The organism is Streptosporangium canum, from assembly GCF_900113865.1.
In the GTDB taxonomy this organism is placed as follows: Bacteria; Actinomycetota; Actinomycetes; order Streptosporangiales; family Streptosporangiaceae; genus Streptosporangium; species Streptosporangium canum.
In genome coordinates, this window is record NZ_FOQY01000045.1 from 1 (window position 1) to 57671 (window position 57671).

Genomic DNA, 57671 nt, shown 5'->3' on the forward strand with positions numbered 1-57671 from the left:
TGGCGGTGTTGATGGGCCAGGTGGTGCCGTCGGCGGCGCTGCCGGTGAAGGCGGTGCGGACGGTGAGGGTTTTGCTGAGGGTGCCGGTGGCGGAGGCGGTGACGTCGACGTTGGTGGCGGCGTTGCAGGCGAAGGCGTCGGGGCGGACGGCGGCGCACTGGCCGAGGTGGTAGACGCTGCCGGGCTGTAGGCCGGTGGCGGTGATGGTGACGGTGGTGTTGTCGGTCAGTCCGGTGGCGGGGGCGACGGAGATGGCGGCGGCCGTGATCGATGCGCCGGAGGTGGCGGGGGTGGTGGTGGCGCCGGCGGCGGGCTGGAGGGCGAGGCCGAGGCCGAGGGCCAGGGCGGCGGTGGCGCCGAGCTTGGCGATGAGCTTGTTCTTGTTCTTGTTGGTGTTGGTGTTGTTGGTGTTGTGCATTGTTTGGCCTTTCGGTTGGGGTGGTGGTTTGTTGTTGTTGTTTTGTCCTTGCACACCAAATTCTGCTGATTCGACTGGTTGCAAACCAGGTGTGTCAGGGTCAGTAAGCTGCCTGGGGGTAGCCGTTTCCTGTCAGCCGAAACGCTGGACGGGTCCACCTGCTATATGAGAAGAGGCGCCGCAGCCGGGCCGGAGCCGTACCGGGGGATGGCTGTGACCGGGGGGATGCTTCTACCTCGGGTTTCGGGCGGAAGGTACGGGGCGTGGAGATGTCCGGCCCCGTAGCTTGGCGGCTGCCGGCAGGGACGGATCGTGTCCGAAAAACTCCCTGTGGCATTTCGGCGGTGAAGTAGCCCGCCTTTACCCGTATTCCGTCCGGGTTGTGGGGCGCTGCCAGGGGTTGGCAGGCTCCCTGTCCGGGCTGTGGAGCGCTGCCAGTGCTTGGCGAGCTTGTCAGCCGGGTTGTGGGGCGCTGCCAGTGCTTGGCGAGCTCTCCGTCCGGGTTGTGGAGCGCCGCCAGGGGGTTGGTGGGGTTTTCGGTTGAGTCGTGGAGCGCCGGCTGGGGTTGACGGGCGGCGGCGCCGGGGTGTCGCCGGCTGCCGGCGGGGCGGCCTTCCTCTGCCCCGGGGCGCTGGGGGCACCGATGCTCTGTGCCGGGGGCACCGGGCACCGATGTCCGGGCGTAGGGAGCGTCGGTGTCCGGGCGTAGGGAGCGTCGATGTCCGGGCGCCGGGGGCGCCGGTGTCCGGGCGTAGGGGGTAGCGGTCGACGGGCCTGGGGGTTGCCTCGGGGTACCCGTCAGCGGCCCCGCGCGCGTCTGGCGGGCCCCGCCACCAGTGCGGACACCTAATAAATCATGGAATTCCATCGCATTACTAAGCAGTTAATCATCACAGAGTGTCGCAATTCGGGAGATGTATCCCCAGATTCCACATATGACCATAGGAAGGTCCGGCTGATGGCCAGTGACCGCCGCCAGCCAATGGGAAGGTGAGGAGGGCCTTATGCCGACGCTGTTCGGTTCACTGCGCAGGCTTGTGATGACGCCGTCGCTGGCCGAGGTGAGTTTCGAAGGGCGGGGATTTCCCGTCACGCCGTCGGACGCCACACGGCGCCTGGAAGCGATTCCCCAGGCGGTGATCTGTGGATTCGAATGGGGAATCGACGCGCGTGACCAGTGGGAGGTCGAGCGCCGGCTGAGCATGGTGGACCCCGAGCAGCGCGGGTTCGCCTACGAGGGCGCGACGATGGCCTTCACCATCCTTGACGCGATGGCGGGCGGCCGTGGTCACCGTACCCGCGACCTGCTGCTCGGTCCGGGGCAGCCGCACATCTTCCTGACCTACATCGGCATCGGGTTCGCCATGGCGCGCCTGCCCAGACCGCTGTGGAAGAAGGTCATGCCCGACCTCGGCGGGTCGGCCTACTACCCGACGATGAGCTGGCTGGCGGTCGACGGCTACGGTTTCGACCGCGCCTACTTCGACACCCGGCGCTGGGTCGACGAGCAGCGGGTGCCGGCCTCCTACCCCTGGGAGGGCTCGCCCGACTACTTCCCGCGTGCGGTGGACCAGGGCATCGGCCGGGCGCTGTGGTTCATCCACGGCGGCCAGGTGCCCGACGTCGCCTCCGCCGTGGGCCGCTTCGCCGGCCACCGCCAGGCCGATCTGTGGAGCGGCGTCGGCCTGGCCTCGACGTTCGCCGGCGGCGCCGGCACCGAGGCCCTCGCCACGCTGCGCCGGGAGGCCGGTGAGCACCGGGCGGAGCTGGCCCAGGGCGTGGTGTTCGCGGTCAAGGCGCGCGACTTCTCCGGGTTCGTGCCGCCGCACACCGAGGCCGCCGCCGCCGTCCTCGCGGACCTGTCCATCGAGAACGCCGTCGCGCTCGCCGACGACACCGCCGTGGACCCGCACGGTTCCGGGCCGGTTCCGCAGTACGAGTTGTGGCGGAGCAGGATCCGTTCGCATTTCACCTCGTCCGCGGATCTTCTGCTGAGCTGACCGCGCCGGCGCGTGACCGTCATCGGCGATTTCGCATAAAGCGGTATTCCCGGCAGCCGGTAATCGGGTCGACCATGCCTGGAAAGCGGCTGTGTTTCTCCTAGTGAGCACGTATGAAGTGGACCCGAGAACAACTCCTATGGGTAGATTTATCTAGATTTATTAACCCTTGGAGAAGAGGCGACCTGAGGGGCGGAGAGGTAATTGGCTAGTTTTATGCGGTCATTGAGACGCCGCATTCTGACACCCGACATCTCAGAGACACTGCTCTCGACACGTGGTTTCCATGTGAAGAGCCCGAAGGCCCGGGAACAGCTGGAGACCATCGGCGCGACGTTTCTCACCGGCTACGCATACGCGGCGGAGGCGCGTACACCCGCCGAGGCGGAGGAGTGGCTGGAGCAGGTTCCCCGGCAGTTCCGTGGCTTCGCCTACGAGGGCGCCGGCATGGCCTTCACCATCCTTGACGCGATGCCGGTCGGAGGCGGGGGCGGGGGCAAACTCGCCGGCTTCCTGGCGGGACGCGGCAACGACCACATCTACATGGTCTACGTCGGTATCGGCTGGGCGATGGCGCGCCTGCCGCGGTTCCTGTGGCCGAAGAGCAGCACGCTCGACCCGCTGCTGCTCTGGCTCGTGCACGACGGTTACGGCTTCCACCAGGCCTACTTCCGCACCCAGCAGTACGTGCACGAGCAGTACCAGGCGCCCGGTTTCCCCTGGCCGGCCGACGACCCCACGTCGTACGCCAACCGGGCCATCGACCAGGGCATCGGCCGGGCCCTGTGGTTCGTCAACGGTACCGACGGCGACCGGGTCGCATCCATGATCGAGGGGTTCCCCGAGTCCCGCCGCGCCGACCTGTACGGCGGCGCGGGACTGGCCGCCACCTACGCCGGTGGCGCGCAGGAGGACGAACTGCTGGCGTTCCGGGAGCGCGCCGGGGAGTACCGCCCCCTGCTCGCGCAGGGGAGCGCGTTCGCGGCCGAGGCCCGGGTCCGGGCCGACCTGCTGGTGCCGCACAACGAGGTCGCGACGCAGGTGATCTGCGGCACGACGCCGGAGCAGGCGGCACGGGTCACTCACGAAACCCGCCCTGCCGGGACGGTACAGGGCCAGCTGCCGGCCTACGAGGTATGGCGGCAGCGCATCGCCAACGAGTTCGTATCCCTTGGAGGTGTTAGTCCGTGACCACGACAGCTGGCTGGCTGCGGAAGCAGCTGCCCGGAATCGTCGCCCTCGTGCTGATGACGGGCGCGTTCGTAGTGAGCCGCCCGCCCACGTCGTCCGCCGACGAGAAGGCGGACATCGCGAGCAGGTACGGGTTCACCCCGATGAACATCGCGATGCCCGGAGGGTTCACCCAGAAGACGATGCGCGCGGTGAACAAGAGATACACGCACATCGACGCGTGGATCTCCTCGGTCGGCGCCGGCGTCGCGATGAACGACCTCGACGGGGACGGCCTGGCCAACGACCTGTGCATCACCGACCCCCGGATCGACCAGGTCGTGGTCACCCCCACGCCCGGTGAGCGGTCCGGCCGGTACGCGCCGTTCGCGCTCAACCCCGGCACCCTCCCCATGAACGAGGCCATGGCCCCGATGGGCTGCCTGCCGGGTGACTTCAACGAGGACGGCCGCACCGACCTGCTCGTCTACCTGTGGGGCCGCACGCCGATCGTCTACCTGGCCAAGGCGGACGCGCAGAGTCTCGGCGCCGGAGCGTACCTGCCCACCGAGCTGGTGCCGGGCGTCGGCGACACCGAGTACACGGGACCGCTGTGGAACAGCAACACGGCCACCTTCGCCGACTTCGACGGCGACGGGCACGGTGACATCTTCATCGGCAACTACTTCCCGCACAGCCCGGTGCTCAACGACAAGGTCAACGGCGGCGTGGAGATGAACGACTCCATGTCCCGGGGTCTCAACGGCGGCGAGGACTACTTCTTCCGCTGGACCGCCGGCAGCGCGGGCGCGCAGCCGTCGGCGACCTTCCAGAAGCTCGACCACGTCCTGCCCAGCAACGTCTCCAAGGGCTGGGAGCTCGGCGCGGCCTCCGCGGACCTCGACGGCGACATGCTGCCCGAGCTGTACCTCGCCAACGACTTCGGTCCCGACCGGCTGCTGTACAACCGGTCCAAGCCGGGCGAGATCAAGTTCTCGGTGGTGGAGGGCGTGCGCACGCCGCTCATCCCCAAGTCCAAGTCGATCGGCCACGACTCCTTCAAGGGCATGGGCCTCGACTTCGGCGACCTGAACGGCGACGGCATCTACGACATGTTCGTCAGCAACATCACCACCTCGTTCGGCATCGAGGAGAGCAACCTCCAGTTCATGTCCACCGCCAAGGACCGGGCCGACCTGCGCGCGAAGCTCGCCAAGGGCGAGGCGCCGTGGGAGGACCGCAGCGCCCAGCAGTCCACCGCCTGGACGGGCTGGGGCTGGGACGTCAAGATCGACGACTTCAACAACAGCGGCGACCTGGCGATCGCCCAGGCCACCGGCTTCGTCAAGGGAGAGGTCAACCGCTGGCCGGTGCTGCAGGAACTGGCGACCGCCAACGACGGCGTTCTGCGCAACCCGAGCTCCTGGCCCAAGGTCCGGGCCGGTGACGACGTCGCCGGACACCAGACCCTCGCCTTCTTCGCCAAGAACGAGGACGGCCGCTACGCCAACATCTCCGAGCAGCTCGGCATGGCCATCCCGGTGCCCACCCGCGGGCTGGCCACCGGCGACTCCAACGGCGACGGCCTGCTCGACCTCGCGGTCGCCAGGCAGTGGGACGAGCCGGTGTTCTACCAGAACACGAGCCCGAACCCCGGTGCCTTCCTCGGGCTGAAGCTGACCCACGAGGGCTCCGCCACCACCGGCGCCCCGGCCGCGGGCACGCTCCCGGCCCCGGGCTCGGCCGCGATCGGCACGGAGGTGACGGTCACCACGCCGGACGGGCGCAAGACCATCGCCCGGGTCGACGGCGGCAGCGGCCACTCCGGCCGGCGCAGCCACGACGTGCACATCGGCCTGGGGCCGAACGTGACCGGACCGGTGCAGGTCAGCCTGTGCTGGCGCGACAGGACCGGACAGCTCCACGAGCAGACCCTTCAGCTGACCCCGGGCCGGCACTCCATCCAGCTCGGTTCTCAGGCCAAGGAGAAGTGACGGCATGGCAGAGAAAACCAACAACCCGCCGCGTCACGACCCCAAGGTCGTCACGGCCCTGCGCAGGTTCGCCCTCTCGATGACGGTCTTCAACATCCTCGGCTACACGGTCCTCGGATTCGAGCAGCCGTGGCTGTGGCCCCTGATCGCGCTGGCCACCGGCTACACCGCGGAGATCGGCCTGGAGTACATCTCGGCCCGCAACGAGGGGCGCCCGCCCCGCTTCACCGGCGGCGGCGCCCGCGGCTTCATGGAGTTCCTCCTGCCCGCCCACATCACCAGCCTCGCGATGAACATGCTGATCTACGTCAACGACCAGGTCCTGGTCCTGATATTCGGCGTCCTCGTCGCGGTCGGCACGAAGTGGGTGCTGCGGGCACCGGTGCGCGGACGCCTGCGGCACTTCATGAACCCGTCCAACTTCGGCATCGCGGTCATCCTGGTGCTCTTCCCCTGGGCCAGCATCGCCCCGCCGTACCACTTCACCGAGAGCGTCTCCAACCCGATCGACTGGATCGTCCCGGGCGTCATCCTCTTCTTCGGCACCATGCTCAACGCCAAGCTCACCAACCGGATGTGGCTGATCATCGGCTGGGTGGGGGTCTTCGCCCTGCAGGCGGTCGTCCGCGGTCTCATCCTGGACACCTCCATCCCCGGTGGCCTGGCGATGATGACCGGGGTGGCGTTCATCCTCTTCACCAACTACATGATCACCGACCCGGGCACGAGCCCGTCCAAGCCGCTGTCGCAGTTCGCCTTCGGCGGCGGGGTGGCCCTGGTCTACGGCGTCCTCACCGGCATGAGCATCCCCTACGGGATCTTCTTCGCCACCGCCATCGTCTGCCTGATCCGCGGCGGCTTCCTGTGGTCGCTCTACATCGTCGACAAGGCCCGCGAGCAGGCCAAGGCGCAGGAGCGCAGTGCCGCCGCCCAGGTGCCCGGCCCGGCCGTCGCCGGTTCGCCGGCCGGTGAGAAGGAGGTCGCGGCCGTATGAGCAGGATCGCGATCGTCGGCATGGCGTGCCGCTACCCGGACGCCGCATCGCCGAGGGAGCTGTGGGAGAACGCTCTCGCCGGTCGCCGCGCCTTCCGCCGACTGCCCGACGTGCGCATGCGACTGGAAGACTACTGGGACGCCGACCCGGCCACCCCGGACCGCTTCTACGCGCGCAACGCCGCGGTCATCGAGGGCTACGAGTTCGACCGGATCGCCTACAAGATCGCCGGTAGCACCTACCGGTCGACCGACCTCACGCACTGGCTCGCGCTCGACATGGCGAGCCTGGCACTGGCCGACGCGGGTTTCCCCTCAGGTGAGGGCCTGCCCCGCGAGCGCACCAGCGTGGTCGTGGGCAACACCCTCACCGGCGAGTTCACCCGCGCCAACGTGATGCGCCTGCGCTGGCCGTACGTGCGCCGCACGCTCGCCGCGACGCTCAAGGAGCAGGGCTGGGACGACGACCGGCTGGCCACGTTCCTCGACGACTTCGAGGCCACCTACAAAAACCCCTTCCCCTCCATCGACGAGGACACCCTGGCCGGCGGTCTCTCCAACACGATCGCCGGGCGGATCTGCAACCACTTCGACCTCAACGGGGGCGGCTACACCGTCGACGGCGCGTGCTCGTCCTCGCTGCTGTCGGTGGCGACGGCGTCCAAGGCGCTCCTCGACGGCGATGTCGACGTCGCCATCGCCGGCGGGGTCGACCTGTCCATCGACCCGTTCGAGATCGTGGGCTTCGCGAAGACCGGCGCCCTGGCCAAGGGCGAGATGCGGCTGTACGACCGCGGCTCCAACGGCTTCTGGCCGGGTGAGGGCTGCGGGATGGTCGTGCTGATGCGCGAGGCCGACGCCCTGGAGGCCAGGCACCGCGTCTACGCCACCATCGCCGGCTGGGGCATCTCCTCCGACGGCAAGGGCGGCATGACCAGGCCCGAGGTCAGCGGCTACCAGCTCGCGCTGCGGCGGGCGTACGAGCGGGCCGGTTTCGGCATCGAGACCGTGGAGCTGTTCGAGGGCCACGGCACCGGTACGGCGGTCGGCGACAAGACGGAGCTCACCGCGCTGTCGGGGGCCAGGCACGCCGCCGACCCCGACGCCGCGCCCGCGGCGGTCACCTCGATCAAGGGCATGATCGGCCACGCCAAGGCCGCGGCCGGGGTGGCCGGTCTGATCAAGGCGGCGATGGCGGTGCACGAGCAGGTGCTGCCGCCGACCATCGGCTGCGTCGACCCCCACGAGGTGCTGACCGAGGAGTCGTCGTCCCTGCGCGTGCTGCGCAAGGCCGAGCCCTGGCCGGCCGGCGCACCGGTACGCGCCGGCGTCACGGCCATGGGCTTCGGCGGCATCAACACCCACATCGTGCTGGAGAAGACCGGCCCGCGGCGGCGCGTGCCGCTCCCCAGCCGTACCAGGATGCTGGCCTCGTCGCTTCAGGACGTGGAGCTGCTGCTCGCCGACGCGGCCTCACCGCAGGCGCTGCGCGAGCGGCTCACCCAGCTGATCGACTTCGTGCCGCAGGTGTCCTACGCCCAGCTCTCCGACCTGGCGGCCACGCTCCAGCGCGAGCTGCGCGACCTGCCCTACCGGGCCGCGGTGGTCGTCTCCTCGCCCGAGGACGCCGAGCGGCAGCTCCGGCGCGTGCTGGAGGCCCTCGACGCGGGCGAGAGCAGCCTGTTCGCCCGGGACGGCCGAGCCTTCCTGGGCCACGCGGACGGGACCGGCCGGGTCGGCTTCCTCTTCCCGGGGCAGGGATCGGGCCGCGGCACCAGCGGCGGCGCGCTGCGCCGGCGCTTCACCGAGGTCGAGGAGATCTACGCCAAGGCGGCGCTGCCCACGACCGGTGACATGGTGGCGACCGCGGTCGCCCAGCCGCGCATCGTCACCGGCTCGCTGGCCGGCCTGCGGGTCCTGTCCGCCCTCGGGGTGGACGCGGACATCGCAGTCGGCCACAGCCTGGGCGAGCTCTCGGCGCTGCAGTGGGCCGGCGCGATGGACGAGGAGACCCTGCTGCACGTGGCGGGGGTCCGCGGCAGAGCGATGGCCGACAACAGCGCCTCGGGGACCATGGCCGGTGTCCGCGCGACGCCGGACGTCGTGACCGGGCTGGCGGCCGGCCTGCCCGTCGTGATCGCCGGATACAACGGGCCGGAGCAGACCGTCGTCGCGGGACCGGTCGAGGCGATCGAGGAGTTCGGGCGCAAGGCCGCCGACGCCGGCGTGCGGTGGACCCGCCTGGCGGTGTCCCACGCCTTCCACTCGCCGCTGGTGGCGCCGGCGGCCGACGCCCTCGGCGCCGAGCTCGCCGGCGAGGAGTTCGGCCCGATCGAACGGCAGGTCGTCTCCACCGTCACGGGGGAGGAGCTGTCACCGGACACCGACGTCCCGGCACTGCTCCGCCGGCAGATCACCGAGCCCGTGCTGTTCACCCAGGCGGTGGAGCTGGCGGCCAAGGACGTCGACCTGTTCGTCGAGGTCGGTCCGGGCCGGGTGCTCAGCGGCCTGGCGTCAGGTCTGACGAAGGTGCCGGCGGTCGCGCTGGACACCGACGACGAGTCGCTGGCCGGGCTGCTGCGGGTGGCCGGCGCGGCCTACGTCACCGGTGTCCCGATCATCCACGAGGAGCTCTTCCAGGGCCGGCTGATCCGGCCGCTGGAGGTCGGCGCCGAGTTCACGTTCTTCGCCAGCCCGGCCGAGCAGGCACCGGAGGTCAAGCTCCGCGCAGGTGTCCGCAAGGTCGAGGAGCCCGTGAAGACCGTCGTCACCGGCACACAGCAGCAGCAGGAGGGGCAGCCGGGGGAGTCGAGCGTCGACCTGCTGCGCCGCCTGGCGGCCGAACGCGCCGAGCTGCCGCTGGAGATGGTGGGCGAGGACAGCCACCCGCTCGACGAGCTGCACCTGAGCTCGGTCACGGTGATGCACATCATCGACCAGGCGACCCAGCGGCTGGGCGTGCCCGCGGCGCAGGCGCCGACGAACCTCGCCACCGCGAGCCTGCGCGAGCTGGCCGAGGCGCTCGACGCGCTGGCCCAGAACGCCCAGACCGCCGGTGCCGCGCCGGCCCGGCTGGTGGCCGGATCGGCTCCGTGGGCCCGGCCGTTCGCGGTCGACCTCGACGAGCTGCCGCTGCCGGCGCGGACCACACCGGAGGAGAACGGGCAGTGGCAGGTGTTCGGGGCGGGAGAGTCCCCGATCGCCGAGCCGCTGCGCCAGGCCCTCGAACGCGAGAAGGTCGGCTCCGGCGTGCTGGTGTGCCTGCCGCCGAACTGCTCCGAGGAACAGGTGGAGCAGGCGCTGCTGGGCGCGAAGGCCGCCATCCGCGGCGCGCAGGACAGCCGGTTCGTCCTGGTCCAGCACGGCCGCGGCGCGGCCGGCCTGGCAAAGACGTTGCAGCTGGAGGCCCCTCATCTGCGGACAACCATCGTGCACGTGCCCGCGGGGCCCGAGGCGGTCGGCCAGGTGGTGGCCGAAGTGGCCGCGACCTCGGCCTACGCCGAGGTCCACTACGACGGCGACGGCGTACGGCGGGTGCCGACGATGCGCGCGCTGCCGGTACGGCCGGCCCGCACGCGGCAGCCGCTGGACGGGACCGACGTGCTGCTGGTGACCGGCGGCGGGAAGGGCATCACCGCCGAATGCGCGCTGGCGGTGGCCACCGACACCGGCGCCAAGCTGGCCGTGCTGGGACGCTCGGATCCGGCCGACGACCAGGAGCTGGCCGACAACCTCCGGCGGATGGCGGACTCCGGGGTGAGCGTGCACTACGCCCGGGCCGACGTCACCGACCTCGACCAGGTGCGTCGCGGGGTCGCCGAGGTGGAGGCGGCCCTCGGACCCGTCACCGCCGTGCTGCACGGCGCCGGCCGCAACGAGCCCGGCGGGCTGGCGAGCCTCGACATGGCCGCCTTCCGGCGGACCTTCGCCCCCAAGGTGGGCGGCCTGCGCAACGTGCTGGCCGCCGTCGAACCCGGCCGGCTGCGCCTGCTGGTGTCCTTCGGCAGCATCATCGGCCGTGCGGGACTGCACGGTGAGGCGCACTACGCCACCGCGAACGAGTGGCTGGCCGACCTCACCCGCGAGGTCGCCGAGCAGCACCCGCAGTGCCGCAGCATCTGCATGGAATGGTCGGTCTGGTCCGACGTCGGCATGGGCGAACGCCTCTCGGTCGTCGACGGACTGGCCCGCAAGGGCATCACGCCGATCTCCCCGGAGCAGGGCGTGCAGATCATGCGGCGGCTGGTGGCCGACCCCGACGCGCCCACCGTCGTGGTGATCAGCGGGCGCACCGAGGGCATCGACACCGTCCGCTACGACCTGCCGTCGCTGCCGCTGCTGCGCTTCGTCGACAGGCCGCTGATCCGCTACCACGGCGTCGAGCTCGTCACCGAGATCGAGATGAACGCCGGGACCGACCTCTACCTCGCCGACCACCTCCTCGACGGCAACCTTCTCTTCCCCGCCGTGTTCGGCATGGAGGCCATGGCACAGGTGGCCTCCGCGGCCACCGGGTGGCAGACGGTGCCGGTGATCGAGCAGGCGGAGTTCCTGCGGCCCATCATCGTGCCGCCGACCGGCAGCACCACGGTCCGGATCGCCGCGACCGTGACCGACCACGAGACCGTCGAGGTGGCCATCCGCAGCGCGGAGACCGGCTTCGACGTGGACCACTTCCGCGCGCGGCTGCGCTTCACCGGTGACGGCGCGCCGGACGGCCCGCCGGACCAGGTCGGCGAGGGCCTGCCGGTGGTGCCGCTGGACCCGGCCACCGAGATGTACGGCGACGTGCTGTTCCAGGGCACCCGGTTCCAGCGCCTGCGCCGCTACCACCGGGCCGCGGCCCGCCACGTCGACGCCGACGTGGCGGCGGTGGAGGCGAGGGACTGGTTCGCCGCCTTCCTCCCCGGCGAGCTGCTGCTCGGCGACCCGGGCATGCGCGACGCGCTCATGCACGGCAACCAGGTCTGCGTCCCGGACGCCACCCTGCTGCCGACCGGGATCGAGCGGGTGCACCCCGGCGGCGCCGCGCTGGCCGAGGCGGCGGAGCTGCGCTACTGCGCCACCGAGCGGCAGCGCGACGGCGACACCTACATCTACGACATCGCGGTGCGCACCGCCGCCGGTGACGTCGTCGAGCGGTGGGAGGGCCTGCGCCTGCAGGCGGTGCGGAAGAAGGACGGGCGCGGCCCCTGGGTCACCCCCCTGCTCGGCTCCTACCTGGAGCGGACGCTGGAGGACCTGACCGGCTCGCGGGTCGCGGTCGCCGTCGAACCGCACTACCCGGACGCCCCGGAAGGGGACGAGGGGCACCGGGTCCTGACGGCCGTGGCCGTGGGACGGGCGCTGGGCCACCAGGCCGAGATCCGGTACCTGCCGGACGGCCGGCCGGAGACCGGCGGCGGCCGTACGGTCTCGGCGTCCCACACGGCGGGGGTGACCCTGGGCGTCGCGGCCGCCGGCACGGTGGGCTGCGCCGTCGAGCGGGTGACCGAACAGTCGGCGGAGGCGTGGCGGGAACTGCTCGGCGGGCACGTGCCCGTCGCCGAGCAGGTCTCCGCGCAGACGGGGGAGAGGCTCGACACCGCCGCCACGCGGGTGCGGACCGCCGTCGAGTGCCTGCGGAACGCGGGCCTCTCGCCGGGCGCCCCCCTCACCCCGGCCCCGGCCCAACGGGACGCGTGGGTGGTCTTCGCCTCCGGCGACCTGCGGATCGCGACACTCGTCACGAGCCTGCGGGACACCCCGGATCCAGTCGTGTTCGCAGTCCTTACAGAAGGGCGGTCGTAGACCATGGGCAAGTACTTCGAATACCTGCACACGGTCGGCTTCGAGGAGACCAACCTCGTCGGCAACGTCTACTACGTCAACTACCTGCGCTGGCAGGGACGTTGCCGGGAGATGTTCCTGAAGCTGCAGGCACCGGAGGTGCTCGTGGACCTCCAGGACGACCTGAAGCTCTTCACACTGAAGGTCGACTGCGAGTTCTTCGCCGAGATCACGGCCTTCGACGAGCTCTCCATCAGGATGCGCCTGGTCGATCTCACGCAGACCCAGATCGAGTTCAACTTCGACTACGTCCGGCTCCACGCGGGCGGCGGCGAGACGCTCATCGCCCGCGGCCGGCAACGCATCGCGTGCATGCGCGGACCGAACACCCGGACGGTCCCCGCCAGGGTCCCCGAGGCGCTGGCCCGGGCGCTCGAACCGTACGCGCCGTAGGCGCGGATCCAGACAGTCAGCCAGGAGGTCAGCGTGACAGTCGACAACTCCACGTCATCTCGCGAGATGGCAGAAGCGAAGGCGCTGCGGCGGGCGTTCGGGACGTTCGCCACCGGTGTCACCGTGGTGACGACGGGCGGCACCGTCCCGCACGCCATGACCGCGAACTCCTTCACCTCGGTCTCCCTCGACCCGCCACTTGTGCTGGTCTGCGTCGACCGCAGCGCGGTCATGCACCGGTGCCTCACCACCACGGGCTTCTTCGGGGTCTGCGTGCTGGCCGCCCACCAGGAGGCCGCGGCCCGGCACTTCGCCGACCGCTGGCGGACCCTGGGCGCGGCCCAGTTCGACGACGTCGACTGGCTGCCCGGCGAGAACACCGGCGTGCCGCTGCTGGAGGGCACCCTCGCCCGTTTCGAGTGCGAGCTGTGGCGCACCTATGACGGCGGCGACCACACGATCTTCATCGGAAAGGTGCTGTCCATGGAGCAGCAGACCGACCGGGAGGCCCTGCTGGTCTTCAACGGCAAGTTCCGGCAGATCACCCCCGATTGGAGTGAGGTGACTGCATGACCGTCACCGGGCGGGGTGCGGATGCCGTACCCAAGAGATCCTCTCCGGCATCCGGCACCCGCCGGGTGCCGCCCGGGCCGCCTTTCTGGGCCGGGCCGAGCCTGTTCAAGAAACTGGCGACGGACCGGCTCGGCATGATGACCCTCGCCGCGACGTACGGCGACGCGGCCCGGCTGTCCATCGGCCCCAAGACCCTCTACTTCTTCAACCACCCCGACCACGCCAAGCACGTGCTGGCCGACAACAGCGGCAACTACCACAAGGGCGTCGGGCTCGTTCAGGCGCGGCGGGCCATCGGCGACGGGCTGCTGACGAGCGAGGGCGACCTGTGGCGCAAGCAGCGCAGGATGATCCAGCCGGTGTTCCAGAACAAGCGGATCTCCCAGCAGGCCGGGGTCATCGCCACGGAGGCGGCCAACCTGGTGGACCGGCTGCGGGCCCACGCCGGCGGGCAGCCGGTCGACGTGGTCCAGGAGATGACCTCGCTCAGCCTCGGCGTGCTCGGGCGCACCCTGCTCGATGCCGACCTCGGCGCGTTCAGCTCGATCGGGCACTCCTTCGAGGCCGTCCAGGACCAGGCGATGTTCGAGCTGGTGACGCTGAGCAAGGTGCCGATGTGGGTGCCCCTGCCCAAGCAGCTGCGCTTCCGCCGTGCCCGCGGGGAACTGCAGCGGATCGTCGACCACCTCGTCGCCGACCGCCTCGCGCGGTCCGGCGACGGCGGTGACGACGTCGTGTCCCGCCTGATCGCCTCGACCAGGCAGGAGGCCGACCCCCGGGTCGGCCGGCAGCGGATGCGCGACGAGCTGGTCACCCTGCTGCTCGCCGGGCACGAGACGACTGCCAGCACGCTGTCGTGGACCTTCTACCTCATCGACCGGCATCCGGAGGTCCGCGAGCGGCTGCACGCCGAGGCGGTGGAGGTGCTCGGCGACCGGCTGCCGGCCTACGAGGACCTCCACCGGCTGAAGTACACCGCGATGGTGGTGGAGGAGGTCATGCGCCTCTACCCGCCGGTGTGGATGCTGCCGAGGGAGGCCCAGGGAGACGACGAGATCGGCGGCTACCGCGTACCGGCCGGTTCCGACGTCCTGATCAGCCCGTACACGCTGCACCGGCACCCGGCCTTCTGGGACGCCCCGGACCGGTTCGACCCGGACCGCTTCGATCCGGACCGCCCCACCGGCCGGCCCCGGTACGCCTACATCCCGTTCGGCGCCGGGCCCCGGTTCTGCGTCGGAAACCATCTCGGCATGATGGAGGCCACGTTCGTGATCGCGATGGTCGCCCGTGACCTCCGGCTGGCCGGCGTGCCCGGCCATCGGGTGGTCCCCGAGCCCATGCTGTCCCTGCGGGTGCGCGGCGGGCTGCCGATGAGCGTCCACTCCGCGACCGGCACGCGCGTCCCGCGGCCCCGGGCCGGCTCCCGGCAGGGCGGGGAGTGACGTCTGGGATCACACGGGCGTGGCGGGAGGGGCGGAGCCCCCGGGAACGGCCTGGAGGAGGACGGGCCCGGGGTCTCCGCCCAGCGGCCCGTCGCGCCCGTCGCGCTGGGTGGGTCCGGGGTCTCCGTCCGGCGGTCCGTCGCGCCGGATGGGGCCGGAGTCTCCTCCCGTGGGACGGTCTGGGCGGGGTTCTCCTCCCATGGGACGGCCCCGCTCCCACCTTCGGGGCGCGGGGTGGCTCCCCGGTCCCGCCGCACCCGCGCCGGTAAGGCCCGGGTGCCGGGACGAGGAGGTCAGGCCGTGCGCCGGGTGACGGTCACGGCCAGCAGGTCGCGCAGCGCGAGCAGCACCGGGGGGTCGAGGGTGCGCATCGGCTTGAGCTGAACGTCGGCGAGCTCGGTGTCCGTGCCGGGCTGGACCGTGATGGGCCCGTGGCGTCCGATGCACAGCGCCTCGTCGCCGCCGGGCGGGTGGTTGACGGCGTCCTCGCTGCCGGCGGCGGCGGACTGGGCGATCAGGTGCCATTGGCCTTCGGGGACGTCCTCCAGCACGTACGGTCCGGGTTGGCGGAGAATCGTGTATCTGATGGGGCGGCCTTCGAGGATCCGGTCGGGGAACAGGCCGGCGAAGATCGGCCGGTCCTTCAGCGGCGACGAGATGTCACCGCGGATCGTCATGGTCGCGGTTCCCGCCAGGACGCGGCGGTCGTCGGTGAGGAGCTGTGGCATGACGGTTTCAAGCTGGCGATATTTGCTCGGAGAGACACCCACGCTGCTGGTGAAACGTGAGCTGAAGGTGCCCACGCTGGAGTAGCCCACCCGATGGCTGATGTCCGTGACGGTCAACGAGGTCGAGGTGAGAAGCCTCTTGGCCTCGCGGAGCCGTACCGCCGACAGGAACCGGCCGGGTGACAGCCCGGTGACCCGCTGGAAGACACGGGAGAAATGAAATTTGCTGAACATCGCGGTGCGAGCCATGTCGTCAATGGTGATTTGATCACCTAGGTTGTCGTTCATGCTCTCGACGACTCGCAGGACGGCTTGCTCGATTACGTCGTTCATTACTCCTCCCGGGTATTGAAGGCGTCATCTCGATTAACTTTTGATTGACATGGCGAGAAAGTTCGCCGTGTGCCCACGGCCTGCACATGTCTTACGAACGGCCTGGCCGGTATGTGTCTCCGTGCGTCTGCTCGAACGTCTCTAAATAGCCCCGGCCGCCGTCGGCGGCTGATTCCGCGGGATTGAGCCGGCCGGCTTCGCCGCCCGTGACGGATATTGGCCTGTTCGTTTATTACACGCGTCGGCGCGTGCGAAAGGCTGCATGGCAGCGCAGATTTCTTTGTGAATATTCGATGTAGCCGGGAGGTTACGCAACGTACGCGAGTGTGCCGTGCATATGACCGGACGCATCCCGGCCTTTACGTGCGATCAATTGATATGAACGGACGAGGAATGGGGGGCACGGCGGGATGCCGCCGTGCGTTCGGCCGTGCGCGCGGGCAGGGGGCCTTCCCTGTGGTGGGGGCGTCGCCCGCGGGGACGGCCGGAGAGGGGCTCTCCGGACCTCACGCCGGTTACGGGGAGATGCGGATGCCCGTGGGCCGCGGTGGCGCGGCCGTGGCGGGGGAGCGGGTGCGTCGGCGGCCGCCTGATTCTCGGCAGAGGCGACGTGGAGGTTGCTTGTCGCCGGCAACCTTCCGCTGTTCGTCTCCGCACCGCTCACGCCGAGATCGTATGCACGCCCCGATGTCGCAGGAATCGATCTCGGCGGTTTCTGGGGTCCTTCGAATCGGAGTAAGGGGGGTTAGGGGGTGAATAGGGGTTGTCACCGGTAAACGGGACGGTCGATTCTGATGCCATTGGCTGGACGCCGTCGGCATGCCGTTTTCGCGTGCCGTTTTTCGGGGTGTGCGCCGCGGGCGGGGGCCGGTTGACGGTGATGGGGTGTGAACGGATGGCCGGGGTCCGCGAGGAGGAGTTCTCGCGTTATGTCAAGGAGGCCAGGCCAGGGCTGCGGCGGACGGCTTTTCTGCTCTCGTCGGACTGGTTCGAGGCCGACGATCTGGTGCAGCGGGCGTTGATCGCGATTCATGGGCGGTGGGAGAGCCTTGAGCATCGTGATCGGATCACGGGGTACGCGCGCACGATCATGATCCGGATGATCATCAGTGATCGCCGTTCTCATCGGTGGTCGCGTGAGGCACTGGCGGAGGTGCTTCCGGAGCCGGAGCCGGCCGGGGATCCGTATGTGCTGCTGGGTGACCGTCTGGTGCTGATGAGGGCGTTGACGGTGCTGGGGCCCCGGCAGCGGGCGGCGGTGGTCCTGCGGTATTGGGAGGACCGCAGCGTGGAGGAGACCGCACTGGTGATGGGGAGCGGGGGCTCGACGGTGCGCAGCCAGACGGCGCGCGCGTTGAGCACGTTGCGTTCGGTGCTGCGGGGCGAGTGACCGGGCCCCCGTCGTCCCGGGGGCGGGTGATCGGTGTCGCGGAATCGGGCGCCCGCCGTCCCCGGATCGGGTGATCGGCGGCGCGAGGCCGGGGAAAGGCAACGCAGAAGATGCACCGGCCTGACAGCGCCCGGACGATGGAGGTGACCTGAGCCGAACCCGAGGTGAGGAAACGCCTATGACGCCGCGAATCCGAGACGAAGACCAGGTCAGGACGATGACACTGGAAGCGTTCGCGGACACCATCGTCCCCGGTGAGAAGCGGTCGCCCGACGACAGGGCCGTCGCGGGCGCCGCCCCCGGCGGCGGCGCGGTGGCAGCCGGCGCCCTGGAGCTGCTGGAGTGGGACGCGACCGGGCTGAGTTCCGGACTGGACGAGTTCGCCCGCCTGCTGAACGGCCACGCGCAGGTGTACGCGACCGAGCACGAGCTGGCCTCCGACGAGTCGGTGCCGCCGTTCGTCGCGCTGCCCTTCGAGCACCGCACCGCCCTGGTGCAGCGGCTGACCACACCCGGCCACCCGGAGAAGGAGTTCTGGGTCAGCCTGGCCCTGTTCAGCAACATGGCCTTCGACTCGGCGGCCCACCTGCACACCGCCGACGCGCTCGCCGCCGGGCACCCCGGCCTGATCGCCATGGGCATCGAGCTGCCCGACCCCGACGGGCTGTGGCGCTTCCCCGCCTACTCCTACGGCCGGCCGCTGGCCCGGCTGCACCCGGACACGACCCCCTCAGGGAGCCCCGCATGACCAGCACCGAACGCACCGACGTCCTCGTGGTGGGCAGCGGCTTCGGCGGCGCGATCGCGGCCTACCACCTCGCCGCCGGCGGTGCGCGGGTCGTGGTGCTCGAACGCGGGCCGTGGCTGACGGGAAACGACTTCGACCACGACTTCAAGCTCGGGTCGTCCTACACGCGGGCCTTCGACTTCACCGTGGGCGACGGCATGAGCGTGCTCGGCGGCAACTGCGTGGGCGGCGGCAGCGTCGTCTACTTCGCCGCGATGCCCCGCGCGCCGCGCTTCGTCTTCGAACGCCACGGCAGCATCGGCAGGCGGATGTGGCCCTCGGCCGTCAGCCGCGACACCCTTGAGCCGTGGTACGACCGGGTGGAGGAGGCGATCCCGGTCACCAAGCAGGAGTGGAGCGACGTCAGCTACGCCGGAGGGCTGTGGGCCGCCGCCTGCGACCACGCGGGCCGTACAGCCAACCCGCTCCCGAGCGCCATCGACAACAGCAAGTGCGCCAACTGCAACTGGATGATGGCCGGCTGCCGCTTCGACGCCAAGCGGTCCCTGCTGTTCAACTACCTGCCGGGCGCGCTCGCGCACGGCGCGGAGGTCCGGCCGCTGCACGAGGTGCAGCACATCTCGCGGACCGACGACGGCGACTACCGGGTGCACTACAACGTCGTCGACGACGAGGACTACCGGATCCAGGCGGGCAGCGGCACGATCGACGCCAAGATCATCATTCTCGCGGCCGGCGCCGGCGCCACCCCCGTCATCCTGCAGCGCAGCGAGGCGACGCTCGGCACGATGCCGAACGCCGTGGGCAGATACTTCTCGGGCAACGGCGAGCGGCTCAACACCGCCGTCCTCAACGAGGACAAGGTGCGCGAGGTCCTCGGCCTGAGCCGGGGGGACGGCCTGGCCTACGAGGCCAACCAGATCGGCAAGGGGCCGACGGTGGCCAGCTGGGACCGCCTCGACGGCTCGCTGCCGGAGTACTCCCGCTTCTCGCTGGAGCAGCTCTACTTCCCGCCGGGCCTGGGCACCATCCTCGCCCAGGTGCCCGGCGCGACCGGCCCGAGCTGGTTCGGCGTGGACAAGAAGGAGCTTCTCAAGCGCTGGCGCTCCTGGCTGATCATCTTCCAGATGACCGAGGACGACAACGAGGGGGTGTTCGGCCCGCCCCCCGCCACCGGCAACGCCGATCGGATCTCGCAGCAGATGCTCGGAGTCGGCCGGCTCCGGTACAACCCGACGGCCAACACGCTGCGCGGCTGGGCCGAGGCGGACGCCGAGGTGAAGGACATCCTGGAACGCGACGGGCTGGCCGAGGTGGCGGCGTGGACCAACGACGTGGTCGGCGCCTACACCGTGCACCCGCTGGCGTCCTGCCGTGTCGGCGACGACCCGGACACCTCCGCGCTCGACGACCGCAACGAGCTGCGGGGGCACCCGGGCATCTTCGTCACCGACGGCTCCGCCGTACCGGGGGCGCTCACCGTCAACCCGGCGATGACCATCGCCGCGCTCGCCGAGCGCGCCATCCCCGGCATCGTGCAGGCGGCACAGCAGCGGGGCGTGAACGTCACCTACGGCGCGCCGTCGCCGGACGGAGCCACCAGCGGGCGGCAGGGAGCGGCCCGGTTGGTGCCCACCCTGCTGCACAGATAGCGAAGGAGCAGGCGATGGGCAGGATCCTCACCCCGGTGGCACGGCGGAGCGCGCTGTCTCAGGTCCGCCATGTCTCCCCGGTCAGACCAGGCGCCGCACGGGATCTCGTCGCGGGAGTCTACGAGCAGGCAGAACGGGACTTCGGCATGCTGGCGCCGCCGGTGATCCTGCACTCACCCGCCCCGGAGTCCCTCGCGGCCTGCTGGCTGATGCTGCGGGAGTCGCTCCTCGCACACGGGACGGTCAACAGGGCGATCAAGGAGATGGTCGCCGCCGCGGTGTCGCTCGGCAACACCTGCCCGTACTGCGTGGACGTGCACAGCGCGACGTTGGGCGGTCTCGCGCGGGGACGCTACGCCGCCGAGATCGCCGGCGACCGCATCGAGGCGATCGCCGATCCCGGCGTGCGCCGGATCGCCGCGTGGGCACGGGCGAGCGGCACGAGGGAGACGGCGGCCCGGCACGACCTGCCGCTGCCGGCCGAACAGGTCGCGGAGCTGGTCGGGGTGGCGGTCACCTTCCAGTACTTCAACCGCATGGTCAACGTCTTCCTCGACGAGTCCCCGGTGCCGCCGCAGGTGCCCGCCGGGGTCCGCCCCGGGCTCATGCGGCTGCTCGGGCTGTTCATGAGGCCTGCGGCCCGCAGGGTTCACCCCCCGGGCGCCTCCGTCGACCTGCTGCCGGCCGCGCCGCCGCCGTCCGACCTGTCCTGGTCGGACGGTACGGCCAACATCGCCGAGGCCTTCGCCCGCGCTGCCGCCGCCATCGACCGGGGCGGGCGCCGCTCGGTGCCGGAACCCGTCCGCGACCTGGTCACCGCCGAGCTGGCCGGGTGGAACGGCGCGCCGACCGGCCTCAGCCGCGCCTGGGTCACCGACGCGGTGGCCGGCCTGCCGGCCGCCCAGCGCCCGGCGGGACGTCTGGCGCTGCTGACGGCCATGGCCTCCTACCAGGTGGACCAGTCGGTCATCGACGAGTTCCGCCGCGTGCAGCCCGGCGACCGGGCGCTCATCGAGCTCGCCTCGTGGGCGAGCCTGGCCGCGGCGCGCCGGATCGGAAGCTGGGCGCCGCCGGTCCGCCCCGACGGCCCGCGCCAGGCGGCTCCGGAGGGCTGCCCGGTCGCCGCGCGGATCTCCTGACCGCCTCACGGCGGTGCCGGCCCCGTTTTCCCGTGGTGCCGGCGCCGCCTTTCGGTGATGCCCGCCGGAGCCCGGCGCGGGCCGCCGGTCGAATACACCGGCGACCGCACCGTGAATACGGGACGCCGGGACCACAGGGCATAAAGGGAGAAGACAGCGATATTCCTCCGATGCATTCTTTAGATAACGCATTCCAGTGATGCCGTCGGCGAGCGGGGTGTCCATTGCTCCACGCGCGCCGCTGACCGGACCGGCACGCCGGGAATTGCTCTGCAGCCTCGAACAATTCGATCTCCAAGTGAGAGGACAGGCGTGTGAGCGACCTGGACAACGTGCTCAGGGACCTGACCAGGGAGGGCGACGACGTCGACCGCCTGGTGGCCGATCTCGCCCCAGAGCAGTGGGCGCTGCCCACCCCCGCAACCGGATGGACGATCGCCGACCAGATCGCCCACCTGATCTTCATCTTCCGGCTGGCCGGGACCGCGGCCTCCGACGCCGACGCGTTCAAGGCCATGATCGCCGGCGCCGAGCACGATTTCGACGGGGCGGTCAACGCCGCGCTCGCCGACTACAAGGACGTCCCGCCGGAGGTGCTGCTGGCCCGCTGGCGTGCCGAGCGCGCGGCCACGGTCCGGGCGCTCGCCGCCGTGCCGGCGGGCCAGACGGTCCCCTGGCTGGTCAACCCACTGCCGCCCGTCATCCTCGCGTGCGCCGGGATCATGGAGACGTTCGCCCACGGGCAGGACATCGCCGACGCGCTCGGGGCGGAGCGGGAACGGACCGACGGACTCAAGCACCTGGTCCTGTTCGCCGTGCTGACCAGGGACTTCGGCTACCTGTCGCGGGGCCTGACCCCGCCGGCCACCGAATTCCGCTTCGAGATCACCGGCCCGTCCGGGGAGCTGTGGGCGTTCGGCCCCGAAGACTCGCCGGAGCGGGTCTCCGGGCCCGCCGCCGACTTCTGCCTGCTCGTGACCAGGCGCCGGCACCGCGACGACCTCGAGGTCGTCGCCTCCGGCGCGGAGGCCGACGCGTGGCTGGACATCGCTCAGGCCTACCGTGGGCCGGCCGGCGCGGGCCGTTCTCCCGGCCAGTTCGCGGTCGCCCGGCGATAGGCCACCCGCTGCGGACCGTGACGGGCGGCACGCGCCAGGCATGCCCCCCCGCGCGATCTCCACGACGCGCCCCCGGAGGACGCCGGCACGGGACGACGCCGTCCCGTGCCGGCGTCCGTCCGCGTGCCGCGGCCGATGGCCCGAGCCGTTCCGGGCGGCCGTGCCGGGATTTCCCCATATTGTTTTACACCGCAATCCGGGAGATGCCCGGCGCGGCGGCGGGATGCCAAAGTCAGGCGATGGGATGGATGCCCGGCCGCCGGCCATGACATACCGCGTCAACCCATCGCTTCATTGGTCCCAAGATGGGGAAGGTACGTCAATGGTGGCGTCAACACAACAAATCGAGAAACCAGTCGAGAAAGCATCCGTCACCCAGAATCCCCGCCTGCCGTCATTGACGGGAATGCGGTTCGTCGCCGCGGCGATGGTCTTTTTCTTCCACGTCGTGTGGCTGGCGAACATGTTCGGCTCGCCGGAGGCCAAAGTCGTCCTGGAGACGCTCTTCGGCCGGCTCGGGTTCGTCGGGGTGGGCTTCTTCTTCGTGCTCAGCGGCTTCGTCCTCGCCTGGTCGGTCCGTACCAAGGACAGGACGCCGGCGTTCTGGCGGCGGCGGTTCTTCAAGATCTACCCGAGTCACCTGGTCACCTACGTCGCCGCCTTCCTGCTCGTCACCCTGGTGGCGCAGCAGACCATCAGCGGCGAGGCCGGGATACTCAACCTCCTGCTGCTGCACGCGTGGTTCCCGCAGATGGACATCAGGTTCAGCGTCAACCCCATCGCCTGGTCACTGGCCTGTGAGGCGCTGTTCTACCTCATGTTCCCGCTCCTGATGCGCTACATCCGCCGGATCAGGCCGGAGCGGCTCTGGGCCTGGGCGGCCGGGGTCGCGGTGGTCATCCTCGCCGTCCCGGTCGTGGCCGGCCTGCTGCCGTACCAGATGCGGTTCCCGTCCCCGGCGGTGACGGACACCGCGCACTGGTTCATCTACACGTTCCCGCCGGTGCGGATGCTGGACTTCGTGTTCGGCATCCTGCTGGCCCGCATGGTCATGACCGGCCGGAAGCTCCCGCTCGGCCTCGGCGGTTCCGTGGCGCTCGGCGTGATCGTGTACGCCCTGACCCCGCTGCTTCCGGGGGGTTACTCCCTCGGCCCCACCATGGTCGTCCCCCTCGGCCTCGTCATCGCCGCCGCCGCCGCCAACGATGTGAAGGAGCTCCCGTCGTGGCTGTCGGGCCGCGTCATGGGCTGGCTGGGCGAAGTGTCCTACGCCTTCTATCTGTGGAACGCCCTGGTGCTGGTCTACGGCCACAAGTTGCTCGCCGACAGCCAGGGCCTGAGCACTCCGCTCGCGATCGGCATGGTCGCGCTGCTCTTCGGGGTGACCCTGCTGCTGTCCTGGCTGCTCTTCTCCCTGGTCGAACGCCCGATCATGCGCCGCTTCGCGACGTCGCGGCGCCGCCGGGCCGGGGAGCCGCAGAGCGTCGCCCGCCGGGGATCCGGCGGCTGACCGCTCCGTCGGGACGGTCCGTTCCCCTCTCACGAGACCGTCCCGGCGCCCGCGTTCCGGCTCGTCCGGACAGCACCTGATCGGGCCGGAAGGCGCACCCACCGCCTTCCGGCCCGTACGCGTTCCCGCGCCGGCGATATCCGCCGCCGTCCCGCTCGCACGCGTTCCCGTTCCCGTGACGTCCGCCATCGTCTTGCTTGCACGCGTTCCCGTTCCCGTGACGTCCGCCATCGTCTTGCTTGCACGCGTTCCCGCGCCCATGACGTCCGCGATCGTCCCGCTTACACGCGTTCCCGGGCCGGCGCCCGCGAGGTCCGCCATCTGTCGTGAGCCGCGCGCACCCGCTCCCACAGCGCCTCGCGCTCGGTGTCCGGCACATCGGTGAGGGTGACCCCGAAGCGTCCGGCGAGGGTCGCGTACCACTCGGCGGCGCTGCCCAGCTCCCACCTGCCGGCGTCGGCGCCGACCCGGGTCAGGACGCAGCCGCGCAGCAGGTCGCTGCCGGTGGCGTCACGGCGGTAGGCCGTCAGGACGCGGGTGAAACGGGAGGCGGGCGAGGTGGTCAGCTCGACGTGCCGGGCGGTGAAGTCGGCCATGGTGGCCTGCTCGACGACGAAGTCCATCGCGACGAAGCTGCCGTCCGGGTCGTGGTCGAAGCGCCACCCCCGCGGCTCGACCGGTGACGGGCGCAGCCCGTAGGTGAACGGGCCCTGCCGGTAGGTGCCGGTCACCAACGGCAGCGGTTCGTGGAGCCCGTCTCCGAGGCCGACGTCGACGAACCAGGAGCCGCCGGGGTTCTCCGGGCCGGGCAGCCCGTGAACGGTCACCGCCAGGTGGTTGGCGTCGGCGCCGGGCGCGGGCTGGTCGTGGGCGAGCTGGACGCCGCCCCGGTGCCGGCGCACCTGGTAGCCGAGCGCCGCCAGCAGGGCCGAGAAGGCGCCGTTGAGGTGCATGCAGTAGCCGCCCCAGCCATGGCGCACGATCCGGTCGGCGGAGGCGGACGGGTCGATCGTCGTCGGCCGGCCGAGGTGGATGTCGGCCGTCTGGTAGGCGACCCGCTCGACGTGCGCCCGGTGCAGCGATCTCAGCGCGCCGACGGAGGGCGGACCCGGATGGGGCACGCCCAGCCTCGCGAGGTAACCGGTGACATCGACGGCGTCGTGACTGAGGAAACGGTCGTCAACGGTGAAATCGACCGGCGTACTGATTGAGTCCAACATTTCTCCCCCTTTTTAGGGCGACGGATTGTTCTCGCACAGACGACGATCCGCGTTCCACGCCCCGCCGGCCATGCTGACCAGGGGCATCAAGCGGGCATTCCGGTGGCCTTCTCCGGCCGGCCGGGCAGTCGGGGGCGCAGGGCGAGGAGACGATGTTTCTCCGGGATCGCCGCCGTCATGAGGTCCATGCGTTTGTCGAGAGACGCGGGGAATTCCCGGTGCCGCAGGAATTCCCCGCCCGTGCGGGAACGGCTCTGCCGTACAGGGCCGGATGCGCCGGGCGGGAACGGACCGGCCCGGGGGATGACGGCGGCGTGGCCGGCGACGCTACCCGATCGAGACCGGGAGCCAGTTGTGGCCGCGCGCGAGCCACCGGGCGCGGAAGGTGGGGGTTCCGGCGACGGCGAGCTTCGGGAAGCGGCGGAGCAGCATGGGCAGGGCCACCTGCGCCTCCATCCGGGCGAGAGGCGCTCCCACGCAGTAGTGGATGCCGCCGGCGAAACTCAACGGCTGGATGTCCGGGCGGTCCGGGTCGAAGCGGTCGGGCTGGGGGAAGCGCCGGGGGTCCCGGTTGCCGGCGGCCATGAGGACCAGCACCTTGGTGCCGGCGGGCACCGCCGTGCCCATCAGGTTCACATCGGCCCCGGCCCAGCGGCTGGTGGCCTGCACCGGCGGTTCGAACCGCAGGGTCTCCTCCACGTAGTTGACCGTGAAGTCCGGATCCACGCACAGCCGGGCACGGAAGTCGGGGCGTTCGAGAGCCTGCAGCACCCCGTGGCCGAGCAGGTGGGTCGTCGTGTCGAACCCGGCGTTCAGCAGCAACGTCAGATTGCCCATCAGCTCGTCCTGGCTGAGCCGGTCACCGTCGCTGTCGCGCACCTGGACCAGCGCGCTGACCAGGTCGTCCGACGGGGTACGGCGGCGGCGGTCGATCAGCTCACCCAGGTACGCCGACAGCTCGTCCACCGCGGCGTCCGCCCGGGCGAGCTCGGACAGCGTGGTGAGCCCCTCCAGGGCGATCATCACGTCCGCCGCCACAGCGCGGAACCAGACCTGGTCCCCCTCGGGAACCCCCAGCATCTCGCTGATCACCGCGACGGGGAGCCGGAAGGCGAACTCGTTCATCAGATCCATCGGCGACCCGTCCGCGCCGATCTCCGCCAGGCGGTCGAGCAGCTGGTCGGTCATCCGCTCCACCGCGGGCCGGAGCTCCGCCACCCGGCGGGCGGTGAACGCGCCGGTCACCAGGCGCCGCATCCGCGCGTGGTCGGGCGGGTTGGTGAACAGCATGGAGTTGGTGAACCCGCGCAGCGAGGAGTGCGAGCGCCATTCCGGGTAGACGATGTCGTAGCTGCTGGCGTCCTGGACTCTGAACTGAGGCTCCCGGAGGGCCCGGGAGCATTCGGCGTAGCCGACGGCGGCTATCAGGCCCTCCCTGACCTGCACCAGATCTCCGTGCGCCCGTATCGCCTCGTAGAGGGGATAGGGATTCAGGCGCCCCTCCGGGGCCACCATGGCTGCGATCGCCTCATCCGGCTGCATCACGTACACAGTCATCGGGATCTCCTTCTTCCGCAGGCCCACCCGGACCTGCCTTCGACGCTCGGCTCGGACCAGTGCGGCAACCGCCTCGTGCGGGGCCGGATCACGCCTCGGCGCGTGCCGCGCGCACGGGCGCGCCCGCACGGTCACCCAACGGTCAGTTCCAGGACCGACAACGTGCCGGCCGCGTGCACCGCCACCGGCCGGAGCCCGCAGCCGGCCGCCAGCGCGGTCAGCTCGTCCACCCCGCGCTCCTTGCCGCCGCAGTAGACGAGCATCCGCAGGTCCATTCCGGTGTGCGGAGCGCCGCCGCCGGCGTCGACGCTCTCCACGACGAACACCCTTCCGCCGCTGCCCGCCGCCTCCGCGCAACGCCGCAGAATCGCCCGGGCGGCGGTGTCGTTCCAGTCATGGAGGATCCACGACAGCAGGTACCCCCCGGCGCCCGGCGGCAGCGGGTCGAAGAAGCTCCCGCTGACCACGTCGGCGCGGTCGACCAGGCCGGCCGCCGCCAGCGCCTTGCGCGCGGCCTCGGCGGTGCCCGGCAGATCCACGACCGTGCCCCGCAGGTCCGGATGGCCGGTCAGCAGCGCGGTCAGCAGCGAACCGTCGCCGCCGCCGACGTCGACCACGTGTCCCAGCGACCCCCAGTCGTAACACGACAGGAGCTCGGGCACCCGGGTCGGGACGTTGGCGCTCATCCACGCGTCGAAGGAGGCGCCCTGTGCCGGATTCGCCGCCAGGTCCTCCCAGAACGAGCGGCCGAACTGCAGCGAATAGGAGGCCTCACCGGTGCGGACGCTGTGCAGGAGCTGAGCGAAGGCCAGCTCGGCGCGGCCGGCGCCGTCGATGTCGAGCAAGGCGCGCATGCCGGAAGGATGATCATCACGCAGTGCCGCCCCCTGGGCGGTCAGATCGTAACGCCCCGAATCGTCGCGACTCAGGATCCCCCGGGCGGCGAGGTAGCGCATCAGCCGCTCCAGCGCGTCGGCGTCGGCCCGCACCGCCTCGGCCAGCTCGGGCGCGGTGCGCAGGCCGGCCACGATGTGGTCGGCGATCCGCAGAGTAGCCGCCGTACGCAACGCCATCGGCGTCCCAAGGTGCGCCATCGCCCACAATCCGGCGCCCGCTCCGTCCTCATCGGACAACACGCGTTCCTCCTTCGTAACGACCGCAGACCGGCAGGACCCGCAGCGTCGGCAAGTCACCCCGCGGCGCGGGATACGCGCTTCATCGTCACGCCGGAGCGCGCCGCGGCGCATCTTTCTGAGTGCGGCATATTCCGGAGTGCGGCACAGCCGTCTTATGGCGCCGGCCGGCGCCGCTCGTCGATACCCGCGGCGGGGCGCGAGCCGTTCGAAAACAGCGCAGGCCGTACGGCGTGCGCCGGCCGGCGAGCCTGCGCGGCCCCGTACGGAGCCATTCGGCGCCTAATGGCAGGAAGTGGTTACCCGCGAACAGCTTGCTGACTTACGTCTGTCTGGCCCGTGGGCCGCGAAACGCGCAGGATTTGTTTTGCGAGAACAAATACAGAGACCGATGAGACAGAGAAAGGTCGGCAGTAATATGGTAATCGTAATGGACACGGACGCCACTTCCGCGGAAATCCAGTCGATTGTCGAGCTGGTGGAGACGGCGGGCGGTGAGGCGTTCGTCAGCCGCGGTGTCAGCCGCATCGTCATCGGCCTGGTCGGCGACATCGACCACTTCGCCATGATGAACCTGGGGGGCATGCCGGGGGTCCGCGACGTCGTGCGGATCTCGGCGAAGTACAAGCTGGTCAGCCGCGAACACCACCCCGACCGGTCGGTGGTGCGGGTCGGGGGAGTGTCGATCGGCCCGCAGACCGTCACGTTGATCGCCGGCCCCTGCGCGGTCGAGACACCGGACCAGACGCTCGCCGCCGCCCGGATGGCCCAGGCGGCCGGCGCGACGCTCCTGCGGGGCGGCGCGTTCAAACCCCGCACCTCTCCCTACGCCTTCCAGGGCCTGGGGGAGCGGGGGCTGCAGATCCTCGCCGAGGTCCGGCAGGAGACCGGGCTGCCGATCGTCACCGAGGTCGTGGGAGCGCACGATGTCGCCATGGTCGCCGACTACGCCGACATGCTGCAGGTCGGCACCCGCAACATGCAGAACTTCACCCTCCTGCAGGCCGTCGGAGAGGCCGGGAGGCCGGTGCTGCTCAAGCGGGGGATGAACGCCACGATCGAGGAGTGGCTGATGGCGGCGGAGTACATCGCCCAGCGCGGCAACCTCGACATCGTCCTGTGTGAACGCGGCATCCGCACCTTCGAGCCCGCGACGCGCAACACGCTGGACATCTCCGCGGTCCCGGTGGCCCAGCGGCTGTCGCACCTGCCGGTCATCGTCGACCCCTCGCACTCCGGGGGCCGCCGCGACCTGGTCCTGCCGCTCAGCCGGGCGGCCGTCGTGGCGGGCGCCGACGGCATCATCGTCGACGTGCACCCGCAGCCCGACATCGCGCTGTGCGACGGCCCGCAGGCGCTGGTCGACGACGACCTGCGCGAGCTCGCCCGCACGATGGAGGACCTGGCCGGCTTCATGGGCCGTCACCTGGCCACGCAACGGGACCTCGTAGCCGCCTGATCCGCGCGGCCAGGGCACTTCGGGAGAGCTGATGAATTCGACCACAGTCCGCCGCGTCACGGTCCTCGGCACCGGTGTGATCGGGACCTCGATCGCCCTCGCCCTGCGACGGGCCGGCATCCACGTCGCGCTGTCCGACCAGGACGTCGCTTCGCTGGCGACAGCGGAATGCATGGGTGCCGGTATCGCCCTGATGCCCGACGACCCCCCGGCCGACCTGGTGGTCATCGCCACCCCGCCGTCCACGGTCGTCAGCGTGCTGCGTGACGCCCAGGCCCGCGGGCTGGGCGCCGTCTACACCGACGTCGCCAGTACCAAGGCCCGCATCTCGGCCGATGCCGAGCTCGCCGGATGCGACCTCACCTCCTACGTCCCCGGGCATCCGATGGCCGGCCGCGAGCTGTCGGGGCCCCACGCGGCGCACGCGGACCTGTTCGCCGGACGGCCGTGGGCGCTGTGCCCGCACCCGGCGACGTCGCCCGAGGCCGTGCGGGTGGTGGCCGAGATGGTCGCGGTGTGCGGGGGAGCGGCCAGGATCCTCGCGCCCGACGCGCACGACCGGGTCGTCGCGGCGGTCTCGCACGCGCCGCACCTGGTGTCCGCGGCGCTCGCGGCCCGGTTCGCCGGTGCCGACGCGACCACCCTCTCGCTGGTGGGCAGGGGCCTGCAGGACACGACCCGGATCGCGACGGGTGCGCCCGGTCTCTGGTGCGACATCCTGGAGCAGAACGCCGAGTCGGTCGCCACGGTGCTGGATGCGGTGGTACGGGATCTGACCGAGGCCGCGTCCGCGCTGCGGAGATCCGACCGCGCCCGATCCGGCGCGCTGGCCGACCTGCTCACCCGGGGTAACCGCGGCCGCGAGCACATAGTCGCCGCGTGACCGCCGGGAAAGGCCTGCCGGCCCGGGAAAAGGCGCACGCCCCGGGAAAAGGTGTGTGACCGGGGGGAAAGAGCGGTGCGGTCGGGGATCGCAATCCGGAAGATGCGTCGATGAGCGGGCGGATGACACGCTGCCTGTGTAGCTGGAATCGAGGGGAAAGCCGGCGCGACAGCGGAGAAGGGCTTCGAATTCGGAGACCCCGGGCCGGCCTACTCATCGATGTGGTCCGCATTGAATAGCTTTGAGCCTCAAAAGGAGGAAGACGATTCGAATTCCTTTCCCGCCTCGACGACTGCAGACGTCGGGGCGGAAAGGGGCGTGACCACCCGGCTCGGGAGTCGATCCCCCGGCTCGGCAGACGGGGCTCAACCGCCACCGGACACCCTTCCAGAATTCCTGCTCCGTCCTCGATACCCGTGACGCGTTTCGCTGGTGTGTTGGCACCCCGACTTGCCCTACCGACGAGATCTTGGAGAGATCCATGGAGATTCGCTGCCCCGTCGCCCTCGACACCACCGGCCGGGACATCCACGCTGAAGCCGCCGGCCTGCGGGCGCAGGGCCCCGCGACGCAGGTGGAGCTCCCCGGTGGCGTGCTCGCCTGGTCGATCAACAGCCACGCCGTGATCAAGCAACTGCTGACCGACCCGCGGGTCACCAAGAGCGCCCGCAACCACTGGCCGGCCTTCATCAACGGAGAGATCCCGCCGGACTGGGAGATGATCAGCTGGATCGCGATGGACAACATGGTCACCGCGTACGGCAAGGACCACATCCGCCTGCGCAGGCTGGTCGGCAAGGCGTTCACGCCGCGCCGTACCGAGGCGATCCGGCCGCGGATCGTGGAGCTGACCAACCAGCTCGTGGACGCCCTGGAGACCGCCGGCCCCGGCGAGGTGGTGGACCTGCGGGAGCGGTTCGCCTACCCGCTGCCCGCCCGTCTCGTGGCCGACCTGATCGGCATGTCCGAAGACGCCCGGGTGAAGACGGCCAAGGTCATCGACATGATGGTGGACACCACCGTCACCCCCGAGCAGGCCCAGGCCGTGCTGGCCGGCTGGCGGGGCGCGATGGAGGAGCTCATCGCCGCCAAGCGCCTGGAGCCGGGCGAGGACATCACCAGCGACCTGATCGCCGCCCGGGACGAGGACGGCTCGCGTCTGACCGAGGTCGAGCTGACCGACACGATCTTCGCGATCCTCGGCGCCGGCTCGGAGACCACGATCAACTTCTTCGACAACGCGATCACCGCGTTGCTCGCCCACCCCGACCAGCTCCAGCTCGTCAGGTCCGGGCTCGCCTCGTGGGACGACGTGATCGACGAGACCCTCCGGGTGGAGTCGCCCCTGGCGCACCTGCCCCTGCGCTACGCGGTCGAGGACATCGAACTGGACGGCGTGACGATTCCCCGGGGCGACCCGATCCTCGTCAACTACAGCGCGGTCGGGCGTGACCCAGCCCTGCACGGCACGGGCGCCGACAGCTTCGACATCACCCGCGCCGACAAGGAGCACCTGTCCTTCGGCCACGGCCCGCACTTCTGCCTCGGCGCCGGTGTGGCCCGCCTGGTGGCGACGGTCGGCCTGTCCACGCTGTTCGAGCGGTTCCCCGAGCTGAGCCTCGCCGTCGCCAAGGAGGACCTGGAGCCGCTGCCGACGTTCATCATGAACGGTCACCGCGCCCTGCCGGTCCGCCTGACCGCCCCGGTGGCCGTCGGAGCCGACGCCCGCTGACCGGCACACGAGGATCCGGCGGGCCCATCCGGAACACAGCACGTCAGAAGAAGCGCCGGAGGGCGGGCGGGCGAAGGATGGGCCCATGGGATCGCGCGGTGAGACCTCTGGACCACCGGGAGCGGGCCGGTCGGGCGATCGGCGTACGCGCGAAACGGCGGGCGGGCTGCCATGACGGGGCCCGCTCGCCGGACGATTTTTTTGCCCTTGACAAATATTGTTGTCGGTAGGACGATCGTCGCATGTTCCAGACGGTGATGACGGAGAACCCGGCAGGGCGGTCGCCGGACACCGTGTGACAACCGACATTCACGATGACAGTACGAGGAGATCAGAATGAGGAAGATCGCCGCAGGTCTGTTCGTGTCGCTGGACGGCGTCACGGAGTCGCCGGAGAAGTGGCACTTCACCTACTTCAGCGACGAGATGGGGGCGGCGGTCGGCGCGCAGATGGCCGCGGCCGACACGATGCTGCTGGGACGGCGGACCTACGAGGAGTTCGCCGGCTACTGGCCGAGCCAGGCCGGCACCGGCAACCAGCTCGCGGACCAGATGAACGACACGCCCAAGCTGGTCGTCTCCACGACCCTGGACACGGTCGAGTGGCAGAACTCGACCCTGATCAAGGACAACGTCGTCGAGGAGCTCACCAAGCTGAAGGAGCAGCCCGGCAAGGACATCTCGATCACCGGAAGCGCCACCCTGGTCCGCTCGCTCCTGCGCGCCGGCGTGCTCGACGAACTGCGGCTGCTGGTCCACCCGATCGTCGTGGGCTCCGGCAAGCGCCTCTTCGAGGACGGCGGCGACCAGGTGCCCCTGAAGCTCATCGACTCCCAGACCTTCAGCACGGGCGTCCTCTACCTCACCTACGCGCCGGCAGACAAGTAAGGCAACCGTGCCGTCGGTGACCCGGCGGCCCCGCTCGGTCGCCCGGCCGGGCAGACCGTCTCCCCGGGACGCCGGGCACCACCGACCGAAAGGACAACGCGCCATGGCTACCAAGTCCGTCGCACAGAAGCTGCTCATCAAGCCGGACACCGCCGTCTGGTCCTCGGACTCCTCCTACCTGGAGCTCATCCAGCCGCTCCCGGAGAACGTGCACCAGGCGGACGGGCCGGACCAGGCGGCGACCGCCCTCATCTTCGCCCAGAACGCCGGCTCGCTGCGCGACATCCTCAGCGCGCAGGAGGGGCGGCTGGGCCGGCCGAACGCCCTGTGGGTGGCCTACCCCAAGGCGAACCGGGCCGACATCAATCGTGAGAGCCTGGCCACGATCATGGTCGAGCACGGGATGCGCCCCATCGGGCAGGTGTCGGTGGACGACACGTGGTCCGCGATGCGCTTCCGCCCCGCCGACTAATGCTCCGTTCCTCATAGCGGGTAGATGCCCTGAGCGCGGGCGGTGGCGGTCGGACTGTCCAGCGTCCACTCGGCGGGGCCGCTCTCCTCATCTGCGGCCGGGTCCCCGGCCTCGTCGCGGACCGGCCGTCCGGGCGGGGCCGAACGCGCCGGCGCGATGAGTTTCCCGCGTCCGACCTCGGTGATGCGTGGCTTGCGTCCCGCTCCGGGCCGGTCGCCGAGCCCGGCCGGGCCCTCGGCGTTGAACCGGCCGATCCGCTCGCGCACGGTCTGCATGTGACAGCCCAGCTTGGCCGCGATGGCGCTGGTGCGCAGGCCCTGCCGGCTGAATCGGGAACGCGGCACTGGTAGGCCGAGGGCAGGCGACGAGCGCTTCGACGATAGGCCATCACCCGTACCCGACGATCATGTCGCCGATCGGCAACGGCGGAATCTGCAACTCTTGGGTTGCTCCTGGCGAGTTGACGTGCAACCATGGAGTTGCGTCTGACAGCCGTATAGGAGGCATGATGAGCGAGGACCGGATAGAACGCGACATCTTGATCGAGGCATCCCTGGAGCGGGTGTGGTCGCTGGTGGCCGTGCCCGGGTTCTGGGTGGCCGATGAGGCGAGCGTGGCGGGCACCGTGGCCAGGGAAGGTATGTCGCTGGTCGCGAAGAATCCCGATCTGGGGGAGTTTTCGGTCCGTGTGGAGAAGGCAGAGCCGCCGACGTACGTGGCCTACCGCTGGGCCGGCGCGTTCCCCGGGGAAGAACCGAGTGCGGACAATAGCACTCTGGTGGAATTCACGCTGAGCACGGAGAGCGGCAAGACTCGTCTGCGCGTCGTCGAGAGCGGGTTCGCAGCACTGAGCCTGTCCGAGGATCAGCGCGAACAGGCGGTGCGGTCCAACTCCGATGGCTGGCCCCAGGTGTTCGACGCGGTCAAGAATCGCGCCGAACAGGCCAAGTGACCGCAGCGGAAGGTCGCGGCCCCGTCGAGGGAGTCGACGGTGTCCTGACCGCGCTGGCCGACCCGACGCGACGTCAGCTGCTTGATCTGCTCGCCGCGCGGGGCGCGGCTACCGCGACCATGCTCGCCGAACGGCTGCCCATCTCGCGGCAGGCGGTGGTCAAGCATCTCGCCGTCCTGGACGCCGCCGGACTGGTTTCCGGCGGCCGGGTGGGACGGGAGGTGCGGTACGCGGTGACGCCTGCGGCGCTTGATGCGACGGCGCGGTGGATGTCCGCGCTCGCCGCCGACTGGGATCGGCGCTTGGCGACGATCAAACGCCTCGCCGAGGCAGCCGAACGGGAAGAGAGCTAGCTCACCAAGTAGTACGTGTACGACCCCTGCCCGGTCACCCGGCCATTGTGGTGAGTGGATTCCGAGGGCAGGCCTGGAAAAGCGCGCTCACGGCACACCCCCTACCGCGGGGTGTCCTGAGCGCGTCCTGAAGCCGAGCGAAGCGGGGATACGGCGGGATGCCGGACACGCCCTGCCTGCCGCCGCGCGCGCCACGGTCGACCGCAATCCGACGGTCGATGCGGAAAGAGATCCGCGACAACGCCCAGGGGACCTGTCTTCGATCGGCCAGTCCGGCCTGATGGCGTGCTGCCCGCCACCCCATACCGGGTTCTTGAGAAAAGGAACCGTCTCTTGACTACCGCCACGACCTCGTCACCCCGCTTCACCGGACGGCAGCGGTTGATCCTGCTGGTCCTGTTAGGCGCGGGGTTCATGCTGTCCGTCGACTTCTCCATCCTGAACGTCGCACTGCCCGAGGTGGGCCAGGGCGTCGGGCTGGAGCTGACGGCGCTGCCCTGGATCGCCTCCGCCTACGCCCTGCCCGCGGCGGGCTTCACGCTCCTGTGCGGACGGTTGGCCGACCTGTTCGGCCGCCGCCGGCTCTTCCTCGCGGGCATGGTCCTGCTGGCCGTGGCCTCGCTGCTCGGCGGCTTCGCCACCTCTCCCGAGGTACTCCTGGCCGCCCGCGCCCTTCAGGGCCTGTCCACCGCCTTGTCCGTCCCGGCCTCGCTGTCCCTGCTCACCACCACGTTCCAGGAGGGCGCGACGCGTGATCGGGTCCTGGGCCTGAACGGCGCGCTGCTGTCCGGCGGCTTCACCATCGGCGCCCTGGTCGGCGGCACTCTGGTCAGTTTGCTGAGCTGGCGTACCGCGTTCTTCGTCAACGTGCCCGTGGCTGTGATCATCCTCGTCCTCACGCCGTTCCTGATCAGCGAGAGCAAGATGCCCGATCGGGGCAAGCTGGACGTCCTTGGCGCGATCACCGTGACCGGCGGTCTGCTGGCCGTCGTCTACGCCATCATCGAGCAGAGCATCCCCGCCGGTGCCATCGGCATCGTGCTGCTGGCCGCGTTCTGGCTGATCGAACTACGCGCGGCCGCCCCGCTCGCCCCGCTCCGCATCCTCAAGCGGCAGACCGTCAAGTGGGGCAACTACGCCGGTCTCGTGGTGTTCACCATGGAAACCGCGATGATCTTCCTGGTGACGCTGTACCTCCAGAACGTCCTCACCTTCGACCCGCTCATCACCGGCCTGATCTTCGGTGTTCCGGGACTGGCGGCGGTGCTGGCAGGCCCGATCGCCGGCCGCCTCATCGGCCGCTACGGCTACCGCAAAGTCCTGCCCGCCGGCCTGGCCGTACAAGGACTCGCCACCGTCCCGCTGATCTTCGTGGGCTCCGGCCGCATAGGGCTGGCGCTGCTGATCCCCGCGCTGTTCATCGGCTTCTTCGGGCATGTGACGTCCATCGTGGCCTACACCGTCACCAGCACGTCCGGCCTGCCGAACGAGGAGCAGGGCCTGGCCACCGGTCTCACGACCATGACCCAGAACGTCGCCATCACGATCGGCATCCCGATCCTGAGCGCGATCGCCGCCACTCAATCCGCGGAACTGACCGGGATCCAACTGGCGCTGACCGTGAACGTGATCATCACGTTCGTCAGCGTCGTCCTCATCTGGATCGGCCTCCGGCCAACTGCCAGATGAGGCTTGGGGACACACCTTCGACCTGCACTTCTACAGCGCGCTGCGGGCCGGCCGCGCCGCGCTTCCCCACCTGAACGGCGGAACGGGCCGCCCAGCCTGCTGGGCGGCCCGTTCGCGTCGGCGGCCACGGTCACTCGATGTTGAACCGGGCCTTGGTGAGCTCCCGATTCGCCATGCTCTTGAGCACGACGGCGTATCCGGCGTGGCTGTGCAGCGTGGACATGTCACGCCACACACGTTCGATGCGGTCACCGTGGCGGACCGAGCTGGAACCGGCGGTGGGGAACAGCTCCCCCTCGACCGCTCGCCAGCACAGCCGGACCACCTCCCGGCTGATGGTGGCGAGCCGCCATTCCTGTTCCCTGGTGAACGCCTCCGGGCCCTCGGCGCACGTGTCACGCCATTGCTGGATCCCGTTCAGGAGAGCGGCCTCGGCCGTGCTGATCATTCCGGTGGCCTCGCCGTACCTGAGCTGGAAGTCGGGATCCTCCACGCGCAGGACGATGGGCGGGTAGATCGTCGTCCGGGTCAGCATCAGGTCCTCGTAGGCGTCGAGCGCTCCCTTCGCCATGCCCACCGCGAGGGCGCCGAGTTCGAGCAGCATGAAGCTGAGCGGCCCGCCCCCGTACTCGGGATTGCCGTGCAGCGCGCGGCCCGGCGTGCCCTCGGTGACGGTGACCTGGCTCATGTGGAAACCGCGGGTGAAGTGGTCGGGGACGCGCCCGTTGTCGATGGCGACGCTGTGCGATCCGCTCCCCTTCAGACCCAGCTGCTGCCCCCAGTCGTCCAGGCGCTTCCACTGGTCGCGCGGGGCGATGAACAGCAGAGGGGCCGGCGGCTGCCCGTCCGCCTGCGGCACGAGGGTGTGACCGATGAAGTGCGTGGCGTACGGCGAGCCGGAGGCGTAGGACCAGACGCCGTTGATCACCCAGCCGTCGGCCGTACGCTCGGCGGTGCCGCTGGGCGCCACCGTGGCGGGGCAGATGAAGTCACCGGAGCTGAAGAGCTCGGCCTGCGCCCGCTCGTCGAACAGCGTGGCCACCGCGAGCGCGTGCGCGGCGCCGAAGAGGTACATCCAGCCGGTCGACGGGCAGCCTCGCGCGAGCGCCATCGCCACGCGCAGGAACGTGTCGGTCCCGAACTCGTAGCCGCCGTAACGCCGGGGGACCAGGATCCGGTAGAAACCGGCCCTGGCGAACTCCTCGTGGGTGTCCTGCGCGTAGAAGGTGCGCCGTTCGGTCTCGGCCTGGCGGCCGATCAGGGTCGGTGCGATCGCCTCGGCCCTCGCGATGATCTCCGCCGGAGTGAGGCGCGGCTCGGGCGGGGAAGGAAATGCGTGTTCGGGAACACTGGTGACGGCTGTCATTGCTGCGCACATCCCCTATCTCGGATGGTTGGCTCACGAGCGGTGACACGGTGGCCGCGTCGCGGGACTCAGATCTCCCGCAGCGGCCGATCGGGGCCGGTGACCGCGTTCCACAGCACCTGACGGAAGTCCGACACCAGGTCGACTATCGTGCTCTCGTCAAAGCGGTTGCGGTCGAACTTGAGGCTCCCGGCTATCTCCCCCGAGGGGAGGACGTCCATCGCCCACAGCGCGCCGTTCGGAATGTGCGAGCTCAGCGGCTGCGGCAGCACCCGCCGCCGTATCTCGGAGTACGTCAGGCCCCCGATCGCCTCCTCCTCCACCTCGGACGGAGCCTGGAGGACCTCGAAGGCGACGACGGCCACCCCGTCGTCCGCGAACGGGCTCACGAGCCCGGGGTTGCCGTGCGCGATCAGCGGGAACGGGATGTCGTTGCCGTAGGCCTCGAAACAGGTCGCCCTGGTCCGTGCGACCACGTCGCGGAAGGTCTCGCAGCCGGTGATGTCCGTCCGCAACGTGAGGTAGTTGAAGATGGGGCCGACGGTCTCCATGAAGCGCTCGTCGGACCGGCCCGAGGTGAACGTCGGGACGACGATGTCGGTGACCCCGGTCTTCTTGTGCAGAAGCACGTTGTAGGCCGCGACCATGACCATGAACGCCGAGCTCCGCGCCGCCCTGGAGAACTTCAGGGTCGCGGAGGTCAGCTCCCCGTCGAACACGAAGCGGTGCGCCGCGTACACGTTGGTGAGCCCGCCGTCGCGCGGCCGGTCCGTGGGGATGGCGAGGATGCGGGCGTCGCGCAGCTTCTCCCCCCAGTAGTCGAGCGCCCTGCCCATCTCGGCGCCGGCCGCGCTCTCCAGCTGCCAGACGGCGAACTCCCCGTACTGGTGGACGTCCGGGAGGACGGGGGCCTGCGATCCCCGGCGGACGGCGTAGCGGGCGGCGAGGTCGCGGATGATGACCTGCATGGACCACGCGTCGCCCGCCGTGTGGTGCAGCACGAGCACGAGCACCGCGTCGTTCTCGTCGAACCGCCCCAGGCGGGCCCGCAGGTGGGGGAGGCTCCCCACGCTGTACGTGCCGGCGTCGAGCTCGTTGAGGAACTCCTCCGCCCGGACGTCACGCGGACGGGGGTCGTCCGCCGGAAGGTCGCTGACCACCAGCTCGACGGAGCCGGGCGGGTGGATCCGCTGGTAGCGCTCCTCGGCGCCGCGGACGATCGACGTGCGGAGCGCCTCGTGGCGTGCCACCACGTCGTCCAGGGCCCCCTGCAGCGCGCCGGCGTCGACCGCCCCGCTGAGCCGCCAGCCGAAGACCAGGGTGTGCCGGTTACCGAAGGCCCCGTCGGCCTCGCCGTTGTCGAACGCGCACAGGAATTCCTGGTTGAAGGCGAGCGGAGTACGGATCTCCAGGTCGTCCGGCGCATGCGTCGTCTCGTGAACAGTCATGGTGCCCGCGCCTCTCAGGCGTCGCCGCGAGGGCTGTTCTGGTAGGCGGCGAGCCGCCACTCACCGTCCTGCTTGACGACCACCCAGGAGGCCCGGACGGCCCGCTCGTCCGAGACCTCGGTCTCGCCGGGCGCCAGCACGCCGCCCAGCGTGATCAGCACCCCGGCCTCGGCGCTGAAGAAGCGGATGTCGATGGGCCGGCCGGTCACCTGCGTGCCCTTGTACGGCCCGGCGAACGCCTGCGTCATGAACGAGCGGATGTCGTCGCGGCCCTTGCGGTAGACGCCGGGCAGGATCATCGACCCGTCCTCGGTGAAGACGTCGGCGAAGGCGGCGCCGTCGTGGCCGGCCCAGGCCGCGATGATGCGCTGCGGGATGGCGGCGACGGCGGCCTGGTCGTCGGCGGAGGGACCCGTGATGGTGGATGCGGGGGCGGTCGTGGTCATGTTCCTTCTCCGTTGAGTCGATCCGTTGAGTCGATGCGGAAGGCCGATGGCGGTCAGAGGTAGAGGGTGTCGGGCTCCTGGCCGCAGAGGATCCGCCCGTACAGCTCGGCGTTGGTGTTCGGATGCATCAGGGCGTGCAGGTTGACGGCCTGGACATCGCGCGCGATCCGCTGGATCGGCTGGTTGCTGTAGACCGACGAGCCGCCGCTGGCCAGGGCGTAGATGTCCACGGCCTCCTTGCCGAGCCGGCACACCGCGCCCATGTCGGCACGTGCCCTGGCGCGCTCCTCCAGCGTCCAGGGCGCGTTCTCGACACCCTTGGCGTCCACCAGCGTCGCCAGGCGGTGGGCGTGGAACTCCGCCTCGTCGATCTTCATCGCGGCCTCGGCGACCTGCAGGTGGGTCAGCGGCGCCTCGGCCTGGCTCGTGTAGCCGCTGTAGGTGATCTTGCGCTCGGGGAGCCGCTGGAAGAACGCCTCCCTGGCGGCCCTCGCCAGCCCGAGCACGGTTCCGACCGAGGAGGCGGAGGCGACGGGGAGCAGGGGGGCCCGGTAGATGGGGGAGCCGGCGTTCAGCGTCGAGGCGGACTGCCCCTGCAACACCATGGGAAGGGGCAGGACCCGCTCGGCCGGGATGAACACGTCGGCCGCGATCGTGCTGACGCTGCCCGTGCCCTTCAGACCCGAGGTGTGCCAGTCGTCGACGATCTGCAGATCCGACAGCGGGACCAGCGCCATGATCGGGTACGGCTCGCCGGCCGGCGGCACCAGGATCGCCACGATCTCCTGCCAGTGGCTGTGCAGGGCGCCGCTGATGAACGCCCACTTGCCGTTGACCACGACCCCGCCGTCGGCCGGAGCGGCCATCGCCGTGGGGCTCAACGTCCCGCACACCCGCACGTCCGGGGTCGAGAACACCTCGTCCTGCACCGCGTCCGGGAACTGGCACGTCATCCAGGTCGGAATCGTGTAGACCGACGCCACCCACGAGGTGGAGCCGTCCGCCTGGCCGAGCTCGGCGGCCACGTCGACCAGGGTGCGCGTGTCGGACTCGTATCCGCCGTAGCGGGCCGGCACCCTCATCTTGAAGATTCCGGCGTCGGCCAGTGCCTCGATCGACTCGTCGTGAACGCGCCGGTTCTCCTCCGACCAGACCGCGTTCTTCCGAAGAACCGGCAGCAATTCGGACGCGCGACGAACAAGCTGCTCCCGCGTCGGGGCATCGGTCGTCAACACCATTTCCTCCCAAGGAATTCAGACGAGAAAGGGCCGCCGCACCGGTCCGCCGATGCTAACCATCCGACGGTCGCACCGGCGGCCCGGCGGACGCATCTTCTGGATTGCGAATGGATTCCCCGCCGCCGGGTCCGGCGGGGCGCGCCAGGCGGATGATCCCCGCTCAGGAACGGTTTCCGGAGCCGGGGCGAATGGGCCGGAGAAATGGCGCCGCACGGATCTCGCAACCTGGGAGAAGCCGCGCGCCGCCGCCGAATGCCAGCATCGGAACCTACAGCAGAATGCCGGCGCGCCCGCCGCCACCGTCGAGCGGGACGCGCCGTCCGGAGCGCTCAGGCTTCGGCGTTTCCCGAGTTCCGCTGGCGCGCGTGCGGACGGTCGCGAACTTCTCCGAGCACGTCCCGTCGGTCAGGAACGCTCGACAGCCACCGATTCATGCAGGAGTTGAGTTGCGAGAAGAGGGAGAAGCCCGATGACCGATCTTCAGGATGCCGCCGTCACGACCGGAGCGCGGCGGAAGACGCGTCCGCTGACCGGCGACGAGTACATCGAGAGCCTGCGCGACGACCGTGAGATCTACCTGTACGGCGACCGCGTCAAGGACGTCACCTCGCACCCGGCCTTCCGCAATCCCGTCCGCATGACGGCGCGGCTGTACGACGCGCTGCACGACCCGGACAAGCGTGACGTCCTCACCGCGCCGACGGACACCGGGAGCGACGGCTACACCCACCGGTTCTTCACCACGCCGCGCAGCGTGGACGACCTCGTGGCCGACCAGAAGGCCATCGCCGCCTGGGCCCGCATGAGCTACGGATGGATGGGCCGCAGCCCGGACTACAAGGCGTCGTTCCTCGGCACGCTCGGCGCCAACGCCGACTTCTACGAGCCCTTCGCGGACAACGCGCGGCGCTGGTACAGGGAGTCGCAGGAGAAGGTCCTGTACTGGAACCACGCGATCGTGCACCCGCCGGTCGACCGCAGCCGCCCCGCGGACGAGGTCGCGGACGTGTTCATCCACGTGGAGAGGGAGACCGACGCCGGTCTCATCGTGAGCGGGGCCAAGGTCGTCGCCACCGGGTCCGCGCTCACCCACTACAACTTCATCGCCCACTACGGCCTGCCGATCAAGGACAAGAAGTTCGCGCTGGTGGCCACCGTGCCGATGGGCGTGCCGGGGATGAAGCTGATCTGCCGCCCCTCCTACTCCGCCACGGCCGCGGTGATGGGCAGCCCGTTCGACTACCCGCTCTCCTCGCGGCTGGACGAGAACGACACCATCCTCGTGCTGGACAAGGTGCTCATCCCGTGGGAGAACGTGTTCATCTACGGGGACCTGGGCAAGGTCCAGCTCTTCACCGGCCAGTCCGGGTTCATCGAGCGCTTCACCTTCCACGGGTGCACGCGCCTGGCGGTGAAGCTGGAGTTCATCGCCGGTCTGCTGGCCAAGGCGCTGGAGATCACCGGCACCGCGGACTTCCGGGGCGTGCAGAGCCGGCTGGGCGAGGTCCTCGCCTGGCGGAACCTGTTCTGGGCGTTCTCCGACGCGGCCGTGCGCAACCCGGTCGAGTGGAAGAACGGCGCGCTCCTGCCCAACCCCCAGTACGGGATGGCCTACCGGTGGTTCTCACAGGTCGGCTACCCGAGGATCAGGGAGATCATCCTGCAGGACGTGGCCAGCGGGCTGATCTACGTCAACTCCAGCGCCGACGACTTCAAGAACCCGGACATCCGGCCCTACCTGGACAAGTACGTCCGTGGTTCGGGTGGGGTCGACGCCATGGGGCGGGTCAAGCTGATGAAGCTGCTCTGGGACGCGGTCGGCAGCGAGTTCGGCGGGCGGCACGAGCTGTACGAGCGCAACTACGCCGGTAACCACGAGAACACCCGCGTGGAACTGCTGTTCGGGCAGCTCGCCAACGGCCAGGTCGACGACTACAAGGCTTTCGTCGACGAGTGCCTGGGGGAGTACGACCTGGACGGCTGGACGGTGCCGGACCTGTCCACCTCCGGAGACCTGTGGCACGCCAGGAACGGCCTCCTCGATGGGTGAGCGCCGGTCGCGGGCCGCTCATGTGACGGGATTTGCCGGGGCGGCAGAGGATCCGCGCGCGGAAAAGGCCGTTCGCGCGGACAACGGCCCGCGCGGGGAAAACGCTGATCGCCCGGAAAAGGCTCCATTCGTGCTGGAAAACGCCCGTATCGAGAAAGCGGCGCGTGCGACGGAAAGCGTTCACCGAACAATGGCCGACCGTGCGGCGGGAGAATCAAATGCCGGGCGAGAATACACCGCAACACAGGAGATGCCTCGCATAACAGACGGATGTGATGCTAATGGCATGTCCGAATTTGAAGGAAAGACCGTACTGGTCACTGGGGGTGGCAGCGGCATAGGCCTGGCCACCGCGCGACGACTCGTAGGCGCCGGGGCGAGCGTCGTGCTCGCCGGGCGCAGCGGCGATCGGCTTGAGGCTGCCGTGAAGGACCTCGACGCCGGCGACAAGGTGCTCGCCGTGCCCACCGACGTGGCACGCACCGGTGACCTCGATGGGCTCATCGCCCAGGTTCAGCAGCGGTTCGGCCGCCTGAACGGTGTGTTCGCCAACGCCGGGGTCGCGCTGTCCGCGCGCACCGCGGACGTCACCGAAGCCGACTTCGACCAGGTGGTCGGCGCCAACTTCAAGGGTACGTTCTTCACCGTCCAGAAGGCCCTGCCGCTTCTCGACGAGGGCGGGTCGATCGTGCTGAACGCGTCGTGGCTGGTGCACCGCGGCGTCGGCCTGGCCTCGGTGTACGCGGCGAGCAAGGCCGCCGTGCTCAACCTGGCCCGCACCTTCGCCCCGGACCTGGCCGAGCGGGGCATCAGGGTCAACACCGTCACACCCGGCCACGTCACGACGGACATGTTCGATGCCGTCACCGGTGGCAACGAGCAGGTGCAGGAGTTCTTCCGGAGCCAGGTGGCGCTGGGCCGGCTGGGCCACGCCGAGGACATCGCCGACGCGGTCGTCTTCCTGCTGTCGCCCCGCGCGTCGTACATCACCGGCCAGGAGCTCGTCGTCGACGGCGGCCTGGTCGGTTCGGTCCCCAGCTGACCGGTCATCCTCCCGTCCGCTCCGGCCCCCGGCTGCCGCCGGGGGCCGGCGGCCGACAGGGCGGGGCCGGGCTCGCGGCCGGCGGTAGCGGGGAAGTCAGGGATCGGCGGATCGATACATCCCTTCGGCGACGCATGATCCAAATCCGGGATTCGAGGAGGTAACCGTGAGCGATACAACCAATACTCGCGCGGTGGTGCTCGGCGGAAGCCTTGCTGGGCTGTTCGCGGCCAGGGTGCTCGCCGATGCTTACGACGAAGTGCTCATAGTGGACCGTGATGTCCTGGTCGGGGCGGAGGGGCCGCGACGTAGCTGTCCGCAGGGACGGCACATCAACGGGCTGCTCGCCCGCGGCCAGCTTGTCATGGAGGAGCTGTTCCCCGGAATCACCGAGGAGCTGTTCGCGGACGGCGTGCCGACCGGGGACCTGGCCGGCGACGTGCGCTGGTACTTCAACGGCAAGCGGGTCAAGCAGCAGCACGCCGGCCTGGTGTGCGTCGCCGCGAGCCGGCCGATGCTGGAGCGCCACATCCGCGAGCGGACGCAGGTCCTGTCCAACGTCCTCTTCGTCGAGAAGCACGACATCCTCGGGCTGGAGACGACGCCGGACCGCAGCCGGGTCAACGGCGTGCGGGTGCAGAGCCTCGAGGAGGGCGGCGCCGAGGAGGTCATCAGCGCCGACCTGGTGGTCGACGCCACCGGCCGGGGCTCGCGCACCCCCATCTGGCTGGAGGACCTCGGCTACCCGCGGGTCAAGGAGGACCGCAAGAAGATCGGCCTGGGCTACGTGACCCAGCACTACCGGCTGCTCGCCGACCCGTACCACGGCGACCTGTCGATCAACCCCGTCGCGTCGGCCAAGCTGCCCCGTGGCGCGATCTTCACCAAGACCGACGGCGACCGGGTCGAGCTGACCACCTACGGCATCCTCGGCGACCACCCGCCCACCGACCAGGCCGGCCTCTACGCCTGGGTGAAGTCGCTGGCGGTTCCGGACATCTACGACGCCCTCCAGCACGCCGAGCCCCTCGACGAGCCGGTGGCCTTCCGCTTCCCGACGACCCTGCGGCGCCGCTACGAGGACATGGAGCGCCTGCCCGACGGCCTGCTGGTGACCGGCGACGCCGTGTGCTGCTTCAACCCGGTGTACGCCCAGGGGATGACCGTGGCGGCGCTCGGGGCGCTGACCATCCGTGACCACCTGCACAGCGGTGCCGCGCCGCAGCCGGGCCAGTACTTCCGGGACCTCGCCCGCGACGTCGTCGACCCGCCGTGGCAGATGACGAACACCGTGGACCTCGGCTTCCCCGGCGTCGAGGGGGAGCGCACGATAGCGATCCGGGTCCAGCAGGCCTTCCTGGCGCTGGTCCAGAAGGCCGCGTCGCGCGACGGCACGGTCACCGCCGCCTACATGCGGACGGCCGGCCTCGTCGAGCGGCCCGAGTCGCTCATGCGCCCGGCCATCCTCCTGCGCATCCTGTGGAAGGGGCTGTTCGGCGGGAAGAGCGCCACGGCCCCCCGGCAGAGCAACGCGACCGGGGCGCCCGCGAAGAGGAAGGTCCCGGTCGGGTAGGAACCCCGTGAGCGAAGGCTCACCGGGGCAGGTCGGGAAGTGGTGACGAGGGCCGGGACGACCGGCGATCTCGTCACCACTTCCTGCTGTCCGGCCCCGGACGGCCCCCAGCCGTCTCCCGCCTCCGGCCCGGAACGCGGTTCTGCCACCCGGCCGTGAGGGCCGGGTGGCAGAGGGGGAGTCGGGACATGTCGTCGTCCGGCCCGCCGGCCGGATCTCGCCGGCGGGCGGGCCGAGGGGTCAGGCGGCGGCCTCTTCCCTGCTCTGCTGGAGCTCCACCGCCTGGTAGAGCGCCGAGATGTTGCCGCTGCCGAAGGAACGCGCCCCCATCCGCTCGATGAGCTCCAGGAAGAACGTGTTACGCGGGTGCACGGATCGGGCGAAGATCTGGTAGAGCTGGCCGTCGTGGTCCTCGTCGACCAGGATGTTGAGCCTGTGCAGCTCGTCGACGGAGTACCGGCCCAGCTCCACCCGCTCCGGAAGCAGGCTGTAGTAGGCGTCCGGGGTGCTCAGGAACTCCACGCCCCGGGAACCGATGGAGTCCACCGCCCCCACGATGTCGCCGGCCGTGAACGCCATGTGCTGCACGCCGGCGCCGCCGTGGTGCTTGAGGAACTCGTCGATGTGGCCGGCGACCTGCGACACGTCCGGCTCGATCAGGGTCAGCGTCACCGCGCCGGACCCGCTCTGCACCACCTTGATGGTCATCGCCTGGGAGCCGACGACGATGTGCTCGGTGAAGATCAGCTCGAAGTCGAGAACCTGCCGGTAGAAGTCGACTGTCGCGTCGATCTGGCCGGACTCCACGCAGACCGCGAAGTGGTCCACCTCGACCAGGTCGCCGCCCGCGCCGGACGCCGTCCCCTCCACCGGCCGCAGCCCGGGGAGCGCGCGCTCGTCCGTGTCGCCCACGCGCTGCACGAAGGTGTGCGCCACGTCGCCGAAGCCCATGATCGTGGCTGTCACGACGCCGCCGTGCCCGGCCGGCGGGGACACCGGGCGGGCGCCGCGCCGTACGGCCTCGTCGAACGCCGCGGTGGCGTCGGTGACCCGCAGTGCGATGTCGGCCACCCCGTCGCCGTGCTTCTCCACATAGGCGGCACCCGGATGGTCGCCCACCAGCGGCTCGGTCAGCACGAGCCGGATCCGGTTCCCGCCGAGCCCCACCGACCGGACCTCCGGCTCCTTCTCCGACGCGTCCGTGGCCGCGTACACCGAGAAGCCGAAGCTGTCGACGAACCAATCCGTTTGCGCAGCGAGCCCGTTGACGTAGAACTCAACGTGATCGAGCGACATGTCTTCGAAGATCCGCGTTCCTGACGAGGCCATAGGTCATTTCTCCGTTAGTCGTCCAATTTGCCGTGCCGTACAGACGGAAGTCCGGCGGGTCAGGCCGGACAGGCGCCGGAGCGGGCTCAGGAGGAGGCGCCCATGCGGGCCGCGAGGCTGCGCGGCCGCAGGTCGGTCCAGTTGGAGTTCACGTAGTCGACGCAGGCGCCGCGGCGGGCCGGGCCGTACGCGACGGCCCATCCCGCCGGCGCGTCGGCGGAGGCAGGCCACAGGGAGTGCTGGCCCTCCTCGTTGATCAGCACGGAGTAAACACCGTCCTGGAGGTCAAAAGGATTCGTCATCTCGCCCTCTCTCGGGTCTCCCAATCGGATGGGCACGGCATCCGCTCATGCGGGCCGGCCCCGGACCGGTCCGTCCGGCTACTTCCTTCCGGAGCCGGGACCGACCTGCTTCGGGTCGCTGCCGAGCTGCCTGTCCAGGTCCGCCACGGTGGGGGCGTCGAACAGGTCACCGATCGACAGATCCACGCCCAGCACCGCCCGGATGCGGCTGACCAGCCGCATCGCCAGCAGCGACTGGCCGCCCAGCTCGAAGAAGCTGTCGTCGATGCCCACCCGCGGCACCCCGAGCACCTCGGCGAAGATGGAGCACAGGACCTCCTGCCTGGCGTCGAGGGGCGCCCGGTAGGGTGCCACGGCCTCGAAGTCCGGCTCGGGAAGCGCCCGGCGGTCCAGCTTTCCGTTGGGCGTCAACGGCAGGGAGTCCATCGTGACGAACACCGTCGGCACCATGTACTCCGGCAGCGAGTCCATCGCGTGGGCGCGCAGGGCCGGGGCGTCGAGGTCGCCGGCCTCGGGGACGATGTAGCCGACGAGCCGTTTCTCGCCCGCCTCGGTCTCCCGTGCGACCACGGCAACGTGGGCCAGCCCCGGGTAGGTCGCCAGGACGGCCTCCACCTCCGCCGGCTCCACCCGGAAACCCAGGATCTTCACCTGGTCGTTCGCGCGTCCCATGAATTCGAGCAGGCCGTCGTCGTTCCTGCGCATGAGGTCGCCGGTGCGGTACATCCGCTCGCCCGCGCCTCCGAACGGGTCCGCGACGAAACGCTCGGCCGTCAGATCCGGGCGGCCGAAGTATCCTCGCGCCACGCCCCGGCCGGAGATGTAGAGCTCACCGACCGTGCCGGCGGGGACGGGGCCGAGGCGGTCGTCGAGGATGTGCAGGCGGACGTCGTCCATCGGGCCGCCGATCGCCACGACCGACCCCGCATCGTACGGAGCCGTCAGCGGCGAATGCGTGGAGAACAACGTCATCTCGGTCGCTCCGTACATGGCCCGGACCACCATGTCCGGACACGCCTCCAGCACGCGCCGTACCGCCGTCGGGGCGATCACGTCACCACCGGTCAGCACCTCGCGCACACCGGCGAGGCACTCCGGCGCCTCCTCCGCCACCACCCGGAAGAGCCCGGCGGTCAGGTGCACGCCGGTGATCCGCTCCTGGCCGATCAGCCGGCGCAGGACGCCGACGTCCAGGTCGCCGGGGGGCGCCACGACGATCCGGCCCCCGTGCAGCAACGGCACCCACAGCTCGTAGGTGGACACGTTGAAGGCGTAGGGGGCCACCATCAGCACCCGCTCGTGCCGCCCGGTGTCCCAGATCCGGTCGAACGCCAGGCCCAGCACGTCCCGGTGCGTGACCGCGACGCCCTTCGGATGCCCCGTGGAGCCCGACGTGTAGATCACGTATGCGAGCTGGTCGGGATCGGTCGCCGTCCCGGGGGCGGTCACCGGTGACGCCGCCAGTTCGCGGTCGGTCCCGGGGATGAGGACGTGACCGCCCCGGGGAAGGCCCCGCTCCCGCATGGCCTCGTCGGCCAGCAGAACCGGCGCCCCGGACTGGTCCATGATCCACTGCTTGCGCTCCAGGGGATACGCGTGGTGGACCGGCAGGTAGAAGGCCCCGGCCTTGACGATCCCCAGGATCGCCACCACCACGTCGACGGAGCGCTCCATCAGCACCGCCACCGGGACCTCGGGGCCGGCGCCCAACGCCAGCAGGCGGTGCGCCATCTGGTTCGACCGCTCGTCCAGCTCCCGGTAGGTCAGGCGGACGTCGCCGGAAGACACCGCCACCGCGTCCGGCGTCCGGCCGACCTGCTCGGCGAAACGTCCATGAATGGTGGAAGAGGAACCCATCACGTACTCCAATCCGTTCATTCCCTGAGACCCGACGGCGGTGCCGGGCGGTCGCCGGCCCGGGTCACCACGTGTTCGGCGCGCGTCGGCGCCGGCGGGGACCGCGACGACAGGGTGAACCGGAAGGCGCGATGGACCGCTGTACGGTGGCCCGGCCCACGCCGCTTGCTACCTCCGGCGATCAGTGTGGTTCTGCCTGTTCAGGCATGCACCCAGCGTCACATTCGCCTGCTCCGCGCGCATCTCCGGGATTGCGGTGTTGCCTCCGCGGCGGCCGTACGCGCGCTCGGACGCGCTCAGCGGAACGCGGACGCGTTGGGGGCGATGTCGCCCCGGAACCGGCCGGAGGGGTCGACGCGCGCGCGGACCCGGTCGACGGCGTCCACCTGCTCCGGGCTGAGGTGCCGCTGCGGCTGATCCAGGCGTTCCACGAAGGAGGGCACGGTACGTCCGGTGTCCCACGGTTCCAGCGCGGCACGCACCTTCGCGCAGTGGTCCACGAGGGCCCGCGCGACGTCCGGGTCGAACGGCACTCCCGAGCCCGCGTAGGAGTAGCGGGCGTCGAGGTGGTCGAGCGCGCCTCCGGCCGGGTCCGGTTCCGAGAACGCGCCGCCGAGCTGGCGCAGCCCGGCGACGATCAGCGGTGATCCGGACCCCTCGCCGACGACCCTGAGGAACTCCGCGGCGCCGTCGTCGCCGATCTCGGAGAGCAGCATGTGGTCGCCGTGGAAGGGGACGGGGTCGCTGGGATCCATGTGCGCGTGCAGCACAGCGGCGGGAGTGGTCAACTCCCAGGTGTCCATCACCGGCTCGGCCACCGCCCGCAGCGGCCCGAGCAGGTCCTCGGCATGGCGCCGCGCGACAGTCACGTCGTCGGTCGTGCTGAGCACCGCACCGTCCACCGACAGCACCGGGCCCGCGGCCAGCGCGGGCGGGACGTCCGGCAGCGGCGGCAGGTTCATCACCCGCAGCGACGTCGTCACCTCCCGGGGCGCGTCCAGGGTCCACCGCCGCCACGCCGACAGCAGCCGCTCGGCGTGGACGGCGGGCCAGTACGCCGCCCCGGTGATGACCTTGACCGCGGGGAACAGCTCGATCTCGACGGCGGTGACGACGCCGAACCCCCCACCGCCGCCGCGCAGCGCCCAGAACAGCTGCGGGTCGGACGAGGCGTCCACCCGGCGGAGCTCGCCGTCGGCGGTGACCAGCTCGATCGCGCGGACGCTGTTGACGGCCAGCCCGACCTGCCGGCCGTAGGGGCTCAGCCCGCCGCGCAGCAGATACCCGACGACGCCGACGGTCGGCGACGAGCCGTGCGGTGCGGCCAGGCCGTACGGTGCCCCGGCCTCGGCCACGGCGCCCCACCGCGTCCCCGCGGGGACGCGCGCCACGCGACTCCGCGCGTCGATCTCGACGGCGCCGCCCAGCTCCGTCCGGATCAGCACCGCGCCGTCCATGGGACGGGTGGCCGCCGAGGCGTGGCCGGTGGCGTGCACGCGTACCTGCAGTCCTTCGGACTCGGCGTGCCGGATCGCGTCACGGACCTGGTCGATCGTGTGCGCGGTGACCGCCGCCGCCGGCCGGGCCGGAGCGGCCAGGTTGAAGACCTGCGTCGCGGCGTCGTACGCCGCGTCCCCGGGCAGCGCGATGCTGGTGTCCTGTTCGCCGAGCGTGGTCATGGGTGACGTGCCTCCGTTCGCGGGGCAGCGGCGACGGCTGCCCGTTCGGGCTGCGGCTCCACAAGTTCGGGCACCGGACGAGGCCGTGCCGGACCAGCCGGTGCCGGCCCGCGCCCGGAGAGATATCGCCGATGAGATCGTCACATCGGCCTCCCGCCGAGTCTTCTTCCCGCGTGCTCAGCGGGTCGCGCGGGCGCGTCCGGTTCTTCCCATGTGCCCGGCGGGTCGCGCGGGCGCGTCCGGTTCTTCCCGCGCCTCTCCGCGTCGCGGGCCTTTCACCGGGGCCGGATCCGCATCGGCCGGGCGGTCGAATCGGGCAATTCAGGAGATGCTCGCCCGTCGTCCGCTGCTCAATCATGGGCCTCAAGGTGGACCGCGCCCCCGATGACCCACGCGGGCACCGACCCGAGCCCCATGGCGTACGGCCAGGCGAACATGCTCCGGCGATCACCGCTCGGCACGCACCCCGAGTGCGCGGCCGATCGGGCCGCCATGCCCTGACAAGCAGGAGGAGATCGAATGAAGAGCAAAACCGTAATCGACGTCTGGGTGGCCGACCTGACCTTTCCGGGATACATGGACCGGTGGATGAAGTGGGGGGAGGAGTTCGAGGCCGCGCATCCGGAGTACCGGATCAACATCACCGGCCAGGACTTCCGGACGTTCCCCGTGGAGATCGCCGAGGCGGCCGCCGAAGGGCGCGTGCCGGCCATCGCGGAGTACTACTTCTACATGGCCCAGGTGGCCCGCGACTCGGTCAAGCAGGACGGCAGCCCGCTGTTCACCTCGCTGGAGAAGGCGATCGCCGGCCGTACGGAGATCCTCGGCGAGCCGGTCGTGATCGACGACATCATCCCGGCGCTGCGCGAGTACTACACCTACGGCGGCGACCTGCTCTCCATGCCGTCGGTCGGCACGACGAGCCTGCTCTACGCCAACACGGACCTGCTCCGCGCGGCCGGCGTGACCGAGCTGCCGCAGACCTGGGACGAGGTCGAAGCCGTCTGCAAGACGATCGCCGCGCACGAGGGCGGCCCGTCCCACGCCATCACCTGGTCCAACCACGGCACGTTCTTCCAGCAGGCGATCGCCTCGCAGGGCGGGCTGCTCGCCGACCGGGACAACGGCAGGTCCGGCCAGGCCGAGAAGGTCGACCTCTCCTCGAAGGAGATGCTGACCTGGGTCAAGTGGTGGCAGCGGCTCCACCAGGACGGCCACTACCTCTACACCGGCAAGATGCCGGACTGGGAGGGCACCCTCAGGGCCTTCGCCGACCAGGAGGTGGCGATCAGGATCTCCTCGTCCAACGACGTCAACTACATGGTCCAGACGGCCAAGAGCCGCGGGTTCGGCATCGAGGCGGGCATCTTCCCCTACAACGATCACGTCCCGTATGTCGGCAACGCGGTCGCCGGCACCTCCCTCTGGCTGGCCGACGGCCTCGACGAGGCCACCCAGGACGGCGCGCTGGCGTTCCTGCAGTTCCTGCACAACCCGCGCAACGCCGCCGACCGGCACAAGGCGAACAGCTTCATCCCGCTCACCCACGCCTCCTACGACCTGCTGGAGGAGGAGGGCTGGTTCGACGAGCACCCCTACCACCGGGTGGCCAGCGAGCACGTCAACAGGTATCCCGGCCGGGGGAACGGCGGCGGGGCCAACGCCAAGGACGGCGCGCCGCCGTCGCAGGGAGCGCTGTTCGGCGACTTCGCCGGAGCCCAGGATGTCATGACGCACGCCATGGGCGACGTGCTGGCCCACGGAGCCGACCCCGACACGCGGTTCGCCGAGGCCACCGCCGAAGCCCAGCAGTTGCTGGACGACTACCACGCCGACCGCGCCGCCGCGGGTCCGCGCAGCCCCAACAGCCTGAGGGTGGAGTACTTCAGGGACGCCGAACCGTATTCGGGTGCCGACCTGGAAAACATCGTTCAGCTCAGCCGCTGATCTCAGCCTGCGAAGAAAGCAATTTGAAAGATGCGGTCGTGCCGTCCGGCGCGCACGCTTTCTGACAAGACCGAGCTGAAACAGGAGTCGAAATAGTGAGCACTATGACGAAAGGATCAGTGACGTGACTGCTGGCGAAGTACCGACCAAAGCTGGACGGCGGGAGTGGCTTGGGCTGGCGGTGCTTGCCCTGCCCACTTTCGTCGTAGCCATCGACCTGTTCGTGCTGTTACTCGCGCTGCCGAACCTGGCCACCGACCTGGGCGCGAACAGCACCCAGCAGCTGTGGATCATGGACATGTACGGGTTCCTGCTCGCCGGGTTCCTCGTCACGATGGGCACTCTCGGCGACCGGATCGGCCGGCGCAAGCTGCTCCTCATCGGCGCGGCCGCCTTCGGCGTGGCCTCGCTGCTGACCGCCTACTCCACGAACCCGGGCATGCTGATCGTCTCCCGCGCGCTGCTGGGCGTCGCCGGGGCCACCCTGGGCCCGTCCTGCCTGGCGCTGATCGTCACCATGTTCCAGGACGCCAAGCAGCGGGCCGCCGCCTTCGGCGTGTGGGGCGGCACCTTCACCCTGGGCGCACTGCTGGGCCCGGTCATCGGCGGCGTGCTGCTGACCAACTTCTGGTGGGGTTCGGTGTTCCTGCTGGGCGTGCCGGTCATGGTGATCGTGCTCATCGCGGGGCCGAAGCTGCTGCCCGAATTCCGTAACAGCCAGGCCGGCCGGCTCGACCTGACCAGCGTGGCCCTGTCCCTCATCGGCATGCTGGCGCTGGTGTACGGGATCAAGCAGCTGGTCCGCGACGGCTGGGAGGTGCTGCCCGTGGTCGCGGTGGTGGTCGGCCTGGTGGCCGGGGTGGCGTTCGTCCGCCGCCAGAACCGCCTGGAGAACCCGCTGCTGGACCTGCAGCTGTTCAAGAACCGCGCCGTCGGCACCGCGCTGATCGGTCAGCTGTCCTACAGCAGCACCGGCGGCGGCATGATGCTGTTCATGATGTTCTACCTGCAGCTGGTGCAGGGAATGTCCACACTGCAGGCGGGTCTGGCGCTGATCCCCGGAATGGCCGCGGCGACCCTGGGCTTCCAGGTCGGTCCCAAACTGGCCAACCGGTTCCGTCCCGCCTACGTCATCGCCGCGGGCATGGCGGGCATCGTGGCCGTGCTGCTGGTCTTCACCCAGGTCGGCGTCACCAGCGGAACCGCCACCCTGATCATCGGCTTCGCCGTCCTGTCCTTCTGCGGCGCCCCGCTGATCGCGCTGGGCACCAACCTGGTGGTCGGCTCGGCCCCGCCGGAGAAGGCGGGCTCGGCCGGCTCCCTCACCCAGCTGAGCACCGAGTTCGGCGGCACCCTGGGCATCGCCATCCTCGGCACCATCGGCACCGCCGTCTACCGCAACCAGATCGCCGACACCCTGCCGGCCGGCATCCCGGCTCCCGCGGCCGCCGCGGCCGGCGACAGCCTCGCCGCGGGCACCGCCGCCGCCAGCCAGCTGCCCGAGCCGGTGGCGACCTCGCTGCTGACCCCCGCCTACCAGGCCCTCGTCGACGCCCTGCACTCCGTCTCGATCATCGGCGCCGTCCTGATCGGCATCGTGGCCGTCCTGGTCGCCGTCCGGCTCAGGCACGTGCCCCCCGTCGGCCAGACGGCCCCGGAGGCTCCCCCCGCCGACCCGGCTCCCGCCGCCGAGAGCGAGGACACGGCACTCGTGAACGCCGGTGGATCGGCGTCGAAGGTGGATGATAGAGCGGCTGTCAATAACTCCTCTATTTAGGGGAACGGGCCCCGGCTGTACGCGTTCTCGGGAGAGTTGCCTATTTCGCCATAATCTGACCGCGAAAATGGAATAATAGAGTCACAGAATGACTCTTCACACACATAGTCATGGAGGTAAGTGAATGGGTGCCACGAAGGCAGACACTCTGAAAGTGCCGGGCGCGACGCTGTACTACGAGATCCGGGGATCTGGTCCGCTGCTGCTGATGATCGCCGGTGGTCCGGCGGACGCCAGCACGTTCGAGGGCGTCGCCGAAGCTCTGGCCGACCGCTACACGGTCCTCAGCTTCGACAACCGGGGCACCTCGCGCAGCACCCTGGACGGCCCGCCGCCGGAGACCCTCTCCATCGAGGTCCAGAGCGACGACGCCCACCACGTGCTGAAGGCATTCGCCACCGAACCGGCCTACGTGCTGGGCTGTAGCGGTGGCGCGCTGACCGCGCTGGACCTGGTCGCCCGCTATCCCGAGCAGGTCCGGGCCCTGGTCGCGCACGAGCCGCCGGCCATGACCCTGCTGCCTGACAGCGAGCGCTGGCAGGCGACCTTCCAGGACGTGTACGACACCTACGTCAGCGAGGGCCTCGGCCCGGCGGGGCAGAAGTTCATGGCCACTCTGGCCGTGGAGGGCGAGGACAGCCCGCCCCCGCAGATGCCGGACATGTCGCAGATGTCGCCGGAGATGCTGGAAGCGATGGGGAGGATGCAGGCCAACACCGAGTTCCTCTTCGCCCACCAGCTGCGGACGACCATCAACCACGTCCCCGACGTCGCCGGGTTGAAGGCGGCCTCGACCCCCGTCTTCGTGGCGGTCGGGGAGGGGTCGGTGGGGCAGATGCCCCACCAGGCCGGCCTCGCGCTCGTCGAGCGACTGGGGACCTCACCGGTGTACGTCCCCGGCGACCACCAGGGTTTCGCCACCCACCCCGGAGGGTTCGCCGAAGTAGTGCACAAGTCCTTCCAGGAGAGCTAGCCGGGATTTCCGACCGAGCTCGGTAGGGCACCGCGGGCTCCTCGCCGTCATCGTCGGCGAGGAGCCCGCGCGCGTTCCGGCGGACGTCCTTCGGCGGGCGCCGAGCGTGGCGGCCTGCCTCCGCGCCGCGCCGCGCCGCACCGGACCGGACCCGGCGCGGCGCGGCCTGGTGCGGGAGCCGGGAGCTGAGAGCCGGGAGCGGTCAATCCGCAATCCCGAAGATGTGCCGGGAAGGGCTCCGGCGTGACGATTGAACCGCGCATCCGGCGATCGGCGGCGAGCCGGCGCTGTGATCGCGGCGGTCCGTGCGCCTTGCGAAGGAGGAAGACGTGTTGGCAGACGAAGACGGGGTGGGCGCCAAGCTGTGGGCCATGGCGCATCTCGCGACCCCGATGGTACTGCGCGTGGCGGCGACATTGCGGATCGCCGACCACATCGCCGCCGGACTGCGCACCGCGCCGGAGCTGGCCGAGGCGGTGAACGCCGACGCCGACGCGCTCGACCGCCTGATGCGGTATCTCGCCGCCAGGGACGTGCTGAGCCGTGACGAGGCCGGCCGGTACGCGCTGACCGCCCGGGGCGAGGCGCTACGTGACGATCACCCCGCGGGCATGCGCGCCCTGCTCGACGTCGACGGCGCGGTCGGCCGCATCGAACTGTCCTTCGTCCAGCTGCTGCACAGCGTCCGTACGGGCGAGGCCGCCTACCCGGTCCAGTTCGGCCGGCCCTTCTGGGAGGACCTGGCGGCCGATCCTGCGCGTGCCGACTCCTTCAACGGGTGGATGAGCGCCAACGTCCCGGCGCGGGCACCCGGGCTTCTCTCGTGCTACGACTGGGGGTCGCTGGGACACGTGGTCGACGTCGGCGGCGGCGACGGTTCACTGCTGATCGCGCTGCTGACCGAGTACCCGGAGCTGCGGGGCACGGTTCTGGACCAGCCGGACACCGCCGAGGTCGCGCGGAAGTCATTGGCGGCGGCGGGTCTGGCCGACCGCGCCGACGTCGTGGCCGGAAGCTTCTTCGACCCACTGCCGCCGGGCGCCGGAGGCTACGTGCTCTCGTGGATCATCCATGACTGGAACGACACCGCCGCGCGTGCGATCCTGCGGCGTTGCGCGGAAGCGGCGGGTCCCGACGGCACCGTGTTCGTCCTGGAGACCATCGACGCCGGCGGCGGGGCGCCGCACACCGGAATGGACCTGCGGATGCTCGTCCACTGCGGCGGCAAGGAGCGCGGGGTCGCCGAGATCACCGCACTGGCCGCCGGCTCCGGGCTCAGGACGGTCGCGGTGTATCCCGCGGGCAAGCTGTCGATCATCGAACTGAAGCCCATCCCGTAGATCTTCACCGGCGAAGGCCGTACGGCCGCCGCCGGTCGAGCCCGATCGGGGCGTCGATGCGATGGTCGCCGGCGCCCCGATCGCCTATCGGTAGGTTGACATAGGTATGTGTTGATACCTGTTGTGGGAGGTGTGCCCGCCTCCAGCGCGTCCTCTCAGGACATCGACCACGTGGCCTCCGCACTCGTGGCGAGCCTGCCCGCGCTGCACAGGGCTCTTGAGCGGCAGGCCGGCCAGGAGTTCCCGCATCCCAGGCTTCCGGAGGGCCGGCTCGCGCTGCTGTGGCTCGTCGAGGAGCGCGAGGGGATCACGGTCCGCGAGGCCGCCGACGCGCTGTTGATGAAGCCGAACAACGTCAGTGCCCTGGTCTCGCAGCTCACCGAGCTGGAGCTGCTGGAGCGCAGGCAGGACCCCGCCGACAAGCGGGTCGCCCATCTTTACCCCATGGCCACGGCCACGGCCATGGCCCGGCAGCGGCTCGCCGAGGTCCGGCGGCTCAAGACGGCCTACGTGGCGCGCGCTGCACGCCCTCACGGACGGGGAGCGGGATGCCCTGGGCTCGGCCCTGGGCGCGCTGACGTCCCTGAGCCGGCATCTCCCCTCCACCGCCGACTGACTCCGCGCGGTTTCCTTCACCGGACGTCTGTGGCCGGACGTCTGTGACCGGACGTCGCCATGTGCCCGCGGCCACCCCGTAGTCCCCGGCTCGTCTCTTCGACAACGCCTATCTCGTCGCGGTGGCCGCTGCCCTGATCCTGGGCGGCAAGCTCGGCGACCGCTCCGGGCGGCGGACGTACTACATGATCGGGGCCGTCGGGTCCACCATCGCCTCGGTCGCGATCCTGGCCGCGGTCGGCGTACGACGCAACCCCGAGGCCACTCGCCACTGAGGGCCGACGGGCTGCTCCGGCCCGGCCGGGGAACGCGCAGGTCTCCACGGAGATGGTGGCCTCGCCCGTCGGCCGGGCCGTTCGCATTCCCTTCCGTCCGCTCATGCGCGGGCACGGAGCCGCGGCCTTCTCGTCGGCGGCCGGTGAGGTGACGGGTCGCGTCCACGCCCGGATGAGCGCTTCGACGGACACGGGCCACCCCGGCGCCAAAACGCCTGCCGGCGTGGGCCCTCCAGTATCAAAACGCCTGTCGGCGTGGGGACTCCAGTATCAAAACGCCTGCTGGTGCGGGCCGCCTCAGTACTGAAATGCCTGTTAGGGGATTTTTCCGACACAGCCCATCCTGGTCGGTGATTGCCAGGACCCAATAACCGGCAGCCGGACCGGCCGCACCCCATGGCCGGAACCCAAGGCCAGGGCATTGCCCCCGGTCACAGCCGTCACCCTGTACGGCTCCGGCCCGGCTGCGGCGCCTCTTCTCATGTGGAGAGGGGATCCGTCCAGTGTTTCGGCTGACAGGAAACGGCTACCCCCAGGCAGCTTACTGACCCTGACACACCTGGTTTGCAACCAGTCGAATCAGCAGAATTTGGTGTGCAAGGACAAAACAACAACAACAAACCACCACCCCAACCGAAAGGCC

General features: G+C 70.3%; 45 protein-coding genes. 31 read left to right on the forward strand and 14 right to left on the reverse strand.

What is annotated here, in order from left to right:
- The coding region (locus BM085_RS38280) for an enediyne antibiotic chromoprotein (RefSeq protein WP_093891666.1) at positions 1-418 on the reverse strand (418 nt) is incomplete at its 3' end.
- A gap of 1004 nt (positions 419-1422) precedes the next feature.
- Between BM085_RS38280 and BM085_RS38285 the strand changes: the two genes are divergently transcribed.
- From BM085_RS38285 to BM085_RS38320, 8 genes are all read left to right on the forward strand, one after another.
- Entirely contained in the window at positions 1423-2418 is a 996-nt protein-coding gene (locus tag BM085_RS38285; protein WP_093891667.1) for a DUF1702 family protein, read from the forward strand.
- 216 nt (positions 2419-2634) lie between these two features.
- The gene (locus BM085_RS38290) at positions 2635-3609 is read left to right on the forward strand and encodes a DUF1702 family protein (protein ID WP_093891668.1); all 975 of its coding nucleotides are present in this window, start codon (positions 2635-2637) and stop codon (positions 3607-3609) included.
- Positions 3606-5582 (forward strand): CRTAC1 family protein, encoded by a 1977-nt coding sequence (locus tag BM085_RS38295; RefSeq protein WP_093891669.1) that lies wholly within the window; start codon positions 3606-3608, stop codon positions 5580-5582. The genes BM085_RS38290 and BM085_RS38295 overlap by 4 nt, the downstream gene beginning before the upstream one ends.
- A gap of 4 nt (positions 5583-5586) precedes the next feature.
- Entirely contained in the window at positions 5587-6576 is a 990-nt protein-coding gene (locus BM085_RS38300) for an enediyne biosynthesis protein (protein WP_093891670.1), read from the forward strand.
- Positions 6573-12365 (forward strand): type I polyketide synthase, encoded by a 5793-nt coding sequence (locus BM085_RS38305; RefSeq protein ID WP_093891671.1) that lies wholly within the window; start codon positions 6573-6575, stop codon positions 12363-12365. Before BM085_RS38300 ends, BM085_RS38305 begins: the two co-directional genes overlap by 4 nt.
- 3 nt (positions 12366-12368) lie before the next feature.
- On the forward strand, positions 12369-12797 hold the full coding sequence (locus BM085_RS38310) for an acyl-CoA thioesterase (RefSeq protein ID WP_093891672.1): 429 nt from the start codon (positions 12369-12371) through the stop codon (positions 12795-12797).
- A gap of 33 nt (positions 12798-12830) precedes the next feature.
- A complete protein-coding gene (locus tag BM085_RS38315; protein WP_218158945.1) occupies positions 12831-13370 on the forward strand; it encodes a flavin reductase family protein in 540 nt (179 codons plus the stop codon).
- Positions 13367-14815 carry a cytochrome P450 gene (locus BM085_RS38320; protein WP_093891674.1) on the forward strand — a complete coding sequence of 483 codons (1449 nt, stop codon included), beginning with the start codon at positions 13367-13369 and terminating at the stop codon, positions 14813-14815. The genes BM085_RS38315 and BM085_RS38320 overlap by 4 nt, the downstream gene beginning before the upstream one ends.
- 293 nt (positions 14816-15108) lie before the next feature.
- Here the strand turns inward: BM085_RS38320 and BM085_RS38325 are convergent, their stop codons facing one another.
- Positions 15109-15792 (reverse strand): helix-turn-helix transcriptional regulator, encoded by a 684-nt coding sequence (locus BM085_RS38325; RefSeq protein ID WP_245789941.1) that lies wholly within the window; start codon positions 15790-15792, stop codon positions 15109-15111.
- Positions 15793-16639: 847 nt separating this feature from the next.
- On the opposite strand from BM085_RS38325, the gene BM085_RS38330 reads away from it, so the two are divergent.
- The 6 genes from BM085_RS38330 to BM085_RS38355 all read left to right on the forward strand — a co-directional run bounded on the left by BM085_RS38330 (position 16640) and on the right by BM085_RS38355 (position 23433).
- A complete protein-coding gene (locus BM085_RS38330) occupies positions 16640-17266 on the forward strand; it encodes a SigE family RNA polymerase sigma factor (RefSeq protein WP_245789942.1) in 627 nt (208 codons plus the stop codon).
- 217 nt (positions 17267-17483) lie between these two features.
- Entirely contained in the window at positions 17484-18014 is a 531-nt protein-coding gene (locus BM085_RS38335) for a DUF5987 family protein (RefSeq protein WP_245789943.1), read from the forward strand.
- Positions 18011-19666 (forward strand): FAD-dependent oxidoreductase, encoded by a 1656-nt coding sequence (locus tag BM085_RS38340; protein WP_093891677.1) that lies wholly within the window; start codon positions 18011-18013, stop codon positions 19664-19666. Before BM085_RS38335 ends, BM085_RS38340 begins: the two co-directional genes overlap by 4 nt.
- Before the next feature lie 14 nt (positions 19667-19680).
- Positions 19681-20805, forward strand: coding sequence for a carboxymuconolactone decarboxylase family protein (locus BM085_RS38345; protein ID WP_093891678.1), 1125 nt, complete (start codon positions 19681-19683; stop codon positions 20803-20805).
- Between the two features lie 314 nt (positions 20806-21119).
- Positions 21120-21923 carry a TIGR03084 family metal-binding protein gene (locus BM085_RS38350; protein ID WP_093891679.1) on the forward strand — a complete coding sequence of 268 codons (804 nt, stop codon included), beginning with the start codon at positions 21120-21122 and terminating at the stop codon, positions 21921-21923.
- Positions 21924-22329: 406 nt separating this feature from the next.
- The gene (locus BM085_RS38355) at positions 22330-23433 is read left to right on the forward strand and encodes an acyltransferase family protein (protein ID WP_177245484.1); all 1104 of its coding nucleotides are present in this window, start codon (positions 22330-22332) and stop codon (positions 23431-23433) included.
- A 281-nt stretch (positions 23434-23714) separates the two neighbouring features.
- Here BM085_RS38355 and BM085_RS38360 read toward each other — a convergent pair whose 3' ends face one another.
- From BM085_RS38360 to BM085_RS38370, 3 genes are all read right to left on the reverse strand, one after another.
- The gene (locus BM085_RS38360; RefSeq protein ID WP_093891681.1) at positions 23715-24653 is read right to left on the reverse strand and encodes an arylamine N-acetyltransferase family protein; all 939 of its coding nucleotides are present in this window, start codon (positions 24651-24653) and stop codon (positions 23715-23717) included.
- A gap of 327 nt (positions 24654-24980) precedes the next feature.
- Positions 24981-26210 carry a cytochrome P450 gene (locus tag BM085_RS38365; protein ID WP_081937702.1) on the reverse strand — a complete coding sequence of 410 codons (1230 nt, stop codon included), beginning with the start codon at positions 26208-26210 and terminating at the stop codon, positions 24981-24983.
- A 131-nt stretch (positions 26211-26341) separates the two neighbouring features.
- Positions 26342-27346 (reverse strand): methyltransferase, encoded by a 1005-nt coding sequence (locus BM085_RS38370; RefSeq protein ID WP_093891682.1) that lies wholly within the window; start codon positions 27344-27346, stop codon positions 26342-26344.
- A 415-nt stretch (positions 27347-27761) separates the two neighbouring features.
- On the opposite strand from BM085_RS38370, the gene aroF reads away from it, so the two are divergent.
- From aroF to BM085_RS38395, 5 genes are all read left to right on the forward strand, one after another.
- A complete protein-coding gene (gene aroF, locus BM085_RS38375; protein WP_093891683.1) occupies positions 27762-28802 on the forward strand; it encodes a 3-deoxy-7-phosphoheptulonate synthase in 1041 nt (346 codons plus the stop codon).
- 31 nt (positions 28803-28833) lie between these two features.
- A complete protein-coding gene (locus BM085_RS38380; RefSeq protein ID WP_093891684.1) occupies positions 28834-29685 on the forward strand; it encodes a prephenate dehydrogenase in 852 nt (283 codons plus the stop codon).
- A gap of 481 nt (positions 29686-30166) precedes the next feature.
- On the forward strand, positions 30167-31417 hold the full coding sequence (locus BM085_RS38385; protein WP_093891685.1) for a cytochrome P450 family protein: 1251 nt from the start codon (positions 30167-30169) through the stop codon (positions 31415-31417).
- A gap of 336 nt (positions 31418-31753) precedes the next feature.
- Positions 31754-32305, forward strand: a complete 552-nt coding sequence (locus tag BM085_RS38390; RefSeq protein ID WP_093891686.1) for a dihydrofolate reductase family protein — start codon at positions 31754-31756, stop codon at positions 32303-32305.
- Between the two features lie 103 nt (positions 32306-32408).
- Positions 32409-32777 (forward strand): thioredoxin domain-containing protein, encoded by a 369-nt coding sequence (locus BM085_RS38395; RefSeq protein ID WP_093891687.1) that lies wholly within the window; start codon positions 32409-32411, stop codon positions 32775-32777.
- Between the two features lie 11 nt (positions 32778-32788).
- Here BM085_RS38395 and BM085_RS47610 read toward each other — a convergent pair whose 3' ends face one another.
- On the reverse strand, positions 32789-33121 hold the full coding sequence (locus BM085_RS47610; RefSeq protein WP_143121260.1) for a helix-turn-helix domain-containing protein: 333 nt from the start codon (positions 33119-33121) through the stop codon (positions 32789-32791).
- A gap of 161 nt (positions 33122-33282) precedes the next feature.
- On the opposite strand from BM085_RS47610, the gene BM085_RS38405 reads away from it, so the two are divergent.
- The 3 genes from BM085_RS38405 to BM085_RS38415 all read left to right on the forward strand — a co-directional run bounded on the left by BM085_RS38405 (position 33283) and on the right by BM085_RS38415 (position 35771).
- The gene (locus BM085_RS38405; RefSeq protein WP_218158946.1) at positions 33283-33729 is read left to right on the forward strand and encodes an SRPBCC domain-containing protein; all 447 of its coding nucleotides are present in this window, start codon (positions 33283-33285) and stop codon (positions 33727-33729) included.
- Positions 33726-34082: an ArsR/SmtB family transcription factor gene (locus BM085_RS38410; RefSeq protein ID WP_093891688.1), complete on the forward strand. Its 357-nt coding sequence runs from the start codon at positions 33726-33728 to the stop codon at positions 34080-34082. Before BM085_RS38405 ends, BM085_RS38410 begins: the two co-directional genes overlap by 4 nt.
- A 333-nt stretch (positions 34083-34415) precedes the next feature.
- On the forward strand, positions 34416-35771 hold the full coding sequence (locus BM085_RS38415) for an MFS transporter (protein ID WP_218158947.1): 1356 nt from the start codon (positions 34416-34418) through the stop codon (positions 35769-35771).
- Between the two features lie 130 nt (positions 35772-35901).
- Here the strand turns inward: BM085_RS38415 and BM085_RS38420 are convergent, their stop codons facing one another.
- From BM085_RS38420 to BM085_RS38435, 4 genes are all read right to left on the reverse strand, one after another.
- Entirely contained in the window at positions 35902-37137 is a 1236-nt protein-coding gene (locus BM085_RS38420) for an acyl-CoA dehydrogenase family protein (protein ID WP_093891689.1), read from the reverse strand.
- A 68-nt stretch (positions 37138-37205) separates the two neighbouring features.
- Entirely contained in the window at positions 37206-38585 is a 1380-nt protein-coding gene (locus tag BM085_RS38425) for a condensation domain-containing protein (RefSeq protein WP_093891690.1), read from the reverse strand.
- Positions 38586-38599: 14 nt separating this feature from the next.
- Positions 38600-39031, reverse strand: a complete 432-nt coding sequence (locus BM085_RS38430) for an SgcJ/EcaC family oxidoreductase (protein WP_093891691.1) — start codon at positions 39029-39031, stop codon at positions 38600-38602.
- Positions 39032-39084: 53 nt separating this feature from the next.
- Positions 39085-40269 (reverse strand): acyl-CoA dehydrogenase family protein, encoded by a 1185-nt coding sequence (locus BM085_RS38435; protein ID WP_177245485.1) that lies wholly within the window; start codon positions 40267-40269, stop codon positions 39085-39087.
- A 469-nt stretch (positions 40270-40738) separates the two neighbouring features.
- On the opposite strand from BM085_RS38435, the gene BM085_RS38440 reads away from it, so the two are divergent.
- The 3 genes from BM085_RS38440 (at position 40739) to BM085_RS38450 (ending at position 44934) form a co-directional block, all read left to right on the forward strand.
- Positions 40739-42319, forward strand: coding sequence for a 4-hydroxyphenylacetate 3-hydroxylase family protein (locus BM085_RS38440; RefSeq protein WP_093891692.1), 1581 nt, complete (start codon positions 40739-40741; stop codon positions 42317-42319).
- A gap of 286 nt (positions 42320-42605) precedes the next feature.
- Entirely contained in the window at positions 42606-43361 is a 756-nt protein-coding gene (locus BM085_RS38445) for an SDR family NAD(P)-dependent oxidoreductase (protein WP_093891693.1), read from the forward strand.
- A gap of 166 nt (positions 43362-43527) precedes the next feature.
- The gene (locus BM085_RS38450; protein WP_143121261.1) at positions 43528-44934 is read left to right on the forward strand and encodes an NAD(P)/FAD-dependent oxidoreductase; all 1407 of its coding nucleotides are present in this window, start codon (positions 43528-43530) and stop codon (positions 44932-44934) included.
- A gap of 240 nt (positions 44935-45174) precedes the next feature.
- Here BM085_RS38450 and hppD read toward each other — a convergent pair whose 3' ends face one another.
- From hppD to BM085_RS38470, 4 genes are all read right to left on the reverse strand, one after another.
- Positions 45175-46230, reverse strand: a complete 1056-nt coding sequence (hppD, locus tag BM085_RS38455) for a 4-hydroxyphenylpyruvate dioxygenase (protein WP_245789944.1) — start codon at positions 46228-46230, stop codon at positions 45175-45177.
- A gap of 119 nt (positions 46231-46349) precedes the next feature.
- Positions 46350-46565 (reverse strand): MbtH family protein, encoded by a 216-nt coding sequence (locus tag BM085_RS38460; protein WP_093891695.1) that lies wholly within the window; start codon positions 46563-46565, stop codon positions 46350-46352.
- A 78-nt stretch (positions 46566-46643) separates the two neighbouring features.
- The gene (locus tag BM085_RS38465) at positions 46644-48422 is read right to left on the reverse strand and encodes a non-ribosomal peptide synthetase (protein WP_245789945.1); all 1779 of its coding nucleotides are present in this window, start codon (positions 48420-48422) and stop codon (positions 46644-46646) included.
- A 296-nt stretch (positions 48423-48718) separates the two neighbouring features.
- Positions 48719-50101 carry an FAD-binding oxidoreductase gene (locus BM085_RS38470; protein WP_093891697.1) on the reverse strand — a complete coding sequence of 461 codons (1383 nt, stop codon included), beginning with the start codon at positions 50099-50101 and terminating at the stop codon, positions 48719-48721.
- A gap of 519 nt (positions 50102-50620) precedes the next feature.
- Here BM085_RS38470 and BM085_RS38475 point away from each other — a divergent pair.
- From BM085_RS38475 to BM085_RS43850, 6 genes are all read left to right on the forward strand, one after another.
- The gene (locus BM085_RS38475; protein ID WP_093891698.1) at positions 50621-52048 is read left to right on the forward strand and encodes an ABC transporter substrate-binding protein; all 1428 of its coding nucleotides are present in this window, start codon (positions 50621-50623) and stop codon (positions 52046-52048) included.
- Positions 52049-52172: 124 nt separating this feature from the next.
- Positions 52173-53825, forward strand: coding sequence for an MFS transporter (locus tag BM085_RS38480; RefSeq protein ID WP_093891699.1), 1653 nt, complete (start codon positions 52173-52175; stop codon positions 53823-53825).
- 124 nt (positions 53826-53949) lie between these two features.
- Positions 53950-54798, forward strand: coding sequence for an alpha/beta fold hydrolase (locus BM085_RS38485; protein ID WP_093891700.1), 849 nt, complete (start codon positions 53950-53952; stop codon positions 54796-54798).
- 329 nt (positions 54799-55127) lie between these two features.
- Positions 55128-56138 (forward strand): methyltransferase, encoded by a 1011-nt coding sequence (locus BM085_RS38490; protein ID WP_093891701.1) that lies wholly within the window; start codon positions 55128-55130, stop codon positions 56136-56138.
- Positions 56139-56246: 108 nt separating this feature from the next.
- Positions 56247-56801, forward strand: a complete 555-nt coding sequence (locus BM085_RS38495) for a MarR family winged helix-turn-helix transcriptional regulator (RefSeq protein ID WP_218158949.1) — start codon at positions 56247-56249, stop codon at positions 56799-56801.
- A 74-nt stretch (positions 56802-56875) separates the two neighbouring features.
- On the forward strand, positions 56876-57028 hold the full coding sequence (locus BM085_RS43850) for a hypothetical protein (protein WP_177245486.1): 153 nt from the start codon (positions 56876-56878) through the stop codon (positions 57026-57028).
- Positions 57029-57671: the final 643 nt, after the last annotated feature.

Coding starts and splice junctions, on each gene's coding strand:
- BM085_RS38365 (WP_081937702.1), bottom strand. CDS start 26,210: ATGACTGTGTACGTGATGCAGCCGGATGAGGCGATCGCAGCCATGGTG.
- BM085_RS38485 (WP_093891700.1), top strand. CDS start 53,950: ATGGGTGCCACGAAGGCAGACACTCTGAAAGTGCCGGGCGCGACGCTG.
- BM085_RS38475 (WP_093891698.1), top strand. CDS start 50,621: ATGAAGAGCAAAACCGTAATCGACGTCTGGGTGGCCGACCTGACCTTT.
- BM085_RS38300 (WP_093891670.1), top strand. CDS start 5,587: ATGGCAGAGAAAACCAACAACCCGCCGCGTCACGACCCCAAGGTCGTC.
- BM085_RS38285 (WP_093891667.1), top strand. CDS start 1,423: ATGCCGACGCTGTTCGGTTCACTGCGCAGGCTTGTGATGACGCCGTCG.
- BM085_RS38465 (WP_245789945.1), bottom strand. CDS start 48,422: ATGGGTTCCTCTTCCACCATTCATGGACGTTTCGCCGAGCAGGTCGGC.
- BM085_RS38345 (WP_093891678.1), top strand. CDS start 19,681: ATGGGCAGGATCCTCACCCCGGTGGCACGGCGGAGCGCGCTGTCTCAG.
- BM085_RS38290 (WP_093891668.1), top strand. CDS start 2,635: ATGCGGTCATTGAGACGCCGCATTCTGACACCCGACATCTCAGAGACA.
- BM085_RS38425 (WP_093891690.1), bottom strand. CDS start 38,585: ATGACTGTTCACGAGACGACGCATGCGCCGGACGACCTGGAGATCCGT.
- BM085_RS38320 (WP_093891674.1), top strand. CDS start 13,367: ATGACCGTCACCGGGCGGGGTGCGGATGCCGTACCCAAGAGATCCTCT.
- BM085_RS38340 (WP_093891677.1), top strand. CDS start 18,011: ATGACCAGCACCGAACGCACCGACGTCCTCGTGGTGGGCAGCGGCTTC.
- BM085_RS38445 (WP_093891693.1), top strand. CDS start 42,606: ATGTCCGAATTTGAAGGAAAGACCGTACTGGTCACTGGGGGTGGCAGC.
- BM085_RS38325 (WP_245789941.1), bottom strand. CDS start 15,792: ATGGCTCGCACCGCGATGTTCAGCAAATTTCATTTCTCCCGTGTCTTC.
- BM085_RS38440 (WP_093891692.1), top strand. CDS start 40,739: ATGACCGATCTTCAGGATGCCGCCGTCACGACCGGAGCGCGGCGGAAG.
- aroF (WP_093891683.1), top strand. CDS start 27,762: ATGGTAATCGTAATGGACACGGACGCCACTTCCGCGGAAATCCAGTCG.
- BM085_RS38335 (WP_245789943.1), top strand. CDS start 17,484: ATGACACTGGAAGCGTTCGCGGACACCATCGTCCCCGGTGAGAAGCGG.
- BM085_RS38355 (WP_177245484.1), top strand. CDS start 22,330: ATGCGGTTCGTCGCCGCGGCGATGGTCTTTTTCTTCCACGTCGTGTGG.
- BM085_RS38405 (WP_218158946.1), top strand. CDS start 33,283: ATGATGAGCGAGGACCGGATAGAACGCGACATCTTGATCGAGGCATCC.
- BM085_RS38390 (WP_093891686.1), top strand. CDS start 31,754: ATGAGGAAGATCGCCGCAGGTCTGTTCGTGTCGCTGGACGGCGTCACG.
- BM085_RS38435 (WP_177245485.1), bottom strand. CDS start 40,269: ATGGTGTTGACGACCGATGCCCCGACGCGGGAGCAGCTTGTTCGTCGC.
- hppD (WP_245789944.1), bottom strand. CDS start 46,230: ATGTCGCTCGATCACGTTGAGTTCTACGTCAACGGGCTCGCTGCGCAA.
- BM085_RS38470 (WP_093891697.1), bottom strand. CDS start 50,101: ATGACCACGCTCGGCGAACAGGACACCAGCATCGCGCTGCCCGGGGAC.
- BM085_RS38305 (WP_093891671.1), top strand. CDS start 6,573: ATGAGCAGGATCGCGATCGTCGGCATGGCGTGCCGCTACCCGGACGCC.
- BM085_RS38430 (WP_093891691.1), bottom strand. CDS start 39,031: ATGACCACGACCGCCCCCGCATCCACCATCACGGGTCCCTCCGCCGAC.
- BM085_RS38385 (WP_093891685.1), top strand. CDS start 30,167: ATGGAGATTCGCTGCCCCGTCGCCCTCGACACCACCGGCCGGGACATC.
- BM085_RS38460 (WP_093891695.1), bottom strand. CDS start 46,565: ATGACGAATCCTTTTGACCTCCAGGACGGTGTTTACTCCGTGCTGATC.
- BM085_RS38380 (WP_093891684.1), top strand. CDS start 28,834: ATGAATTCGACCACAGTCCGCCGCGTCACGGTCCTCGGCACCGGTGTG.
- BM085_RS38395 (WP_093891687.1), top strand. CDS start 32,409: ATGGCTACCAAGTCCGTCGCACAGAAGCTGCTCATCAAGCCGGACACC.
- BM085_RS38360 (WP_093891681.1), bottom strand. CDS start 24,653: ATGTTGGACTCAATCAGTACGCCGGTCGATTTCACCGTTGACGACCGT.
- BM085_RS38310 (WP_093891672.1), top strand. CDS start 12,369: ATGGGCAAGTACTTCGAATACCTGCACACGGTCGGCTTCGAGGAGACC.
- BM085_RS38420 (WP_093891689.1), bottom strand. CDS start 37,137: ATGACAGCCGTCACCAGTGTTCCCGAACACGCATTTCCTTCCCCGCCC.